Genomic DNA, 57,671 nt, shown 5'->3' with positions numbered 1-57,671 from the left:
GCATCGTCTCTTTGCCGACGCTGATGTACCGCTGCCGGTTGCCCTTGCCCGTGACCAGCAGCCGGCTACGGGTCATGTCGACGTCGTCGACCGTGAGATCGGCGATCTCGGACAGGCGGCCGCCGGAGTCGGCGAACACGCGGATGATCGCCTCGTCTCGGCGAGATCGGAAGTCCTTCCCACGGCACGCCGCGACCAGCGCTCGCAGCTCGTCCAGGTCCAGGAGCGGCGCGACCGTCTCGCCGACGGCGGGGCGCTCCATCCGCTCCATCGGCGAGGACTCGATCTCATCTTCATCGATCAACCAGGAGAAGAACTGCTGGAGGGAACGGAACGTCTGATTGATCGTCGATTTGGAGCGCCCGTTCGGGCAGCGCGCTGTCCGCTCGCTCCCGAACGCGATCAGGAACCGCTCGACGTGGGCGCGGGTGATGTCGGGGGGCTCGGCAGGTCGGTAGAGCGGCACGGCGTCCTCGCCGGCGTCGGCGGCCGCGCGGCGGGCGGCGCGCCGCTCGGTGCCGGTGCGCGGAGTGGTCCAGCCCGCCGGCGGCTCCGGCAGTCCGGCCAGCCAGTTGACCAGCGCGACGCCCGCTTTGCGGTAGGCGGTCCGAGTCTCGTGGGACCGGCCGGCGGTGGCCAGGCTCTGGTCCCAGGCGTCCAACAGGAGCGGCCAGACGGGGTCTACCCCCTCGATGATCGTTACCACGAGGATGAAAATTACCATCTCGCTGACCGCTGAGCTTGACGGATCCCGCTGGTATTACTACGGTCCAGCCCTGGTCAGCCCAGCTATGGTGCGCCCGGCAGGGATCGAACCTGCGACCTGGTGCTTAGAAGGCACTCGCTCTATCCGCTGAGCTACGGGCGCGCACCACCATTGTGCTGTCTCCTGTCGCGATCACGTAGCGCGGTTACTGGTGATAGCGGAACGAGACTCAATGGGTACTTTGCGTATTTGGTCCGATGCTCTTTCGGTGGTCAAAGCTCTCACCTTGCCACGGCGAGGGTGGATCGCGCATCCGTGCGGCTTCGCACCTGTGGATGGATGCGGTTTGTCCACAGGTGGCGGACCGCGGATKCCAAGCCGGCCGCGGAGCTGGAGAGTGTGAGGCGGGACGTAAGGGGCCAATCCGGTCACAACCACCGTCCGCCGTACGGAACCAGGCCGGCTACCCCATGATCCGGGAGGAACCATGATTGAGGCATCGGTCACGCTGCTCGGCAATCTCGTCGACGACCCCGAACTGCGCTGCACGCAGAACGGGAACTTCGTCTGCTCCCTCCGCCTGGCCAGCACGGCGCGCCGGTTCGACCGCACGCAGAACCGCTGGGTGGACGGCGCCAGCGTCTTCATCACCGTCACCTGCTGGCGGCACATGGCAGAGAACGTCAGCGCGTCGTTGCGCAAGGGGGACAGGACGCTCGTGGTCGGGCGGCTACGGCAGAGGTCCTTCGAGACGCATGAGGGAAACCGTCGGGTCGTCTATGAGGTGGACGCCGACGCCGTCGCGGTTGACCTGGCTCGGCAGACCGCGGAGGTCCGGCGGGTGGTCCGCGCGAGCGGGGAGAACGGAAGCGGCCAGGCTGCGGAAGGAGCAGCGCCAGCGAGGGAGTCCGCTGGCACGCGTGACGGAGCGGGTGGGCCCGCTGGCGAGGGTAGAGCCCACCTCGATACCGGCACGGAGTACCGTGACGCGAATCGCACGGACGGGGCTGCGGAGGAGTCGTTCGGCGAGTCGTTGCCCGGTGTAACTATGTCGGCGGCAGAGTTCGCCGACATGTCACCTTCAGTAACGGCTCTCGATCCGGCCGCAGCGTAATGCGGGTGATACGACGGATCCGAATTGTCCGTTGGGGCGCCTCTCTGCTCGCGCGGACGCGGACCCGTACCCGGTCGGTGCGGAAGCTGTCGGTAGCGTCAGTCCGTGACCAGTACGCGGGGGGCCGAGACGCCGATGCCGATCCGAGCACCACAGGGGCAGACGGATCTGTCCCGGACGGACGGCAACGTGCCGGGTACRCAACCCACGGGCCCGTCTACAGACCAGCACTCGAAGCTCTCCGACCGGCATCTGCCCGACCACGGGTCAGACGGTCGGGCGGATCACGGGCCGAGGTGGCGGACTCCGCTCGCGGCTGCGCGATCGCGGTTGGTCGCGGTATCCAGACCTGGCTGGACGGTGGCGATAGCGGCCCTGCTCAGCGCCGCCGCCGCGGTGCTGATCAATCAGCGCCTCTTTCCCTACCAGTCGATCAACAACGACGAGGCGCTCTACTGGCTACAGGCCCAGACGTTGGCGGGAGGCGACCTGTTCCCGCCAGCGCCACCGTCGGCCGACTCCTACGCGCCGTGGCTGGCGGTAGTTACCGACGGCCACTATGTGTTGAAGTACACCCCTGTGGTCGCCGGATTGCTGGCTCTGAGCCTGGTGATCACGGGCGGGACAGCCCTGGCGCTCGCCCTCGTCGTGGCCGCCGCGGTCGGAATGACCTACCTTGTCGGGGTCGAACTGCTCGACGACCGGCGGCCCGCCGCCGTCGCAGCCTGGTTGCTGGCTCTGTCACCGTTGGTGATCCTTCAGAGCGCGATGCTGCTGCCGTACCTGCCGGTGCTCGTCCTGTCCGAATGCGTGGTGTTCGGACTGCTCCGTGGCCTGCGTACCCGTCGTCGGGTGCCGCTCGTCGGGGCCGGGCTGGCCCTGGGGCTTGCGGCAGCGGTACGCCCGTACGACGTCGTGCTGGTCCTCGGCCCGTTTGTGCTGTGGGCGGTGTGCCGGGGCGCGCGTGGACGGCGGTGGTGGATGCTGCGCTGGGTGGGCGCGGGGCTGGCCGCTCCGTTCGCGCTGCTGCTCAGCTACAACGCCGCGGCGACGGGCAACCCCTTCCAGCTTCCGTTCGCGTTGCTGGAGCCCGAGGACAAGCTGGGCTTCGGGGTCCGCCGACTGTTCCCCACCGACACCGCCCACCACTTCGGGCTGGTCGAAGGGCTCACCGCGATCGGTGATCATCTCTGGCTGCTCGGTGCCTGGGCATGCGGCGGGGTCGTCCTCGCGGTCCTGTCGGTCGCGACGGTCATCCGCCGGCGGATGACCGCTCCGGCGCTCACCGTCGGTGTCGGCGCCCTGCTCCTGATCATTGGGTATGTGGCGTTCTGGGGCGCCTGGAACGCAGCCGAACTGTGGGGCGGCACCCGTTACATCGGCCCCTTCTACCTCATGCCGGTGCTGGTCACGCTCGTCCTGTTCGGAGCCCGCGGGCTGGTGGACATGGCGTCGGCGTGGTCGCGTACCACCGGTCTCGTTGCCGTCGCGGGTCTTGCCCTCAGCGGGTTCATCCTGGTCGTCGCGTCGCAGGACAACATGGAGTTCACCCAGCGTGATCGCAATCTGTCGAATATGATCAATGCTCGGCCTGGTCCGACGTTGGTCATCGTTTCGGCCGACCCGGCGTTTCTCATGCACCCAACGTCGGTGGTGGCCAACTCGCCGACGCTGGATGACCGGGTGCTGTACGCGGTGTCACGGAAGCAGGCCGACTTCGACGTCGTCGCCGACCACCCGGACCGGTCGCCATACCTGCTCAGGCTGGCCATCGGTTACAACCGGACGCTGTCATCGCCGTCGGCGGCATGGCTGGAGCGTCTGCGGGTGGTCGACGGGGCGAACGTTGCTGTCGGCGTCAGCGCGGCGGTACCGGCCGGCACCCGAGCGGCCCGTATCGAGGTGACCGCGGATGGCAGGCGAAGCTCCTTCTCGATGAACCCGGACCGGCCACTGAGCAGCCGGCTCATCATCAGCCCCGGCGGGGTGGACACGACCGGCCTCGGGCCTCGTTCAAAAGTCAGCGATGTTCCGGCCACACGTGATGTTCCGGCCACGAAGGATGATCGTTCGGTGACGCTGAAAGTGTTCTACACCCCGGCGGGAGGCGGTCGTGAACGTCTCCTCGACCAGGTGGACCTGCCCGTCCGGGTCGATCCCAGACAGGGCACGGTCAGCGTCCTGGTGTCGGAGGGCCAGGTGGGCGCGGTGGGATCGGGAGCGACGCCGACGATCCGCSTCAGAGCGAGCTGACAGGCGAACCGAGGGCCACTGCGATGGGCCGGACAGCGACGGGTAGGTGAACAAGTGGCGAACGGACAGGGGTACAGCCCGAGCGGGCCGGGCCACGGCCGTCCCGCGGTATCCGTCCGAATTCACCCGGTCAGTGGGTCCGCCGGACCGACAGGCCCACCAGACCCATAAGGTTGACCGCATGGCGCAGTACGTCTTCCAGATGCGCAAAGTGCGCAAAGCCCACGGTGACAAAGTCGTTCTCGACGACGTCAGCCTGTCGTTCCTGCCCGGCGCGAAGATCGGCGTCGTCGGTCCGAACGGCGCGGGCAAGTCGTCGCTGCTCAAAATCATGGCTGGTCTTGACCAGCCGAGCAACGGGGACGCGACGCTGAGTCCCGGCTTCACCGTCGGCATGCTCGCGCAGGAACCGCCGCTGGACGAGACGAAGGACGTCCGCGGCAACGTCGAGGACGGCGTCCGGGAGATCCGCGCGGTCCTCGCCCGGTACGAGGAGATCAACGAGAAGATGGCCGCGCCGGACGCGGACTTCGACTCCCTCCTCGCCGAGCAGGCGGCCCTCATCGACAGGATCGAGGCGGCGAACGCCTGGGAGCTCGACAGCCAGCTCGACCAGGCGATGGACGCGTTGCGCCTGCCTCCCGGCGACGCCGACGTGACCAGACTCTCCGGCGGAGAACGGCGCCGGGTCGCGTTGTGCAAGCTCCTGCTCGAAGCCCCCGACCTGCTCCTGCTGGACGAGCCCACGAACCATCTGGACGCCGAGAGCGTCGCCTGGCTGGAGCAGCATCTGGCCCGCTACGCGGGAGCCGTACTCGCGGTCACCCACGACCGCTACTTCCTCGACAACGTCGCCGGCTGGATCCTCGAGCTCGACCGCGGTCATGCCTATCCGTACGAGGGAAACTACAGTACGTATCTGGAGACCAAGGCCGCTCGGCTCAAGGTCGAGGGTGGCAAGGACGCCAAGCGCAAGCGCGTCCTCGCCCAGGAGTTGGAGTGGGTGCGCTCGAACCCGAAAGCCCGCCAGGCCAAGAGCAAGGCGCGACTCTCCCGATACGAGGAGCTGGCGGCCGAGGCCGACAGGGCGCGTCCCCGTGACCTCGAGGAGATCCAGATCCCGCCCGGCCCGCGCCTGGGAAGCGTCGTGATCGAGGCGAAGAAGCTGCGCAAGGGCTTCGGCGACCGGCTCCTCATCGACGACCTGTCGTTCTCGTTGCCCCGCGGCGGCATCGTCGGCGTGATCGGCCCGAACGGCGTCGGCAAGACCACCCTGTTCACCTTGCTGACCGGCCAGGCAGCCCCCGACGCCGGTGAGCTCACCATCGGGGAGACCGTCAGGATCTCCTATGTGGACCAGGATCGTGCGGGCCTGGACCCGAAGAAGAACGTGTGGGAGGTCATCTCCGACGGGCTCGACCACATCGTCGTGGGCAAGGTCGAGCTGCCCAGCCGCGCCTACGTGTCGTCGTTCGGCTTCAAAGGGCCCGACCAGCAGAAACCCGTCGGTGTCCTCTCCGGCGGGGAGCGCAACCGGCTCAACCTCGCACTGACCCTCAAGAAGGGCGGCAACCTGCTGCTCCTCGACGAGCCGACCAACGACCTCGACGTCGAGACCCTGCGCTCCCTGGAGGACGCCCTCGGGGAGTTCCCCGGCAGCGCGGTGGTGATCTCGCACGACCGGTGGTTCCTCGACCGTGTCGCCACCCACATCCTCGCCTGGGAGGGCACGGACGCCGATCCGGCCCGCTGGTTCTGGTTCGAGGGGAACTTCGCGGACTACGAGGCGAACAAGGTCGACCGCCTGGGCGCCGAAGCGGCCCGTCCCCACCGGGTCACCTACCGCAAACTCACCCGGGACTAGCTCCCGGGGCCGCCACCGCGCGGCTGTCGGGACGAGAGCAAAAGAATTCTCCTCCAGCGGCGCCGGCCGGGTGGTGCGCGAATTCCGTCCGCAACCACCCGCACAGGCCATGATCTGCACGAGTTTGTTGCTGTGTACGCTTTTCGGACGTTTCTGCGTACGCAGTGACAAAATCGTGCGGAATCGTGCGGATCTTCTTCGTGGTGAGTGCCCGTCGGCCAGTGCCCAGCGACGCATGGGCGGCGTCCATTACGGCTCGTTACCTAACGTACTTAAGGTGGGTACGAGCGTGCTCGCCGGGGTTACGCCGGGCGGTTGATCAGGGAGTTGGCGGCCATCGTCAGGTAGTCCCAGAGGGGCTGGAAGTGCTCCGGGGGCAGGTTCAGCTCGTCGACAGCAGCCCGCATCCGGACCAGCCAGGCGTCCCGCTGGGAGGGGCCGATCGCGAACGGCGCGTGCCGCAGTCGCAGCCGGGGATGCCCGCGCTGCTCGCTGTAGGTCGACGGCCCGCCCCAGTACTGGACGAGGAACATCCGCAGCCGCTCCTGCGCGCCGGAGAGGTCCCCCTCCGGGTAGAGCGGGCGCAGCAACGGGTCTTCGGCAACCCCTGCATAGAAGTGGGCTACCAGCCGGCGGAAGGTCTCCTCGCCTCCTACCGCGTCGTAGAAGGTGTCTGTTGGACGGGCCGCGGACGGTTGCTGGGTCACAGCGACCATTGTGCTGGACGGATCGTGGGCAGCGAGCCCGATGCGGTCAACGGCATCCCCGATGCGGCCAACGGCATCTTTTCAGATCATCGGTTGCTGCCCRCCGCATCAGCGGGGGTGCGGCGCGAGCCAGACCGTCGTGTCCGGGGGGAGCGTGAGGGTGGTTCCGTCGTAGCCGACCGGGCTGCTGGCCAGGACGAGACGTCCGGGTATGACCAGGTCGACCTCTGTGTCGGCGGTGGACATGACGCAGGTCAGGCCGGTCACGCTGGAGGTGCCCGGCAGGGTGTCGGCCGGGCGGCGCGTGTGGGACGTCTCCGACGATGCGCCGGTCGCGCCGGATGGTGCGTCGGATGCCCCGGACAGCGCACCAGAAGCGCCCGGCGGTGCGTCGGAGGCGCCTGGCGGTGCGTCGGAGGCGCTCGGCGGCGCCGGGCGGTCGAAGGCCAGGACCGTGGGCGGGGTGTCGTCGCGCCAGCGCAGCCGGCCGGCACCGAGCATGGGCAGCGCCCGTCGTAACGCCAGCGCCCCACGTGCCAGGACCAGTGTCGACAGCGGATCAGGCGCCTGCGCGGCAACGGTCAGTTCGGCCCAGCCGTCGGGCTGGGGGAGCCATGGCGGCACGCCGTCCGCGCTGAACCCGTACGGCGTCCGCTGCCCCGACCAGGGCAGGGGGACCCGGCAGCCGTCCCGGCCGGGACGGCTGTGCCCGGAGCGCTCCCAGACGGGGTCCTGCCGGTATGCCGGTGGCACGTCCACCTCGGGCAGGCCCAGTTCGTCGCCCTGGTAGAGGAAGACCGGGCCGGGCAGCGCGAGCAGGGTCAGCAGCGCGGCGCGGGCCCGGCGCAGGCCGGTCTCGCCGCTGCCGTAACGGCTCGCCGGCCGGGTGACGTCATGGTTGGCCAGCACCCAGGTGGTGGGTGCGCCCACCTCGGCGGTGGCGGCCAGGTCCGCGGCGATCGCCGTCCGCCAGACCGGCGCCGACCAGGAGGCGGTCAGCAGCGAGAAGGCGAATGTCAGGTGCAGTTCGTCGGGGCGCACGTAGCGGGCCAGCCGCCGGGGGTCGGCCACCCAGGTCTCGCCGACGAGCATCCTGGCCCGCCCGTCGCGGCGGCGGTAGTCCTCGACGATCGCGCGCCAGCGCTGGTAGATCTCGTGCACGCCTTCCTGGTCCCAGTGGTGGGGCTCGGCCCGCTCGCGGAAGAAGGGGATGCCGTCGGGCGGGGGCGGCGGGTTGTCCGGCAGCAGGTCGTTCTTGATCAGGCCGTGGGTGACGTCGATGCGGAAGCCGTCGACGCCGCGGTCGAGCCAGAACCGGACGGTGGCGTCGTGGTCGTCGCGGACGCGGGGGTGCCGCCAGTTCCAGTCGGGCTGTTCCGGCGCGAACAGGTGCAGGTACCACTGGCCGTCGGCGACCCTGGTCCAGGCTGGCCCGCCGAAGACCGACACCCAGTTGTTGGGCGGCTCGTCGCCGTCCGCGCCGCGTCCGTCACGGAAGATGTACAGGTCCCGTTCTGGTGCGCCGGCGCCGGCAGCCAGCGCGGCGCGGAAGGCCGGGTGGGCGTTGCTGGAGTGGTTCGGGACGAGGTCGACGAGCACCTTCAGCCCGTGCCGGTGCGCTTCGGTGAGCAGCGCGTCGAAGGCGGCCAGGTCGCCGAAGAGCGGGTCGACGGCACGGTGGTCGGCGACGTCATAGCCGTGGTCGGCCATGGGGGAACGGTAGAACGGAGTGATCCAGATCCCGTCCACGCCGAGGTCACGCAGGTAGGGCAGGCGGGTGGTGATGCCGGCGAGGTCACCGACCCCGTCGGAGCCGGAGTCGGTGAAGCTGCGGATGTAGACCTCGTACAGCACTGCGTCGAGCCACCAGTCAGCCATGGCCTCATCCAATCCCGGGGGATTTGTCGTTGTCCGGCGTCTCTCGATGAACGTCGTCGAACGTCGTCGGATCCTTCCGGCGATCGTGAGGATGGCTTTCGGACGCGGAATATCGAATGATCGAACCGCCTTCGGCCGGCTGCTGAGGAGGCTGTCGCCAGGCACGGTATCCGATAACCGAACTAGACTTCGCCAGGTGGAGGAGGTGACGGCACGTTATCAACTGACTTCAAAAGGTGTGCGCAGTCCGTTCGTGCTTGTCCGGCAGGCTGTGTATGAGCGAACCGGACGCCTCGGCTGCGCTCTGAGCGGCCGTACGTTCAGCGGCAGATTCGGCGGCGGCGGCGGTGGCGATGCCGGCGCTGCCAGCGACGTCGGTGGGAACAGCGGGGCCGGCCGCGCTCCGGCCGCCCGCGGCGCGGCCGGAGCCGGCAGCACGGTGGGCGGCCCCGTCCGTCCGGACGAGGTCCAGCCGGACGCCGGCCGGGCGACCGCTGGCCGGACGGGGGCAGCGCGTACCGGGACGGCGGCGGGCCGGCTCGGAGCCGTCCTGGCCGAGATCGGCCGGGGGACCTGGTCACTGGGCCAGATGCCGCTGCGCCAGATCCTGGGCCGTCCCCGTGAGCGGGTCCCCGACCGGCTTGAGCTGGAGCATCTGGGTTATCTGTCCGACGCCGGGCTGGTGCTGTCGAGATCCCTCGACCCACAGCGGATCATCGATATGATCGCGGCGCTGGCGGTACCACGGCTCGGTGACGGCGTTATCGTCTTCCTCCGGGACGGCGAGAAGGCACGCCTCGGCACGATCGTGCACCGCGACAGCCGGGCCGCCGGGTTCCTGCGCGACTTCCTCCCCTCCCGGCTGCCGACGCTGGACAGCGAGGACGGGCCCGGCCTCGTCCTGCGGACGGGCCAGACCTGGTACATGCCGTATCTGACCGACGAGTTGCTGGCGCGGATGTCCCCGACGGGGATGACGGACATCCCCTTCCCCGACTTCCTGAAGGGGCCGACCATCACCGTCCCGATGCCGGGGCAGGGCCGGGTGCTCGGCGCTGTCACCCTGCTGCGCCTCTCGGAGACGTACACCCCCGTCGACATCAGCCTTGCCGAGCATCTGGCCCGGCGGGGGGCGGCCGCGCTCGACAACGCGCAGCTCTACAGCGTCGAACAGGAGTCCGCGCTCACCCTGCAACGCTCGCTCCTGCCGGAGAACCCACCTGCGCTGCAGGGGGTGGAGATCGCGATGGAATACCGCCCCGGAACGGCCGGGACGGAGGCCGGCGGCGACCTGTACGACGTGATCGCGCTGCCCGGCGGCCGGGTCGGGATCGCGATCGGGGACGTGATGGGGCGCGGCCTGCACGCCGCCGCGGTGATGGGGCAGCTGCGGGCGGCGTTGCGGGCGTACGCGCTGGAGGACTGGCCGCCGGCCGAACTGCTCACCCGGCTCGACCGGGTGGTGGACTCGCTGCCCGGGCTGCACCTGACGACCTGCATGTACATCGTCTACGACCCGGCGGCCCGGCGGGCCACCGTGTCCAACGCCGGGCATCTGCCACCGCTGCTGGTCATGCCCGACGAGGAGCCGGACTACCTGGTCCTCGACCCGGGCCTGCCGCTCGGCGTCGGCGGTGTCGGGGTGTTCTCGGAGACGTCGCTGGAGCTTCCGCCCGGTTCCGGCATCGTGCTGTACACCGACGGGCTCGTCGAGTCGCGCAGGCGTCCGCTCGAGGACGGCATGGACCGGCTGCGCCGCGGGCTGGCCAAGGCGATGGAGAACGCGACGGAGGGCACGGGAGAGGGCACGGCGGATGGCGCGGGGGAGGGCGCGGGGGAGGGTATGGCGGCGGTGGACGCCGGGGTGCCCGCCGCGGGGGCTTCTTCGTCCGGTTCCGCGCGGGCGCTGCTGCACCGGTGCCTGGCCGCCGCCGGGGTGGCCGTGCAGACCGACGACGACACGGCACTGCTGGTGATGACCACCTATCCGTCCCGGCCGGCGCTGGTGGACGTGGCGCTGCCGGCCGAGCCCGAGTCGGCCGTCCGGGCCCGTTCGGTGGTCGGGCGGATCCTCACCGGGCGGCGTCTCGCCGCTGTCGCGGACGACGCCCTGCTGCTCGTCAGCGAGGTGGTGACGAACGCGGTGCTGCACGCCCGCAGCGATCTGGTGTTACGCGTCCACCAGGAGGGGGACCGGTTACGGGTCAGCGTCGATGATCGGGAAGGTACCCGGATGCCCAGACGGGCCTCGGGCGATGACGGGGAGTCGGGCTGGGGCCTGAAGATCGTCGATATGCTCGCGCGCGGGTGGGGTGTGGAAACCACTGGCGACGGCAAACGGGTGTGGTTCGATCTGGCGATCCCGGCGAGCGGCGACACCAACGGGACACCGTCACCCTGACGGGACGCTGCCACCCCGACGGACGCTGCCATCTCGCCAGGACGCCGTTACCCCGGCGAGGCCGGCCCGTCCGCCCGAGGTCAGGCGGACGCGGCCTCGTCRCCGTCGGAGCTGAGATAGCGCGACCAGCGCGGATCCATCCGACGGCTGCCCAGAATGCGCCAAGCGGCTCCGCTCGGCGCTCGAGGCGCCGTGCGAAGCCGCCAACCGAGATCGGCAACTGCCCGGTCGGCTTTCAGATGATTGCAGCGGCCGCAGGCCGCCACCACGTTCTCCCATACATGCGCGCCCCCGCGGGAGCGGGGGATGACGTGATCCAGCGATGTCGCCGGCGCACCACAGTAGACGCAACGGTGATGGTCCCGGGCCAGCACCCCTTTGCGGGTGAGGGGGACCTGCGAGCGGTAAGGTACACGGACGAACCGGGCCAGTCGCACAACGACAGGCACCTCGACCGTATACGTGGCCGAATGGAGAACTTTGTCCCCGGGCTCGACCATGACTGCTTTCTCGGTGAGCACGAGCACCAGCGCACGCCTCTGTGAGACCACGCATAACGGTTCATACGTGGCATTGAGAACCAGCGCCTCTGTCACGCGCCGACCTCCTCGCCCTACCGGATGGCGGCCGTCACGAGCTAGCCACCGGTGACACTGAGACAGTCAACCGCCTTCGGGCCCCGAACGCGAGTGGGTTCGCGATTGTCGTCGGGTAATCATTGACACACCGCGCAACTCGGCTCGTGTTTCACACGCTCAGTGTGACAGATCGTCGTCGGCGCGTCATAGCCGGGGGCCAGCCCCCTCGTCCGGGGGCTGGCGTCCACAGGTAAGACTGGACGCGGCCGGATCCCCGGGGGACGTCCATCGGAACATTCGCCAACCGATCACGTGTGAGGAGCTGACTGGAGGCCGTGGCCAACTCCCCGTTCCTGCTTGCCCAGTCGTTCGGGTCGTTACTGCCCTCAGCGGCCGAGGCGTCGAGCGCGGCGCCATCGCCCGCCGCGTCCGTGAGCGCGCCCGTACCGACCCCGACCGACATCCCGCTGGCGCCCAGCCTGGACCAGCTCAAGGACGCGCTGCAGAACGCCTGCGGAGATCAGCCCGGGGTGCTGTGCCGGACGGTCTACGACATCACCCACAGTCAGTACCTTGCCGGTGGTGCCAACGTCTTCGTCGGCACCCCGCTGAAGATCGTGCTGATCCTGGTGGCGGCCTTCCTCATCCGGTCGCTGCTGCACCGGTTCATCGTCCGGACGACCCGCCGGGCCTCCAGCGGGAACTCGGGAGGGTTGCTGCGTTCCGGGCGCACGATGCTGCTGGGCGCCTTCGGCGATCCCGCCGTGCTGCTGGAACGGCGCCGGCAGCGCGCCGAGACGGTCGGGTCGCTGCTGCGCAGCGTCACGTCCATCATCGTCTTCGGGATCGCCTTCGTGACGATCCTCGGCGAGCTGGACATCAACCTCGCGCCGATCGTGGCCAGCGCCGGGATCGTCGGTGTCGCGGTCGGCTTCGGCGCGCAGAACCTCGTCCGGGACTTCCTGGCCGGCATGTTCATGCTGCTGGAGGACCAGTACGGGGTGGGCGACGTGATCGACGTGGGGCCGGTCAGCGGGAACGTCGAGGCGGTCAGCCTGCGCGTCACCCGCCTGCGCGACGTCGAGGGCACCGTCTGGTACGTGCGCAACGGCGAGATCGCCCGGGTGGGGAACAAGGGCCAGCAGTGGGCACGGACAGTGCTCGACGTACCGCTCGACTACGACACCGACGTGGCCACGGCCAAGCGGATCCTCAAACGGACGGCGGACAAGCTCTGGACGGATCCGCGGTTCGCCGCCGCCATCCTCGAAGAACCCGAGGTGTGGGGGATGGAGACGATGACCGCGGACGGCTACACACTGCGCGTCATCGTCAAGACCCAGCCGCTGAAGCAGTGGGACATCGCCCGCGCCCTGCGGGAGCGCTTCCGTGCGGCGCTGGACGCCGAGGGCATCGAACTCGGCAGCGTCCAGCGCAGCGAGGTCGTCATGATCGACGATGATGAGGAGAAGAGGCCGGGCGCCGACGAGGAGGAGGACGGCGGCGCCGACCCGCGGGCGGCGGCCAACGTGACCGACAGCGGGCCCATCGCGGAGCTGCCCCGGCCCGCGCGCTCACCGGTCGGCCGGTCGTCCGGTCCGGCGTCCGGCTCCAGCTGAACCCGCCCGCGCGGCGCTCCACGGCCGTGCCGGCTCCACCATCGGGGCCGGCGCTGCCGGGGGAGCACGGCCGTGGAGCGTGATCGGTGGGAGCACGACCGGCGGGAGCGCGGCCGGTACACGGCTGGTAGCTGAACCGCTGATAAGGATCACGGTAGGCGAAGCTGAGAGTTGCTCGCACCGGCTTCCGCCACGGTGTGGGCCGGGCAGACTGTGAGATGTGCGTGTACTGGTGGTCGACGACGAGCCGGCGGTCCGGGAGTCCCTCGAACGGTCGCTGAGGTTCGAAGGTTACGAGGTCAGCTCCGCCCAGGACGGCGCCGAGGCGCTGGACGCCGTCACCCGCGACCGGCCGGACATCGTCGTGCTCGACGTGATGATGCCGCGGGTGGACGGCCTGGAGGCCTGCCGGCGGCTGCGGGCCCGCGGTGACGACCTACCCGTCCTCATGCTTACCGCCCGTGACGGGCTTGCCGACCGGGTGAGCGGTCTGGACGTCGGGGCCGACGACTACCTGGTCAAGCCGTTCGCGTTGGAGGAGCTGTTCGCCCGGCTGCGTGCCCTCACCCGCCGGGCGTCGCTGTCGGCCCGGGCGGCCAGCGCCGCCGCGGTGGCCGCCGGCGGGTCCGCGGACTCCGCCGGCCCCGGCCCGGGGCGGCCGCAGGTGCTGACGTTCTCCGACGTCCGGCTCGACCCGGGCAGCCGGCAGGTTACCCGTGGTGACCGTGAGCTGACCCTCACCAAGACCGAGTTCGACCTGCTCGAGCTCTTCCTGGCCCACCAGCGCCAGGTGCTGTCACGTTCGACGATCATGGAGAGGGTGTGGGGCTACGACTTCGGTCCGTCCTCGAACTCCCTTGAGGTGTTCGTCAGCTATCTGCGTCGCAAGCTGGAGGCCGGCGGCGAGCCCAGGCTGCTGCACACGGTCCGTGGGGTCGGCTATGTCCTGCGGGAGACGGCATGACCGGCAGCGCGCCGCGGACGGTACGGCGTGACGGGCGGTACGGCGTGACGGATGGTGCGATGCGAGGACGGTATGGGCGGGTATGGCCGCCGGTGACACGGCAGGCCCGGGTGTGACGGACGGCGGGAGGAAGCGTTGGACAGGCACGGACGACGTCCCGGCCGCCGTGGCCGGGCCGGCTCCCGGCCCGTCACGTCCCGGCCCGCCGCATCCTGGCCGGTCGCGCCCCGCTCGGTCGCGCCCCGCTCGGTCGCGCCCCGCTCGGTCGCTCCCCGCTCGGTCGCGCCCCGCTCGGTCACGTCTCGCCCGGTCACGCTCTGGCCTGTTGTGAAGGCGCCGGCATGACGGCGCGGTCAGGATGAGTGCCTGGCCCGGCCCGGACACCACCGGGTGGCAGCAGGGGGCGCCGGTGGAGACGGCCGGAATCGGAAGTCCCGGACGTGCCGCCGAGGACAGGACATCCTGGCGGCGGCGTTTCGCACACAGCCATCTGTCGCTGCGCAACCGGATGGTGGTGCTGATCGGCGTCGCGGTGGCCGCCGTCGTGGCCGTGGTCGCGGGCGTGGCGCTCGCCTCGACCGGGATCGTGCTCAACAACTCCATCGACGACCAGCTGACCGAGCAGGCCCAGGCGGTGGCCCGGACGGTCATGCCGAGCATGCCACCGGGCGTTCGAGGCCCGCGATGGCTGACCGGATCCAACTTCGGCCTGCCGGCCCAGATCATCCTCGAGGACGGCAGCACGGCCACCTGGGCGGGGCAGTCGGTGACGCTGCCGGTGAACGACACCGACCTCGCCGTGGCCGAAGGGGTCACGGACAAACAGTTGCGTACCGTCACCGTGGATGGTGCGCGTTACCGGGTGGCGACCGTTCCCCTGCTGTTCGTCCCCGGCCGCACCCCGGGCGCGATCCAGCTGGCCCGACCCATGGCCGACGTCGACAGGACGCTGCGCACCCTCGGGCTGATCCTGCTGGGGGTGGGCGTGGCCGGCGTGGCCGGGGCGGTGCTGCTGGGCAGGCTGATCGCGCGGGCGTCCCTCAAACCGGTGAACGCAGCCGCGGCCGCCGCCGAGGAAGTAGCCCGCACCCAGGACCTGTCCGCGCTGATACCTGTCACTGGCAGTGATGAGATTGCCCGGCTGGCCAGCAGCCTCAACAGCATGCTGCGGGCCCTGGAGGCCTCCCGGGCCCGCCAGCGCGAGCTCGTCGACGACGCCAGCCACGAGCTGCGCACCCCGCTGACCAGCCTGCGCACCAACATCGAACTGCTGTTGCGGGCGGAGGCCAACCCACAGCGCGCGCTGCCCGCGAACGACCGGGACGCGCTGCTGCGCGACGTCGACGCCCAGATCCGGGAGCTCAGCGGGCTGGTCAGCGAGCTGGTCGAGCTGGCCCGCGACGAAGCTCCCCCCGAGGACGTGGAGCGCACCGATCTGACCGAGATCGTCCATGCCGCGGCGGAGCGGGTGCGCCGGCGGGCCAAGGCGAAGAACGTCCAGATCGTGGTGACCGCGGTCTCGTCCCCTGTCGACGGGCGGCCGCACATGCTGGAACGGGCGGTGACGAACCTGCTCGACAACGCGGTGAAGTTCTCCCCTCCGCAGGGCGAGGTGCTGGTGGCTGTCGGGAACGGCGAGGTCGTCGTCACCGATCAGGGTCCGGGCATCGCGCCGGAGGACCGCCTGCGGGTCTTCGACCGGTTCTACCGCGCCGCGTCCGCGCGCGGGCTGCCCGGCTCCGGGCTGGGTCTGGCCATCGTCGCCGATGCCGCGGCCATGCACGGCGGAAGCGTGCGGGCCGAGGAGGCTCCACGCGGAGGCGCGCGCATGCGGCTGTCACTGCCGGTTCCCGGGGACGTGTTGTGGTCGGCACCGTTCGAGGTGGGCAGTGACGGTGGCCTTCCCGGCGGTTGGGACGAGGTCAGCTCGGCGGGGCCGGCCGGGTTCGCCCGGGCGTCCGACCACGGGCCCCGGCGGGCGAGAGGATTCGGCCGTGGCCTCTGACGACAGCGACAGCAGCACCGACAGCAGCACTGACAGTAGCGGCGGCTCAGATACCGGCACCGGCCCCGATGCCGGTATCGGGAACGGCACCGACAGGGGGACCGGCGCAGGAAGCGGCAGCGGCCCGGGCACCGGCACCGGCACCGCTGCCGGCAGCGGTGCTGACAGCGGCCCCGATGGCCAGGCTGCGGGGAATGGCCGCGCCGCCCGGGCAGGCGGCATCGACCCTCCGCTGGCGGAGCTGGCGGACGTGTACGGCGTCGCCACCCGTTACGTCGACGCCGACGACCGGGAGGTCACCGTCGACCCGCAGGTCGTGCGGGCGGTGCTCGGCCTGCTCGACGTCGACACGGCGGACCCGGCCGCGGCTCTTGCCACGGCTCGTGACGCGCCGTGGCGGCGTCCGCTGCCCGCCTGTGTGATCGTCCGGCGGTCCGCGCCCACACCGGTGATCGCCCGAGTGCCCGCCGGCACGGTCCCCGTCGCCGAGCTGGAGCTCGAGGACGGTGGGCGCCGCGACCTCACCGGATGGGGTGCGACCGTCGGGCGACGGCGGGTCGACGGCCGGGAGCTCCTCGGCGTCCCGTTGGCCCTGCCCGCGGGCCTGCCACTGGGCGATCATGTGCTGCGACTGCAAGCCGGTGCCGTCACGGCCACGGCACAGCTAGTCGTCGTGCCGGACGCGGTGCCCGGCCCGGCCGGGGCCGTTCCCGGCCGCGCCTGGGGATGGATGATCCAGCTGTACGCGCTGCGGTCGACCGGCTCGTGGGGGATGGGCGACTACGCCGACCTCGCCGACCTCGCGGCCTGGTCCGGCGGCGAGGAGGGCGGGCGCGCCGACGTGCTGCTGGTCAACCCGCTGCACGCGGCCGCCCCGACGTTTCCCGTCGAACCGTCCCCGTACTTTCCGGCGAGCCGACGCTTCGCCTCCCCGCTGTACCTGCGTCCGCAGGACCTGCCCGAATACGCCCGGGCGGACGCCGCCACCCGGACCCGGGTCGACCAGCTTGCCGCCACCGCCCGCGCCGCGGCCGCCGCCGACCCACCGCCGGCGGACGAGCCGCGGGACGGCGAGCCCGCGGATACCGGGCTGGTGGCCGCCGAACCCGCGGACAGCAGGCCGGAACATGGTGGGCTGGCGGGGGACGACCCGGGGGAGGCCGGGCCGGCCGCGGGCCGCGCCGGGCTGCTGGACCGGGACGCGGTATGGCGGGCCAAGCTCGCCGCCCTGGAGCTGCTGTTCAGTGCCTCCGGGCCCGGCGAGGTCGCTGGATCCGGCGAGGTCTCCGGGCCCGGCGAGGCGGACGGACCGGAGACGGGGCACGACGGCCTCACCGACTTCGCGACCTGGTGCGCTCTTGCCGAACGGCACGGCCCGGACTGGCGGCGCTGGCCGGCGCACCTGCGCGACCCGCACAGCCCCGCCGTCGCCGCCGCCCGCGTCGAGCTGCGGGAACGGGTCGCCTTCCACCGCTGGCTGCAGCATGCCTGCGACGCCGCGCTCGCGGCCGCGCAGGCAGCCGCCCGCGACGCCGGGATGACCGTCGGTATCGTGCACGACCTCGCGGTCGGCGTGGATCCGGGTGGCGCGGACGCCTGGGCGCTGCGGGACGTCTTCGCCGCCGGCGCGACCGTGGGCGCGCCCCCGGACGGGTTCAACCAGCAGGGCCAGGACTGGGCGCTGCCGCCGTGGCGGCCCGACCGGCTGGCGGAGACCGGCTACGCGCCGTTCCGGCAGATGGTCGCCGCCGTGCTCCGCCGGGGTGGCGGCATCCGGGTCGACCACATCCTCGGCCTGTTCCGGCTGTGGTGGATCCCGGCCGGGAACTCCGCGGCCCGCGGTACCTACGTCCGCTATGACGCCGACGCCATGCTCGGACTGCTCGCACTCGAGGCGGCCCGGGCCGGGGCGCTCGTCGTCGGTGAGGATCTCGGCACGGTCGAGTCCTCGGTCGCGGCGCGGCTGGCCCGCGCCGGGGTGCTCGGCTCGACCGTCGCCTGGTTCGAACGCGACGCTGACGGTGAGCCGCTGCCGCCGCGCCGCTGGCGGGAACCGGCGATGGCGAGCATCACCACCCACGACCTGCCCACCGTCGCCGGCTACCTCACCGGCGCGCACGTGCGGGTCCGGGCCCGCCGTGGCCTGCTGCGACACTCACCAGATGCCGAGCTGCGGGCATGGCGGCGGGAACGGGACGCGCTGATCGCGCTGCTACGGGCCGAGGGCCTGCTGACCGTGGCTCCCACCGCCGTGGACGATCTCGACCGGTCGGTGCTGCGCGAGGTCGCTTTCGCCCTGCACGGCCTGCTTGTCCGCTCGCCGGCACGGATCGTGCTCGCGGCGCCGGGCGACGCCCTGGGTGACCTGCGTCAACCGAACCTGCCCGGCACCGTGGACGCGTACCCGAACTGGCGGCTGCCGGTGACCGACGCCGACGGCCGGCCCGTCACCGTGGAGCGGCTGCGGGCCGACCCGCGGGTACACCGCCTGGCCGGGCTGCTCGCCCAGGTGCGCGAACAGGCCCGGCGGGCGTGACGGTGACCGACGGCGACAGCAGACGATGGATTTTGCTACGTAAAGTAATATCAGGCCGTGGTCGGGCTGGGCTGCCGTGGCGGGGCGTACCGCCTGGGCTCGGTTTCAGGCGACCATGGGCCAATCACCCGGTAACCTTCGCAACGTGACTCGTCGACGTCCTCGGCTGACCACCACCCGCCGCGTACTCACCGTCGTGACGCTGGCTGTTCTCGCTCTTCCCGCGATGTGCGGCGCCGCCCTGGCGCAGGACATCGGGGATCGGTACAGTCCCGATCCGCTCACGCCGCTGGAGGCCTGGGCCGTCTACGGCGGGACGATCATCGGCGGGTTCCTGGTCGCGATCGGGCTCACGCTGCTGTCGAGCCGGGGCAGCGGCCCGTYCCGCTACCGGCCGGGGCGGTCCTGGGAGCATGACGAGGTCTGGGTCGGGGATCCGCCCGCGGCCGCCGCCGAAGGTGAGCACCCGCACGTGGCCTCACCCGGCGCGGGCGGTGCCAGTGGCAGCTGGTGAGCCCTTCACCTGGGAGCAGCGCGACCGGCTCGAACGGGCGCGGGCGGCGGCGCAGGCCCGCACCGGCATCCGGTTCGCCGTCCGGGTGGGCGCCGTCGACGACGACCCGGCGCTGTTCGCCGAACGGCTGCTGGCCAACCTGGTGGCACGCCCGAGCGATCCGGCTGTCGCCATCCTGGTCTCTCCCGGCCAGCGGTTCGTCCACATCGGGACGACGCGGGGGGCCAGATGGCGCGTCACCGACCAGGCCGCCGGGCTTGCTGTCCTGACGATGACCTCCAGTTTCGCCCTCGGCGACATCGTCAACGGGATCGTCAACGGCCTGCGCCAGTTGGCCGACGCCGCCGGCCCCGACCCGTCCGCCTCCCACAGCGGGCCGAGCAGGGTGTTGGCCTCGCTCTGAGGCGGCTTGCTGCCGGGCAGCGGCTTCTGGGGCAGCGGCTGTTGGACAACAGCTTGTCGGACACAGCTTGTCGGATGTCGTGCACCGTCGCGAATCGCGATCGTGTCGTGGTAGGCACGATCGCGATGTTGTATGCCAGGCCCGCTCCGGGGTCGTAGGCCGGCGCCATGCCCGGTCGGGCCGCGGCCAACATGTCCCGGTTGACGTCACCAGCTTTCCCGCGGACAGAACAGGCGTCGTTGTTCAGCGGCCTCCCGAACAGCCGAAGAACACGCGATCTTTTTCCGCGCGCGGTGGACGGCCGTGTTTGTCCGGGTCCCGCGGATTTCGCGATCCCCGTTCGTTCTTCCTGATCCCGCGTCAGTCGGTGCCTGCTCTGGCCGTCGTGTCCAGGTGCTCCCGGCAAGGAGTCGGGAACCGTCGTGTAGCAGCGCTACCCAAGGATTCTGGCAACGCTRCCAGGGGCCCCGCCCGGGCGTGGCGGACAGGGCGAACATTGGCTGACAGCAAACTAGTACGGGCCCGCCGGCGGCCGGCGCCTTCCTTTCCATTTCTTTTCCATGTTGTTTTCGGACGGTTTCCTGATGTTCATCGCCATGTTCCTCCTACGTCCGCCGGTTTCGTCCTAGTGTTACCGACGGCCCGGACAATCCCGTCCGGCGGGGTCCCTGACGGTGCTGAACAGTGCTGAAAGGCCGGTAAATCCACCGTATTCGGCCCRGTGCCGTCGCAGCATTTTGGAGGTCAGCAATGGAACGGCGAACGTTCTTGCGTTCCGCTATCGCCGGAGCGGGTGCCCTTGCCTTCTCTGGAGCGATGTGGGACACGGCTCTGGCCGCTCCCGCCCAGAACGGGGCCAGCCCCTACGGGTCGCTGCTGTCCGCCGACGCCAACGGTGTCATGCTGCCCTCCGGTTTCACCAGCCGTATCGTCGCCCGTTCCAGCCAGGTGGTCTCCGGAACCGGTTACACCTGGCACAATGCCCCGGACGGCGGTGCTGTCTTCCCGGACGGTACGGGCTGGATATACGCGTCGAACTCCGAGGTCGGCAGCAGCGGCGGTGGCGTCTCGGTGCTGCGGTTCAATTCCAGCGGCACCATCACCTCCGCCCAGCAGATTCTTTCCAACACCAGCTCCAACTGCGCGGGCGGGGCGACCCCCTGGGGCACCTGGCTGTCCTGCGAGGAAACCTCCTCGGGACGGGTGTGGGAGACCTATCCGAGCACCGGCGCGTCCGCGGTGAGCCGCCCGGCAATGGGCCGTTTCAAGCACGAGGCGGCCGCGGCCGACCCCGTTCGCCAGGCCATCTATCTGACCGAGGACGAGACCAACGGCTGTTTCTACCGATTCCGCCCGACCACCTGGGGAAATCTCTCCGCGGGCACCCTTGAGGTGCTGGTCGCCGGCAGCGGCACGTCCGGGACGTTCAGCTGGCAGACCGTTCCGGACGTGGACGGCTCACCGACCGCCACCCGCAACCAGGTCGCCGGCGCGAAGCACTTCAACGGCGGTGAGGGCGTCCACTACGCGAACAACACCGTCTGGTTCACCACCAAGGGCGACAACCGGGTGTGGGAGCTGCACGTCGACACCAACACCTTCGAACTCGCCTATGACGACTCGCTGGTGTCTCCCGGCCCCGCCCCGCTGACCGGCGTCGACAACATCACCGGGTCGACATACGGCGACCTGTACGTCGCCGAGGACGGCGGCAACCTGGAGATCTGCATCATCACCCCGGACGACATCGTGGCCCCGTTCCTGCGCCTGGTGGGCCACAACTCGTCCGAAATCACCGGCCCCGCCTTCACCCCGAACGGCCAGCGGCTGTACTTCTCCTCCCAGCGAGGCACCACCGGCTCCGCCTCCGGCGGCATCACCTTCGAGATCACTGGCCCCTTCCGCACCTGACTCGACCGCATCGACCGGTGAATCCCGGCGTCCCGTTCGGCTGGGCGGAGGATCCTCAGCCGAACGGGACACCACCGGCTCGTCCATCCGGCGGCTCAACCGCCCAGCGGCTCCACCGGATTCCCGTAGCAGTCGACCGTCCTCGGCTGGATGCCGACAATCGCGAACTTGCACGGCTCACTGTCGTTTTCCTCCGCGTCGATCCGAGATTCTCCCGGTGGCCCAGGTCTGGGTATATCATGATCTTGACGATTGACGCGGATGATGGTGAGCTGCCTGTCCGTGGATGTTTGTGAGACCCGGAAGTCCCGGGTTCCGGTGGCGCCTTCCCGCGGTTCCTGGCTCACTGCCCTTACTATCTTATCGATGTCAATCTCGCCGTGGGTCGTATGGACCGCGTCAACGAAGACCTTGACGGCATCGTAGGAGAGGCCGATGTTCTCATCCGGCCAGAGCGTCCCAGGGCGCTCGACCCCTGTTTTCTCGTACATGTCGTTCAAGCGTGTGCAGAACTCTCGGAGTGCATTGCTACTCGCCAGCGGCGCTTTTCCCTGCTGATAGTAACTGTCCAGTGTGCCGAAKGAGCAACTTTCCCGGGCGAGCGCTACCGGGGCGCCCATCGACACATATCGGAAGGTGACGTTGCCGTCGTCTTTTCCGGCGTTACCGGTGACGTAGTACGAGACCGAGTCGTCGCCAAGGACGAACAGGCCTTCCTTTTCCTTGTCGAGGCAGTTTTCCATGCCATCGAGAAAATCACCGAAGTCGTCTCCCCAGCCGGCATAGAAGATCAGATCGTCCGTGTTCTGCTTCGCGCATTCACTTCTGAGCCATGCCTGCAGCTCCCGGTCGGTGAGCTCGCTGTTCCAGCCGCGCAGGTCGAGTGTGAGCGATCTGTTGTCCACCGATCGGGCCGAGGTCTTCCCGATTTCGTTTCTGAGATCCCGGACAAGGGTGTACAGGTACCGGTTGTCGATATCCGGCATCGCGTCCGCGGTGTTATCGCCGCTCTTCCTCGGATAGTAGACACTCACCCTGTTTTTCTTGTTCTTGATCGCATACATGGCTACCAGAAGAGCCTGGCGTTCGTTTTCTGGGGCCATTTGAAAATACAGCGGCGAGAATTCCTTCATGCCGTCCCCGGTAAGGGACGTGGCTATGACGGGGATTTTTTTCCGACCCAGCTCCCTGATGGCCTGCTCGGTAGCGGCGGTGCTGCGATCCATGCCGATGACGCCAAGGACGCCATTCTCACGGCGGGTGGCGAACGGAATGATCTGTCTTTTCACAACCTCGGAGGCGTACTTCATTTCGGAGCCGCCGTTGGCAACGACGACGCGCAGTATGGGGAGGTCATCGCTCCGTTCCCGGCGGTCGTTGGGCTCGCACGCTCCTTTATCCTCGCGTATGACGTTGAGGTGTCGCTGCCAGGTCAGCATCCCGGTGAGCTCGGCGACACTTCCCTTGGCCCAGTCCCGGCCCGCTTCCCGGGGCCTGGTCAGTGCCGAAAAATAAATCAGCGTGACGAACGGGCGTCGCTGGTTAGAAATATCTCGCAGCTTCTCGGCGCAGCTGTTCTGGGCGAAGATTTTTTCCTGTACCTCGGACAGGCTGGGAGGGTCCGTATCCCTATCTCCGCCCTCTCCGAACTTAAAATCTCTGGCACTGTATCCGACGCACTCGCCGTCGATCCAGGAGAGCGAGACCTCTGTCCCTTGCGACCTGCAAGCAGGGTCACCGGTCGGGCGGAGGATCAGCCAGACGACCGCGCCTGCCAAGAGCGCGAGTACCAGGACGAACGCAACCTGTACCCGTCGTCGGCGTATCCACCGCCCAGGGCTCCCCGAAATCGAGTTAGGCGGTTCAGGAGGGTCAGCGGGCCCGGGGGCGGGGGATTCCAGCTTGTCTCGTGTCTGGGGCGGGAGTGTGATCGGGCCGCTAGGAAAGGGCGGTTCGGTGACGGGCTTCTCCCGTTTGTTGTTGCCGGGGAATGGGGGTTCGGTGACGGGCTTCTCCCGCTTGTCGTGGGCGACGGGGAGCAGCAGTTTGCGGGCGGTATGCTGGTCGACATCGAACAGATCGACGGAGACCAGTTGGTGGAGCAGTTCGGGAGGCTCGCAGCCCTCGATTCGGAGCGGCACCAGTTTGCGCTTCTCCCCGGACGGATCAGCCGCCCATACGACTCGCCACTCCGTCTGGTTGTAGATCGAATTCAGATAGGCGTGGGACAGCAGGACGATGACGCGATCGCTTTTGCTGACTCCTTGCCGCATCAGATCTATCCAGTTCGCCCCAGGGACGAAGTACCACGCCCGGAGCATCACACGTAGCCCGGTGGCCTCCAGCTGCCAGGCCACCCACTCCGCCCAGGGCTCGTCGGCGCTGGCGTAGGAGATGAAGAAATCCCATCGCGGTGCCGGTTCCTGGTCCAGGTGTTCCGCCGTCGGGCCACTGCCAAGGTGCTTCTCGGCCGAGGCGTGCAGGTTCGGCCTGATCTGCTGTTCTGTCATCGGACCGCCGTCGCTCAAGTCCCCCATTGCGGCGGAAAATATCACCCACGGCACCCATGGGGTGCGCGAGGGGTCGCCGCGCTCCGACGGATCGGCTTCAGCCTGATGGCCAGGGCCGGATACTGCTGGTACGGGAACTGTTCCCGATACGTTCGGGAGGACCGGCGCTGTGGGCTTGGGCTCCGCGATGTCGGCGACGCGAAAGCTGTACCCGGGACGCGGGGAGGGCTGCTCCACCGGGTGGCGTCCGCGGGTGTGGCACCACCCGGTGGGGTATCGCCATCGCTGTCGGCGTCAGCGGYGTCTGGTCTTGGGTGTTGCGGCGGGCCCGCTGGTCACGTGCCCGCCAGGTGCTCCGCCGGAGCGGTTGCGGTTCCCGTCGTCGGCTGGTTCAGGAGCCGGCGGTGGCTTCGGCGTCCTTGATGCGGGTGCGCAGGGCGCGGAAGTCTGTAGTGTGCCGCCCCGCAATGGGACTCCCGATGGGGGACTCCCGATGGGACTCCGCAGCCTGCCACCGGCTGGCCACAGCTTGTTCCACGGCCGTATGGCTATTCCACCAGCCGTACGGCGCAGAAGGGCATCGCGGCGCGGGCCAGCCGGCTGTCGGAAGTCAGCAGCGCGAGATCGCGCGCTTCGGCGAGCGCTACATACGCCGCGTCGTAGCCGCTGATCCCGGATCGAAGCTGCCACATGCGAGGCAGCAGCGCATCGATACGGACATGGTCCACCCCGAGATGAGGAAGCCGGGCGATGGCGCTACGCGCCCGCTCTTCACTGATTTTCTTACCGAGCGTGAGGCCACGCATCACAGAGAAGACCTCGACCATCCAGTGTTCGGGTGCCGCCCACTCGGTGTCGTGTCCCAGCGCCACCCGTGCCCGCTGGCCGCGCTCGTCGGCGTAGACCAGCGCGTTCGCCAGGACGGACGCGTCAATGACGATCAACCGGCGCTGTCGCTGTCGGGCCGGCCGCCGTCACGCTGGGCGCGGGCGGCCGCGAGGACCTGCGCGGCGTCAGGTGCATCTGGGCCGGCTCCGTCGCCACCCGCGAGCTCACGTTCGACCGCCGCGAGTATCCGCTGGTTCTGCGCGAACCGCGCCTGACGGGTGAGCATGCCCAGCAGGAATGCCTGCAGGGACTGCCCCTGCCGACGGGCGTCTTCACCCAGCGCGTCTCGCACGTCCTCTGGAACGTCACGTATCGTGATTGCAATCGTCACGCCTGCATGATGCCTACATTTTGCAGGCATGGTCAAGTGGAAACGGGGCCGCCCCGGACCTGGTGGAGGCTCTTGGCCTTGGAGGGGTGGAGTCGTGCCCACCCCTCCAAGCACCCCGCCAAGCCGCGGAGCGTGCGGTCCGGATGGTCTTCGTTATCGGTGTTCGCGGCGTCTGGTTGTGGATGTTTCAGTGGGATCAGTGGGATCGGTGGGATCAGGAACTGGCGGCGGCCTCGGCGTCCTTGGCGCGGGCGCGCAGGGCGCGGAGCAGGCCGTCGCGGCCCTCGACCAGGGCCCGGCGCAGGGCGGGGCCGGGGTCGGCCTCGGCCAGGTAGGCGTCCACCGCGTCCACCGTCGCCGGTTCGACGATCGCGGACGGGAAGAGCATCTGCGTGATCGTCTGAGCGGTGTCGAAGGTCCTCGTCCGCCAGATCTCGCCGATCTCGGCGAAGAACCGGCTCACGTACGGCCGGGTCAGCTCCTCCTGGCCGGGGATCCAGAAACCGCCCAGGGTCGCCACGAGCAGGTGGTTCGACAGCGTGTCGGAGTCGATCGCCGCTGACCAGGCGGCGGCCTTCGCCTGAGCGGTCGGACGGGCCGAGCGGGCGGTGGCGGCCCGCTTCTCGCCGGTCGCCGTCCGGTCGCGGGCGAGTTCGGCCTCGATCTCCTCGAGGCCGTAGACGCCGCGCGCCACCAGCTGGATCAGCAGCGTCCAGCGCAGTTCAGTGTCCAGCACGAGGCCGTCGACGACGTCGGCGCCCTCGAAGATCGCGCGAATCCGTGCGACCTGGTCGGGCTCTTCGGCGTGGGCGAACGTGGTCGCGTGCACCAGTTGCAGGTCGCTGCCGGGCGCGGCGGCGCGCAGCAGCTCCTCGACGCGGGCGGACAGCTCGCGCAGGGCCCGCGTCCGGTTCGCCGGATCCCCGTAGGTGTTGATGGTGAGCTGGGCCTTTGCCAGCAGCGACTGGACGACGCCGATGTCGTCCTCGGCGGCCACCCCGGACAGCACGAGCTTGACGTAGTCGCGCGCGGCCAGCTCCGCGTCCCGGGTCATGTCCCAGGCGGCGGCCCAGCACAGGGTGCGTGGCAGTGACTCGCGGATCGTCCCGATCGAGTCGATCAGGGTGGCCAGCGAACGGTCGTCCAGGCGGACCTTGGCGTAGGTGAGGTCGTCGTCGTTGAGCAGCACCAGGTCGGGCCGCCGGGCCCCGACGAGCTTCGGCACCTCGGTCAGCGCGCCGACCACGTCGAGCTCGACGCGCTCGCGGCGTTGCAGCGACCCGTCGGAGGCGCGGTCGTACAGGCCGATCGCCAGCCGGTGCGGCCGCAGGGTCGCGCTCGCCGTCGCCGGCGAGGACGCCGGCTCCTGCACCACGTCGAAGGTGGTGAACAGCCCCGAGGAGTCGGTCTCGAACCGGGGCCGCAGGGTGTTGGCGCCGGTGGTCTCCAGCCAGTCCGCCGACCACACCGTCAGGTCACGGCCGCTGGCGTTCTCCAGCTCGTCGAGCAGGTCGCGCAGGGAGGTGTTGCCGTACTCGTAGCGGCGGAAGTACGAGCGCAGGCCGGTGAGGAACTCCTCCTGCCCCACCCAGGCCACCAGCTGCTTGAGGACGGAGGCGCCCTTGGCGTAGGTGATGCCGTCGAAGTTGGTGCGCACGGCCTCCATGTCGGGGGCGTCGGCGACGATCGGGTGGGTGGAGGAGAGCTGGTCCTGCCGGTAGGCCCAGCCCTTCTCGGCGTTCGCGAACGTCGTCCAGCCGTTGGTGAACCGGGTCGAGCGCACCTGGGCGAGCACCGACATGAACGTGGCGAACGACTCGTTCAGCCACAGGTCGTCCCACCAGCGCATCGTCACCAGGTCGCCGAACCACATGTGCGCCATCTCGTGCAGGATCGTCTCGGCCCGGCGCTCCCGGCGGGCCTCGGTGACCTTCGCGCGGAAGACGTAGTCCTCCAGGAAGGTCACGCAGCCGGCGTTCTCCATCGCCCCGGCGTTGAACTCCGGGACGAAGAGCTGGTCGTACTTGCCGAACGGGTACCGGTAGTCGAACACCCGGTGGTAGAAGTCGAACCCGGCCCTGGTGATGGTGAAGATCTCCTCGGGGTCGAGGAACTCGGCGAGCGACCGCCGGCAGTACAGGCCGAGGTCGATCCCGTCGTGATGGTCGCGCACCTCGTGGTAGGGGCCGGCGACCAGCGCGGTGATGTAGGTCGAGACGACCGGTGTCGGCTCGAACAGCCAGAAGGTCCGGCCCTCGCCGGCGTCGGTGGTCTCCAGATACCGGCCGTTGGAGATGCAGCGCCACTCCGACGGCGCCACCACCGACAGCTTGAAGACCGCCTTGAGGTCCGGCTGGTCGAAGCAGGCGTACATGCGGTGYGCGTCGTAGGTCTCGAACTGCGTGTACAGGTAGACGGCGGAGTCGACCGGGTCGACGAACCGGTGCAGCCCCTCACCCGTCTTCGAGTACGCGCAGTCGGCCACCACCTCCAGCTCGTTGGCCTCCCGCAGGTCCGTCAGGGCGATCCGGTTGCCGTCGTGCGCCTCGGCCGGGTCCAGCGCGCGGCCGTTGAGGGTCACCGCGCGCACGGTCGGGGCGGTCAGTTCGATGAAGGTGGAGGCGCCCGGCTCAGTGCTGGTGAAATGCACCACAGTCCGTGACGCGAACGTTGTGTCACCGCTGGTCAGGTCGAGGTTCACTTCATAGGAGGACACATTGAGCAGCCGGGCGCGCTCACGCGCCTCGTCGCGGGTGAGGTTGTTGGCTGACACACAGGTCCTTTCGATCCAGCGGCGGTGGACGGACGATGTCCGGTTGCTCCGTGGGCTCTGTTGGCTCCAGCCCGCCGGCCCGAGTCTGTTCGGTCCGGGACGAGGCGTCGAACGTCCCGGCCTGGTGGGCCGGTCGGCGCGACGGAGAGAGCCCGACGGCTTTCCAGTCTCCCATGCCTTCCGCACTGGTCGTACCGGCTCCACCCGGACCTGCCCGATGACGGCGCACGACTGTCCAGCTCGTCCGCTGTCGGGTTTGATACGGGGGATTCGARCAGTGTTTGCGGAGCCGACGCCCGGCTTGTCGGGCAGGGTGGCACGGGAACGAAGGTGGCACCGCGGGGGCTGACGCCGGGGAAGGGGCACAGCGGGTGACGGGTTTGATCAGTGAGGCCACCGTGGCGGCGGACCGGGAGCTCCCGTGAAGTGGAGGATCGGTCGCGGACGCCGGGCCCGTCCGGATGACCCCGCGCCGGACACGCGGGTACCGGCCACTGAACCCCCGCCCTCGGAAAACCCGCCCTCGGACGTTTCAGCTCCGGACGCTTCGGCTCCGCAGACGGACCCTCCGCAGGCTCCGCCCCCGGAGGTGCCTGCTGCGCAGGCAGCAGCGCCCCCGGAGACGGAGTCCGTGAACAGTCCGAGTCCGGACGCGGTGCCGTCGGACGCCGCCGCCCAGTCCAGCACTGTCCCCGCCGGCGCGGCGGCGGACGTCGCGGCGCCGGGCCCGGTCGTCCCGCCAAGCGGTCCTCCCGCCCCGGCCGCGGGACCCGGCACCCCGCCACGAACGGACGCCCCGGCGGCGGGAACCGCCGCCTCGGCCGGAACGGGTGATCCGCACGTGCCGGTATCCCTGCGGGTGGCCGCCGGATGGTCGTGGCGCCTGCTCGTCATCGGCGTGGCGATCTACATACTCATGATCGTCATCGGGCGCGTCCGCGTCGTGGTGATCCCGGTGATCGCCGGTCTGCTCGTCAGCGCCCTGATCTACCCGACGGCGATGCGGCTGCGCCGGCACGGGGTGCCCAAGTTGGTGTCGTCCTTCGTGACCGTCTTCGGCTTCCTGATTCTGGTGGCGGGCGCCGGAGTGGGCGTCGGCTTCAACGCGGCCAACGAGTTCCCGAGCCTTTCCGACCAGGTCAGCCAGGGTGTGGAGCAGGTCCGCGACTATCTGCGGGACGGCCCGCTGCACCTGTCACAGAGCCAGTTGGACGATCTCACCAACGACATCACCAGGACGTTGGCGAACAACCGGGGACGGCTGGTCTCCGGTGTGCTCTCCGGCGCCACGGTCGCCGCGGAGGTGCTCACCGGCATCCTGCTCACCCTGTTCGCGACCTTCTTCTTCGTCCACGACGGTGACCGGATCTGGGACTGGATCGTGACCCGTTTCCCCCCTGGCACCGAGGAACGGGTCCGGGGCGCGGGGAAGGAGGCGTGGGCGACCGTCACCGGATACATCCGCGGGACGATGTTCGTCGCGCTGGTGGACGCGATCGGCATCACCATCGGCCTGCTGGTCGTCGGGGTTCCCCTGGTCGCGCCGCTGGCACTGCTGACCTTTCTCGGGGGGTTCATCCCGATCGTCGGCGCGACGGTGGCGGGCGTGGCGGCCATCCTGGTCACGCTCGTCTCCAACGGCCTGGTACCCGCGCTGGTCATCCTCGGCGTGGTGCTCGCCGTGCAGCAGATCGAAGGCCATCTGCTCCAGCCGCTGGTCATGCGGCGGGCGGTGCGGCTGCATCCGCTGGCGATCGTCGTCTCACTGTCCGCGGGCGGGGTGCTTGCCGGCATCCCCGGAGCGGTCGCCGCCGTGCCGTTCGTGGCGGTGGTCAACAGGGTCGCGAGCTATCTCGCCCGATCCGGGAAGTAGCCACCCGCCCCTGATGGTTGGGCCTGAGTGACCGATGAACCCGGGCCTTCCGGCGGCGCGGCACCCATGATCGTCCTGCCGGCGTGCCCGTTTCTGGTGATCAGGAGTGACTTGTGACCACACAGCCCGGGATCGAGACCGTGTCCACACGCCCGTCACCTGCCTCCGGAGCGCAACCGGGACCTGCCGGCTCTCCCGACCCGTCCGCTCCCGCGCAGGCCGGTTTCTGGTTCGACCCGAGCTGCCCGTGGGCGTGGCTGACGTCGCGCTGGGCGCTGAACGTCGAACAGGTACGGCCGGTGCGGTTCAGCTGGCACGTGATGAGCCTCGCCGTTCTCAACGAGGGCCGGGAGGACCTCCCGCAGCGGTACCGGGAGGGGATGAAGCGCGCGTGGGGGCCGGTGCGGATCAGTGTCGCCGCCGCGGCACGCCACGGTGACGAGGTGCTGCTCCCGCTCTACACGGCGCTGGGCCGGCGCCGTCACCTGGAGAAGGCGGAGTGGGACGCCGACACCTTCGCCGCCGCGCTGACCGAGGCCGGGCTGCCCACGGACCTCGTGGACGCGGCCACCTCGGACGAGTTCGACGAGGCGGTGCGGGCCAGCCACCACGACGGCATGGACCGGGTGGGCATGGACGTCGGAACCCCGGTGATCGCGGTGGGGGACACGGCCTTCTTCGGCCCGGTCGTCACCCCGTCGCCGAAGGGCGAGGCCGCCGGGCGGCTCTGGGACGGGGTGCTGCTCGTCGCCGGCACGCCCGGCTTCTACGAGCTCAAGCGCACCCGGGACCTCCCTCCCATCTTCGACTGAGTCCCCGCTCGGCTGAGCGGTACCCGACCGTTCGGCCGGGCGGTACCCGTGTTCGACCGGGCGGTGCCGGCGGTCCGGCCGGACCGCGCCGTGCGCGGCCCGATCCGGATGGGAGCCCGGCCCGGTGGGTGCGTTGTCCTCCTTTTCGACGGGGGCCGGCATGGGCAGCGCAGGGGGCGGGCATCATTTCCACCCATGCGCGTTCATCTTGGTTCCGACCACGCGGGCTTCCACCTGAAGGCCTCGTTGATCACGTGGCTGACCGAGCAGGGGCACACCCCGGTCGACCACGGGCCTGCCACCTACGACCCGGACGACGACTACCCGCCGTACGTGCTTGCCGCCGCCGTGGCGGCCGCGGGCGAGCCGGACGCCTTCGGCATCGTTCTCGGCGGTTCCGGCAACGGCGAGGTCATCTGCGCGAACAAGGTCTCCGGGGTGCGCGCGGCGCTGGTCTGGAGCACCGAGACCGCCCGGCTCGCCCGGCTGCACAACGACGCCAACGTGATCAGTCTCGGTGCCCGGCTGCACACCGTCCCCGAGGCCGTGGACTTCGTCGAGACGTTCCTGCGGACGTCGTTCAGCGCCGAACAGCGTCATGTCCGGCGGATCGGGATGATCTCTTCCTACGAGCGGACCGGTGAGGTTCCGGTGCCGTCGGCGCCGCTGGCTCCCTGACGCCGACGTTCTAACGCCGACGCTGCCCCCGGGGGGTGGCGGCCGTCGGATCCGTCCACGGGCGCCGGCGGATGACAACGCTGCGCTCGGCCTCGGCCAGGTCGTCGGGGTCGGGGCGGGCGATGTCGCGGGCTCGCATCGCCGTCCCCGGAGGCAGCCGTGACCGGCCGGCGCCGATCAGCGCGCGCAGGCCGGGATCGCCGGTGTTGCGGCGGCGGCCGGTCCTGTCCTGCTGGCCCTGCTGACCGCTGCCGGGGTGGTCCGGGGCGGTCGGCCGCGGGCCCGGCCCGTCCGCGGCCGTGCCGCTGTCGGACCTGCCGCTGTCGGGCGTGCTGTCGCCGGACGAGACGCTGCCAGGGTCGCCCCCGGGGCCGGGCCTGTCGAACTGACGGCGTTGCGTCATCACCTGTCCCTCCCGCGGTGCCCATGTGGGCGCCCACCGGATCCAGGGTGCCCCGGCCCGGGCGGCCTGGCCAGGGGGACCGTTGTGTACCGTCCGCGCCGGGTGCCCCGGTCGGGCCCGCGGAAACTGGCGGATCTCACCTCCACGATACTTTCAGCGCAGATGCGTCGACGTTTGTCGGGGGAACTGGACGAATTCCTGGCGGCGGGGGTTCCCTGTTTTTGTCCGGGGTATATGTCGGGGCGCGACGGTGGGCGGGGAGGTGGCGCGCCGGGTGCGCGGAGAAACGTGATCGGGTATCGCCTCCGGCTCCCGTGACGTACCGGGAGAATCCCGTCGGCGGCCGTGCCCGCCGGAGCTGGGAAAGGCCGGGGACGGACCCGCTCGGATCGCCATTCGGCTGATCCGGTGCCGGAGGTGTCCGTGAGCAGTATCGGGAGCGGCCCGACGCCGTCGGACGGGTGCTCGCATGGGCGGAGCACCCGCTTTGTCGTATCCGCTGAAGCGCGCGGTGCGGTGCCCGCCCGGTTGCCGGTCGTCACCACCCGGCCGGGGGCGTGCCGGCGGGGAGCGGGTATCGTCTGGTTGTCGCCTGATATTGGCGGGATGTCATGGATCAGTCGAAGGATGAATGATTATGGCTTTTTCGCGTATTCGGAGGTGACGGCGGGTCCGGCTCATGCGTACCGGATGGCCGGACGTGGCCCGGGATGTCGGTCACATAGTGCGGGCCCGCGCCGAAACCGATCGGAGCTTCATGATCGCATAATGCCGAATGTGAAAGCGGGAGAACGGACGATCGTCACGGCGGAAGTCAGCGGAAGTCGGCCGCCGGCCCGGCCGGCGTTGGGGGCGCAACCCCGCGGGTCGCGGCTTTCCAGGCGGTACCGTGCCCTCCCCGCCCGGGGGAGGAGCGGTCGTGGTGTGACGAACCGTGGACTGTCGGATGTGCGTCGGGGCGATGTCAGGGTGGCGGGCGAAGGAGGGGATCGTGCCTGCGGGAGGATGCCATGGGCGTACGCGTGGGGCGCTGCCACCGCGTGGGCGGACAGTCGTGCTCACGGGATGGTGTCCTGACAGCGAAGCCGATGGTGATGCTACCGATTGTGAGGTTGTAGTGACGGTATTCGGATCCGGTGTCGCGGCGAATTCTCGGAGGTGTCCCAGTGAGCGCTCACACTCCGAGTGGACGCGGACCGTGACGCCGACCGCCGGAGCGGGCCGGGCACGGGTCCGGCCCCCGGCCCCCGTCATGCGCCGTCCAGAGGTTTTGGCATGCTGTCGGCCGCCGGTCGGTGCGTCGTTAGCCGCCGGACACGCATCCGGTACGGCGTCTCAAATCCTGACGGCTTGGCGATGTCGCATCGACGACACTTCGGCCGGGCATCGGGCGGCCCGAAGTACCTCGAGATCGGCAGGCGATCACAATTGCCTCTGTCGCTGCCGACCCAGCTTGGGAGTGACTCTTGGACCACGTTCCCGTCAGTATCGTCATCCCCGCCTTCAACGAGGCGCACCGGCTCCCGGAGTCGCTGCCTCGTCTCACCTCCGTGCTGGGCAGGCTCGCCGGCGCGGAAGTGATCATTGTCGATGACGGCAGTACGGACCGCACCGCCGAGGTCGCCCAGCAGCTGTTGAGCGGGTTCCCGCGATCGCATGTCGTGAAGCTCCCCTGGAACTCCGGCAAGGGCGCGGCCGTGCGGACCGGGGTCGCGATGGCCCGGGGCGCGTCGATCGTGTTCATGGACGCCGACATGGCCTCGGACGTGAACGATCTCCCGTTGCTGCTCGCCGCCCTGCAGGACGCCGAGGTGGCGCTGGGATCACGCCGCATCGGCGGCAGCACGGTCCGCTCGAACGGCCGGCGGATGGGCAGCTGGGCGTTCAACCAGATCACCCGCACGTTCACGGCGCTGGACGTCGCCGACACCCAGTGCGGCTTCAAGGCGTTCCGCCACGCCGAGGCGAAACTGTTGTTCAGCCTGTCCAGGTCGACCGGCTTCGGGTTCGACGTCGAGGTCCTCTCACTGGCGCGGTCGATGGGCTACCGGATCACGGAGGTGCCCGTCCGCTGGTCGGAGATGGCCGGTGGGACGTTCCGGGTGAGCCGACACACCCCGGCGATGCTGGTCGACGTGCTGCGGGCCAGGCGCTACCACCGACGGCGGGCCGCGGTCACGTCCGCGCCGCTGGGCCTGCGCCCCGTCGAGGCACAGCCGTCGGTCGTTCTCCAGCCGGTGCCCACGCCGCTGGCGGTCGTCCGGCGCCCCAGCGTGAGCACGGCCCCGGCGGCCACGGACGACACGCAGCCGTCACAGGCCCCGGTCGCCCGGGTGATCAGTATGGGTACCGGCGCCCTGGTGGCCGGCGGCGCTCCGGCGGAGATGCCCACCTCACCGGCCATTCTCCCGGCTGGCCGGGACGCCAGCCGGCTCCCCGCGAACCGGGAGGGCCGCCAGCCGGCTCCCCGCGAGGTCGTCTGAAGGCAGCTGGAGGCAGCTGAAGGCATCTTGGAGGCACTGTCGCGGGCGGCCGCCACCTGGGCCCCGGGCCGAAGCGGTACGGACCGCTCACGTCGGCCCGTCCTGGTGGACGACGCGAGCGGCGCCGTGGAGCGCTCGGCCTCGGCACCGGATGACGAGCGTCGGCAGCGCTGGCGCTGCCGACGGGCTCGGCCAGCACGGCGGGCTGCTTTCGGCCTCGGTGTCGGATGACCGGACAAGGCCGGATGGGGGCGACCTCGTGGCGCGTGGCGGCGAAGCGCGCGGACCGGTGTCGGCGCCGCAGCGGGCGGAGCGGTGTTTCTGGGCCGGCCGGCGCTCCGTCCTGACCCGACCTGCTCTGGTCCGGCACTCCTGGTCCGGCCATCGCGTCCGGCGCCTCATCCGGCCGTTTCGTTGTTTTTTCGTTGTTTTTGCTGTCGATCCGGGTGCCGTCGATGGGCGGCAGGGCGCCTCGTGCTGAATCTTCGTGCTGAATCCGCGACGTCCATGGGGTAAAAAATCGTTCAAATACTATTCTACAGACGATTGTTCTCGCGGCTTCTCGTCTCGACATCTCGGCGTTTCGGGTCGATACCCATTCGGCTTCCGCCGGTGATGTCCGCGGTCGTCTCGGTGCTGCGGTCACCGATGGGTATTCACCGGTAATCACCGGTAACCGGAACGAATCCGGCGGCAGAAGAGGTCTTCGCCACTATTTCCGACTGGATCACATCAATGGTCCCGGTGAGTCGGAAACTGGGCTGCGTGGGGATCTGTCGTGGGGACATTCGCCGCTGCACCGTTCTCCTGACCGGGATGGACGGGCAGGAAGAAGGAGGATGTGAACATCGACCCCCACGAAATGTGGCGATCAGCGTTGCTCCCGGGACCGTCCGCGCCCGTGGTCCCCGCCCCGCGAACCGGATCGTCCGTAGCGCCGGTGTCGACCGGCCTGGTCCGAGCTGGCTCCCGCCGGAGCGGCTCCGTCCAGAACCGTTCCGGGACGACCGCTCCCGGCCGCACCGGAACTGGTCCGGACGAAACCGGTCGGCCTGTTCTCGAGCGTGCCCGGCCGGTCYGGGAACGCCGCTTTTCGGTGCTGGAAGATCTGATCGTCGCCTCTGACCGCAGGGCCGCGCCGATCTCGGTCGGGATGATCGCTCGTACCCGCGAGATCATCGATTCGTTCGTCCTGCGGGACGCGGTGATCGATGTCCTGCTGCGTCACCCGATGGCCCGGGCACGCATGCGCACGGGATTGTCCGGCCGGCGGTGGTGGTTTCCGCACAGCCCGGACGACGTGCTGACAGTGGCAAAAGGTGATGGTGACGATGACGTGTGGGAGAAGTTCGCGGAGATCTGCTCGCACCCGTTCGACCTGACCGCCTCCTGCCCGCTGCGGGTCCTGCACGTGCGGCTGCCCGCCGGCGACGCGGTCGCCGTTGCCGCGCATCATGCCGCCCTGGACGGGATGAGCGTGGCGATACTGCTGCGCGCGATCCTTCAGCGCTGCCCCAGCACCGCTTTCCGGGCGCTGGCCAGCGCGCCCACCGAGCCGGCGTGGCTGGCTGAGGCCACCGGCGCGCGTGCGTCCGAGCCGTCCGGCCAGGCGGTGTCGGGCCTGCTCGCGGTGCCTGTCCGGCCGGCACGGGTCCGCGCGGTGCGCCGGCTCGTCCTCGGGCTGCCGGTGCCGCGGCTGCCCAGCCGGGTCGCCCCGTCACCGGAGAGCCGGCCGGGCAGCCGTGCGCGTTCCGCGCGGGCGCATCTCGGCCGGGCGACGGATGATCGTCACAGTTCCGCCTACGGGGTGTACTGCGAGACCGTTCCGGTCCCGAGATCCGCCCGGACGCTGGTGGCGGACACCCCGGCCACGGTGAACGATCTCCTGCTGGCCGCCGCGAAGGTGGCCGTCCAGCGGTGGAACACCGCGGCCGGGCAGCCCACCATGACGGTGCGGGTACGCATGCCGATCAGCCAGCGCGCCCCGGGTGGTACGGACGCCATCGGGAACCACACCGGCGAGGTTCTGATCGTGACGACACCACGGGACCGCCAGGATCCCGCCACCGCGCTCGCCGCGGTACGCCGGCAGACCGCAGCGGGCAAGGCGGTGGGCAAGGCGGTGGGCAAGGCAGCGGGCAGGACGGCCGGGGCGACGGCCGGGGCACGGCCGGTCACCGGCGGCAGGATCGGCGGTGTCGCCTGGCTGCCCGGCCCGGCCCGTCACGCGCTGCTACGGCTGGCTGTGAGCACGGCGCGACCGTTGCTGATGCCGACGATCACCGTGACCAACCTGGGCCGGCTCGCCGACCCGCCGGCGTCGGGCACGTCCGGGCCGGACGTCGCCTCGCTGCACTTCGCGGCGTTCGCCGGGCTGCCACAGGGACTGGTGATAGCCGCCGCCGGCTACCGTAGCGATCTCGGCCTGACCTTCTGCTACCACCGTGACCTGTTCGACCGAGCCGCCGTACGTCGCTTCGCGCGGGTGTACCGGACAGCCCTGGACGAACTGACCGGCATCCCACCCTCAGAGACAGCCGCCCAGTCTGCCGCGGCCGGGTGACACGGACACCGTCCGCAGTGCTACCCGGCAGCGGGCGCCACTGGCCGGAAGAGGAGACAGTAGGTGGTTTCGGTCGTTGCCGCAGCGGTTTCTACCTACGGGTTCCGCGTCCGTAGGTGGGAATCGTTGCTAGCACGACGGTTTTCACCTATAGCTCGGGGGAGCGTCTGGCAGAGAGGCGTCAGCCTACTTTGGTGATCATTGGCGTAGTGGTGGTTCCGCTGGTGGGCGGCGGGTCGGACAGGGCACAGCGGGTGGCTGCGATCAGCAGATCCTCGCCGGTGGCGGCCCGCACCTCGATCTGACCGGTCACACCGGCTCGGGTGAGCGCGGCGCGGGCGTCGGCGGGGGAGGCCCCGTAGAGGACCGCGACCGCCCGGCCGGCAGCGGCCTGCCCGCCCAGCCGGTCGGGTACGGCGTCGTCCCCGGTCAGGCGGTACACCAGGTCGGTGCGGCGCAGGGTCGGCAGCGGCCGAGTGGGCGCCAGCGGGAACTCCGCGCGGGTCACGACGTCGTCCGCGCGGCGTGACCCGCGTCGGCGCCCGGCCGAGGCAGGCCCGCCCAGGGACGCAGGTCCGTCCAGCGGGCTTCCGCCCCGCGGCCGCCGGCCCGGCAGCCGCCGCCAGCCTGGCAGCGGCCCGCCCGGTGCGCTTCCAGCCAGTGCGCTTCCAGCCGGTGCGCTCCCACCCGGTGGCTGTCCGCCGAGCGGGCCACGGCCCGAGCGCCTCCCGCGGCCCCGGGCCGCCGCCAGCCGGTCCATCTCGGCGGTCACCACCCGGGCGAGCAGTTCGGCGGTGGCGTCCCAGGTAAAGCCTGCGGCCCACGCCCGCGCCCGGGAACGCCAGCGCGCCGCCGCGGCCGGGTCCGCCAGCGTGGACAGGGCCGCGTCGATCGTCGCCGTGAGCGGGCCGGGCTCGTCCACCAGCCAGCCGGTGTGCCCGTCGCGGACGGCGTCACGCAGCCCGGGGACGCGGAAGGCGACCGCCGGCACGCCGTGGGCGTTGGCCTCCAGCACCGACAGGCCCCAGCCCTCCCCGTGGGAGGGGTTGACCGTCAGCCAGGCCGTCGACAGCAGCCGGTCCCGCTCGGCCGCGTCGACATACCCATGCCAGCGCAGGATCTCCTCRCCGACGCTCCGCTCGTGGGCGTGCCGCAGCAGCCGGTCGCGGTCGGGTCCGTCCCCGACCATCTCCACCACCAGGCCGGGATGGGACGCGCGCAGCGCGGGCAGCGCGTCGATGAGCAGGTGCAGTCGCTTGTGCGGGACCAGCCGCCCGACACAGACGATGGTCGGCCGGTCGGCCGGGCCGGGCGGGGCGGGGCGGGGCGACGCGGGCCGGGCCGGGCCGGGCAGCGGGCTGTCGGCGCCGCCGGGCACGATGAAGCGTGGCCCGGCCAGCTTCAGCACATCCCGGGCCTCGTCCCGGGTGGACGGTGACACCACCGCCACCGGGCGCCGCCCGTACACCCAGCGGCTTCCCGGCGTCTCCAGCAGCTGTCCGATCCGGGCCACCGGCTCCGGGAAGTAGAGCGGGAACTGCCGCTGGTGGACGTGGTGGAGGACCTGGATCACCGCGGTGCTGGCGGGCAGCACCAGGGGGCTGAAGAACGGGATGCCGTTCTGGCAGTCCACCACCGCGTCGACGCCGCGGCGGTCACGCAGCAGCTGGGCGAGGACGGCTGGATACACTCCGAACGTGCCGCCGCGGCGGTGGATCTCGACGCCGCGGACGGTGGCCGACCGGGTCTGGCCGGCCGGGCGGGCGGTGAGCAGGCTCACTCGGGCGCCGGCCGCGGCGAAGCGCTCGGCCACCGACTGGCAGTAGAGTTCAGCACCACCGGCCTGCGGGTGGTCAAGATCACGCCAGTTGAGGAACACCACACGACGGCCGGCGAGCGCGTCGATCCGCCTGCTCAGACTGCCTGCGGGCGCTGCGGTCACGGGCACTGGCGCACTCCTTTCAGCGGACGGCTGTCGTCAACCTTCTGACGCCGGTGGCGCGGTCCTCGCCCCAGCCCGCGACGATGGTGTCAGATCGCGGGGACCGGACGTCAATGGGGCGCGAGCGGTGGCTTACCGTGGATCAGCGATGCCCGGCAAAGGGCGGCAAAATGGACCCGCTACCGCAAGCGGGGCCGGGCGGGAGGAGATGGGTGACGAACGTCGGACGCGCGGCGCTCGCGCGAGCTCTCCAGGGGCCCGGGGCGCTCGCGGTCGCCGGGGTCGCCATCAACGGCGGCAACCTGCTGGCCAACCTGGTGTTCGCGCGGGCGCTCGACGCCGTCAACTACGGCGCGCTGGTCGTCCAGACCGGAATCTTCCTGATCCTGTCGATGGGCGGTTCCGCTCTGCAGATCGCCGTGGTGCAGCGGGACACCTCCGCACCCGGCCACACCCGGCATCAGCGGGGGTTCTGGATCCGCCGGCTGCGCGGTGTCTGCGCGGTCGGAGTGGCCGTCACCTGCGTCCTCGGCCTGCTGGCCGCCAAGCCCACGGCGGCGGTGCTGTCCTACCCGCATCCGCTGGCGATCGCGGAGGCGGTCGCGGCCGCGGGGGTGTGGGTGTCGCTGTCGGTCGAGCGTGGCCTGTTGCAGGCCCGCCGCGCCTATCAGGACCTGGCCCGCAACTTCKTCCTGGAGGGCGTGGCCCGGATCACCGTCACGATCGGTCTGGTGTTCGCCGGGCTGGGCGTCAACGGCGCGGGCCTCGGCCTGATCGTCGGTGTTGCGCTCGCGACCGAGCACGCTCGTCGACGCACCGCACGAACATCACGTAAAGTAACAGATTTTCGACGTTCGATCACATACGGTGGCGATGGGTCGGAACGGATCGGCTCCACCGGGCCGATCATCCTGCCGCCCGTCCCGACGGTGCGGACCAGGCACGCCCTGCGGCGTGACACGACAACCGCGCTCGCCGCGCTCGTGCCGCTGGCCATGCTGCAGAACATGGACGTGGTCATCGTCGGCTGGCTCAACCCCGACTCGGTCGGGGCGTACGCCGCCATCGCCACGGCCTGCAAGGTACCGGTGTTCATCGGGCTGGCCGTGGCGGGCTTCCTGCTGCCGGAAGCGGCCCGCCGCCGGCAGCAGGGCCGTCCCGCTACGGCGGCGCTGCTGGTGGCGGTCGGCTGGGTGGTCGCCCCCGGGCTGCTGCTGGTGGCGGTCGGCGCGGTGGCCGCCCGGTTCCTGCTGTCGGAGGTCTTCGGCCCGAAGCTGACCGCGGGCGCGCCCGCGCTGTGGGTGCTGGCGCTTGCCATGACCTGCCTGGCCGTGACGCTGCTGTTCACCAACTACCTGCTGGGCGCGGGCCGCCGCGGCGTGGTGGGTGTGCTCGCGGCCGGAACCATGCTCACGGGCGGTGGTCTGATCATGGCCGGCGGGGATCTGGTCGCCACCGCGGCGATGGCGCTCGTCTGCCAGGCCGTGACCGCCTTGCTGGCCGGCCTCATGGTGGTGCGGGCGCACTCGCCCGCCGTGCTGGCGACGGCCGCGGGCACACCGCCGGGGCAGGCGGCCGAGTCGTGGGCGCGGGCACGGCCGGGCAGGCGACCCGGCGGGTGGGAGCAGGCTGTCGGCCGGCGGTCGGGCAGATGGCCCCGCCGTGGCCCCGCCGATCTGGTGGGAGGGCGTGACCGGGGGCCCGTCCGCGAGCAGGAGGCCCTCATCCTCAGCCGCGTTGAGTAGCTGCCAGTGATTGTTCAATGACTGATATGTGATCGCTGGACGCGCCGCCGGACGGGGAGCCGGTGCCGTCAGACCTGCCGAAATGGTTCCAGACCGCACTGAACCGGCCCCAAACCGAAAGGTAGGTCACCCGACCGGTTTTCCGATCCTGACGAACCGGGGCCATGTGGTCATCGGACACTGGGAGACATGGGTCGGGATTCCACAGCGGGGGGGCACACGCCGACACCCGGTGACGTATCCCCCCGCGTCGGCGACCGGCCTGACCAGCCGGCGAGCCGGGACGAACCGGCGGTCTCGCCCCGGGAGTGGATCCCGCTCCGCTCCCGGCGTCGTCCGGTCAGCCCGGCCAATCCAGCTAATCCGGTCAGCCCGGCCAATCCAGTCAATCCGGTCGGCTCAGCCGAGCCTGCCAATCCGGTCGRCTCGGCCGATCCGGTGGAGTACGGACCGTCCGTCCCGGTGGCCGTTCCCCCCGCTGCTTCCGCGCCGGCGTCCGCGACCCCCGCGCCCACCGCCCCCCTTGTCCTCGCGGCATCCCACGGCGTCCACGCGACCCGACAGGAGCAGCAGGAGCAGCAGGAATGCGGGGAGTGCCAGGAACGCGYGGATACGTGCGCATGCCCGGAACAGTCGCGGGCGTGGCGGCGGGGCGTGACCCGTCGCTGGATGGTGGCCGGCGCGACCACGGCTGGGCTGGGCGCGCTCGCCGGCACGGCCAGGCTGCTGTTCGGCACGGAGCGTATTTACGATCATGGCGATACCGCCGACATGGGCGCGCTCGCGCTGTTCGGCGCGCCCGGCAGCTTCGGTGACCTCGACAGCTTCCACGACGACGCCGAGGGCGCCCGGATCGTCACGGTGGACGTGCCCGGCTGGGGTTTCGGCCCTGGCCAGGCCGCCTACATGTCGACCGTCACCTCCGACGGAACCGTTTTCACCGCGACCACGCCGTTCTCGGACAACCAGGCCCAGCCCACCGGGACGGGGATGGAGATCGCGGTGTTCGAGCCCGGCCCGATGCGTTTCACCCGGCTGGTCGTGCCGTCGACCACCGGGCGGACACATCTGCCCCGGGCCGACGCGGGGTTCCGCGGCGTCGGCGGCGCCGATGTCGCCGACGTGATCGTGACCGGTTCGGGCCCGGACGAGCGGGTGATGTTCGTCTCGGCCGTGTCGTACTTCGGCTGGGACACGGCGGTGTACGGGGAACTGCCGGCGCTCGGGCAGATCCGTCGTCCCGCTCCCGGCCAGCCCTGGAGCTACGATCCGACGCGGTCGTGGACGACCGACCAGCTCGCGGCGACCGCGCTGCCGGGGGTGGCCGCGAGTGCCTTTCCGCACGAAGGCCGCGGGGAGCCGCGGTGGTCGCGCGGCCCGGCCGCGATCGCCCGGTTGCCGGCCAGCGGCCACCTGGTGATCGCGCAGTACTTCGGGTCCTCGACCCTGGGCACCGACCAGGGTGCACTGCTGGTCGTGGACACCGCGGGCCGGGTACGCGCGTCCTGGCAGTACCCGGAGGTCCAGGCCTTCGGCGTACCGGTGGTGGTCAACCCCCGGGAGGTCGTCACCGACCCCACGTCCACGGCCGGCGACGAGCGTTTCGTGCTGATCAGTGACTGCCGGACCGCCGACCACCAGGTGGTCTCCTTCCCGATCCAGGAGTTCTCCTACTCGGCGGGCGGCGCGGGACAGGGGAGCGGGACGATCACTCCCTGTAGCACCGCGGTACGGGCCGCTGTGGACGGCTCCCGCATGGAGACCGCGTGCTTCGACGACAACGGCACCCTGTACGTCGCCCGCACCCGCCCGGACGGGCTGCGTGCGGCGACGCTCGCGGTCTATCCGAAGATCGACGGTGACCGTGGCCTGGTCACCCGCGCCCCGGCGACCGACGGCTGGCCGTGGCGCGGCTGGGGGGTGGCGAACCCACCGGAGTATTTCGTGGCGGGCACCGATTCGGGCGGTCTGGTCCGCAGCATCGTGTTCGACCCGGCCAGCGGGGCGGTCGTGCTGGCCGGCCTCGACGGCACGTTGCGGGCCGTCCGCCCGTCCGGGCGGGGCAGGCGGATGACGTTCACAGTCGGTCAGCCGATCGACATCGGGCTGGGCCGTCTGCGCGGGCCGTCCAACCGCTATGTCGGCCTGCGGCGCGGTGCCGTCGACGCGCGACGCCGGGTGATGTGGCTGCCGGTCAACCAGTTGGTCCTGGACGCCATCGCGTGGCCGTACCCGCCGTTCAAACTCGACCAGTGGCTGATGCGGGTCGACCTGCGGGCCGTGCTCGCCTGACCCGCGCGCCCGGCCTGGCGCCGCCCGCGCGGGTGGCGGACGTCAGCCGCTGGTCAGGACGTCACGTCGCGGCGCGCGAACAGCACCAGGGCGGCCGCGACCGCGGCGGCGCAGAAGACCAGGATGCGCAGGCCGGCTGCTTCGTAGGCGATCCGGTATCCCCGTGCGCCCGAGGCCAGGGCGTCCATGAGCCGGGCGGGCAGCCAGCTCTCGGCCGGGCTGAAGATTCGTGACACCAGCATCTCCAGCGGCAGCGCGTAGGCGACCGCGACCGACACCGCGGCGGCGGGGGAGCGGAAGACGACCCCTGCGAGCAGCCCCAGGGTCGCGTATCCCAGGGACGAGGCCAGCACGTTCAGGTAGCCCTTACCGATCTCCGTCAGGCCGGCGAGGCTGTGCCAGGCAGCGGTGTCCACCCCCCGGATCGGAGCTATGGCGAACGACGCGGCCGCGGCCACAACGGTGGCCGCGGCGATCATCGTCATCATAAACGTCACCAGGGCCAGGCATTTGCCCGCCAGCAGGCGGAGTCGATGCGGCTGGGCCATGAGCTGGTTACGCAGGGTTCCCTGGGTGTAGTCGGCGCCGATGACAGCGGCGGTGACGGCGAGCCCGACCACGCCGAGCAGGATGCTGACGGCTTCCAGCCCCTGCATGACCCCGTCCGGACGGGACATGGCGGGCGCGGTGACGGGCACCCCGTCGTAGTCGCGACGTCCGACCGAGAGCATGGTCAGTACCGCGCCGAGCGTGGCCACCGAGACGACGGCCGCCAACGTGCCGAAGAAGAAACGCGAGCGGCCGAGCTTGATCCATTCGGCCCGCAGTGCCGCGGTCACGAGTTCCCTCCAGCGGAGGTCGATGCGGTGGCCCCGGCGGTGAGCAGGTCAGCCGGGTCATCCGGAGATTCCGTCGGGACGTCCGGAGAGCTGCGGCTGCGGGGGATCAGGTCCCCGTCGACTCCCCCCGTCGCGACCAGGAACGTCTCCTCCAACKTGGGCCGGCACGCGCGCAGCGCCCGCAGCGCGATACCGGCGCTCATGGCGATCCTGTTCAGGTTCGCCGCCGAGCCCTCCGGGGCGTGCACGCTGACCGAGCCGTCCGGCGAGCGCTCGGGCGGATCGACCCGTAGACCGTGGTCACCCAGCAGGGCGGCCAGCCGTGCCGCGTCACAGGAGTACTCGGGAGTCAGGACGAGCCGTGGGTCCTCGGCGGCGAGCAGTTCGGTCACATGGCCCTGGAACAGCAGCCGCCCGTCTCTGATCATCACCAGGTGGTCGCAGATCTGTTCGACCTCCGACAGCAGGTGGCTGGACACGAAGACTGTCATGCGTCCTCCGGCCAGGTCCTTGAGCAGGCAGCGGATCTCGCGGATGCCCGCCGGGTCGAGCCCGTTGGTCGGTTCGTCGAGCACCAGCAGATCGGGACGCGGCAACAGGGCCGCGGCGATCCCCAGCCGCTGTTTCATGCCGAGGGAGTAGGAGGCGAACCGGTCGTCGGCCCGGCTGGCGAGGCCGACCATGGACAGCGTCTCGGCAACGCGCTCCGGGCCCAGCCTGCGCAGCCGCGCCAGCATGCGCAGGTTGGCCCGCCCGGTCAGGCCAGGGTGGAAGGTCGGACCTTCGATCATGGCCCCGACCCTGGACAGATACTCGGCGGGCCGTTCGATCGGATGTCCGAGCACGAAACCGTGTCCCGCGCTGGGCTTGATCAGCCCGAGGAGCATCCGCAGGGTGGTTGTCTTGCCGGCACCGTTCGGCCCGACGAATCCGGACAGCGCTCCCATTGGGACGTGGATGTCGATCCTGTCCACCGAGTGCCGGGTGCCGTAGCACCGGGTGAGCCCTTGGCTCCAGATGGCGGCGTCAGCCGGGGGGCGGGGYAGATCGGTGCGGGCCTGGCGTCGTGATCCCCGTCGTGTCCGCGGCGGTCTCGCCGGAGTCTCCGCCGTCATTACGTGGTTGCCTCCTCAGGTCCTTGGCGTCCGGCCCGGGTGGGGGCGGCTGCCTGACTGGGCTGGCGTTGATGGAGATTGATGGAACAGAGCGTAACGGATGGAAACGAGTTGTGCTTAATGACGATCGCTCGTTTCTTACGGTAGCAAAAAATATGATCGATATCACTTATAGTAACTAGTGATAGGTATGGAAGGCCCCTGCCGTAGCGGTGCCGCTACGGTCCCGTGCTTCTGTGTTCCCGGGTTACCGGTCGGTCACGCCAGTCGGTGCGCCGGCGTCCCCGGCGGTCCGGCCACCGGTGTCCGGCCGGTTCGCCGAGAACCGGTCCGGCCGTGGAGATCCCGCGCGCATGGACCGCGAGCGGACCGCGAATGGGCCTGGGCAGGCCGGGAGTGAGCCACGAGTGGGCCTGGGCAGGCCGGGAGAGGGCCCGTGAGCGGGCATCCCGTGAGCAGGCATGACGACGCAGCCGCTTCAGGTGACGGCATGGAGTGACCGGGCGGCCGCGTGTCGCGGTATGGCTGGCGCCGCGATGTCGGCGCGACCGGTGTCGGCGCAGGCCGGTGTCGGCGCAGGCCGGCGCAGGCCTGCGCAGTCAGCTCGAGTCGTGGCCGAACAGGTGGGGGGAGAACCACTCGGTGATCAGCGTCAGGGGGTGGCCGGTCCGCATGTCGCGCATCCGGTAGGTCCGGGCCGGCACCCGGGACTGCGCGCTGAGAGCAGACCCGAGGTGGGTGGCGAAGTCGCCGGCCGGCAGCCGTCCCCATGACCGCAGCTCACGGACGACCGGCAGGGCGGCCCGCATCAGCAGCCTGCCGATGGGCTCCTCGGTGTCCAGCGCGCGCACGACGTCGGCCGGCAGCCTGTCGGTGATGGCGAGCAGGGACGCCGCCCCGTGGACGACACCGTTGTCGCTGGTGAGAAGCACCTCGCGGACCAGGAGCTCGTCTCCGGGGCTGCCGTCGAGATCGCGCAAACCGATGTCGGTGTAGGTGTCCCGATGGGTGCGGGTGGCGAGTTCGTGGAACCGGGGGCCGCTGTCCACTCCCCGGATGTCCGCCGCGTAGCCGCGCTGGCTCGGCGTCGTCAGCGGAAAGCGCTGCTGACGACGTATACGGACAGTGATGCGACGGCCGGTGAGAATTTCCAGTGACGTGGTGGTCAGCCCGTCACCGCGCAACACCAGCTGCTCAAGGGGGCTGGTCTCCAGAGCGCCCGCTGCGGTGGCGCTGGCGGTGGAGAACTCGGCGGTGGAGAACTCCGTGACCGGGGCCGGCGTTGATCCGACGCGCGCGGCCGGCCACTCGCCAACAATGATCTTATTGGCGGTGGCCTCGCTATATTTTGATATTCGACCTTCATAGGAAGAAAGCACATAAAAAACGGTATCATGTACCTATATCGCCAGTCGTGTCGATGCTGGTCGACATCGCTGGTGACGACCGGCCGTAGCAGATGGAAGCCGGTCGGACACCCGGCACTATCGGGCAACCGACGCCGTCGTCCCGGCCACCGGTGTCGGCCGGAGGACAACGGGTATCCCGGGTGGCCGCGCCTGGGGTTTCCTCAGGCAGGAGCCGGCCGGTGGTTATGGTCGGTATCCGGCAGTTCGCACGCGGTCCGGACGGAGACAGATGATCGAAGTTGATCGGCTGACCAAGCGCTACGGCTCGACCGTTGCGGTGGACGACCTTTCGTTTCAGGTTCTTCCCGGCCGGGTCACCGGATTCCTCGGACCGAACGGAGCGGGAAAGTCRACAACGATGCGCGCCGTCGTCGGCCTGGACCTGCCGACCATGGGCGAGGTCCGGGTCAACGGCAGGTCGTACGCGTCGATCCGGCGACCGTTGTGCGAGGTGGGAGCGCTGTTGGACGCGAGTGCCGTGCACGGTGGCCGCAGCGCGTCCAGCCACCTGCTGTGTATCGCGCGCAGCAACGGCATCGGCCCGTCCCGGGTCAACACCGTGCTGGAAATGGTGGGCCTCGCCACAGTCGCCCGCCGGCGGATCCGCACATTCTCGCTCGGGATGTTACAGCGCCTGGGTGTGGCGACCGCGTTGCTCGGCAATCCAGGTGTGCTTCTTTTCGACGAACCCGTGAACGGCCTGGATCCAGAAGGTATCTGGTGGATCCGCGCGTTGATGAAGCAGCTGGCCGCCGAAGGACGGACGGTGCTGGTCTCCAGTCATCTGATGAGCGAGATGRCTTTGACCGCCGACCATCTCGTCGTGATCGGACGGGGTCGGCTCGTCACGGACGCGAGCGTCACGGACCTGCTTTCCCGCAGTTCGCGCAACCGGGTCCGGGTGCGCTCGCCACAGGCCGGGCAGCTGTCGGCGCTGTTGACCCAGGACCGGGCGGACGTGCGTGTGCAGCCCGGGCCGGACAGTGCCCTGGAGGTGCTCGGGATGGACGCACCCGCGGTGGGTGAGCTGGCTGCCGCCCACGGTGTCGTCCTGCACGAACTGTCAACCCAGCAGGCTTCCCTGGAAGAGGCCTTCATGGATCTGACCCGGGACTCGGTCGACTACCGGACCGGGCTGGACCCGCTCCAGGCCACCTCTCCCAACGCATCCCCCGGCACACCCACAACCGTCGGATCGAGGCCCTGACAACCATGCCCCCGGACGCCACACCCCGCGACCTCGCCGGCCCGCCCACCGGCCTCGCCGACGGCACACCGCCGGGGCTGCCCGCCGACCAGCCCGGCCGCGCCGTCCCGCCCCGGCCGTCCGCGGCGACGGGCCGGCGTGACACGTTCGGGAACGCCCTGCGCTGCGAGTGGACGAAGCTGTGGACCGTCCGGTCGACGTACTGGACCCTGTTCGCTGCCTTCGTCATCACGGTTGGCCTGGCCGCGATCGCGTGCGGGGCAACCGCCAACCAGGGTGGGGACGTCGGCGGGGAGCCGGCCGCGCTCAGCCTCAGCGGGATCTTCATGGCCCAGATCGCGCTGGGCGTGCTCGGCGTTCTCGTGATCAGCTCGGAGTACGGCAGCGGAATGATCCGGACGACCTTCGCGGCCGTCCCCAACCGGCTGGTCGTGCTCGCGGCGAAGGCCGTGGTCTTCGCGGGCGTGGTGGTGGTCGGCGCGTTCGTCGCCTGCCTGGTCGCCTTCGTGCTCGGGCAACAGCTGCTGCGGTCGACCGGCCAACAGGCCTCCTTCGGCGATCCGGAAATCGTCCGGATCGTCCTCGGCGCCACGGCCTACCTCACGCTGATCGGGCTGATCGGGCTTGGGCTCGCGGCGGTCATCCGCCATACCGCGGGCGCGCTGGGCATCCTGTTCGGCGCCATGGTGGTGCTGCAGATCGCCGTCCAGTTCCTGCCGGGAGAGCTGCAGGAGGACGTCCTGCCCTACCTGCCGGCGACGATGGCGGTCTCGATCGTCACCGTGAACCCACCGGCCATGAGCCTGTCCGCCGAGGGAAGCATCGCGCTGCTCAGCGTCTACACGGCGCTCGTGCTGCTCGGTGGGGCGTGGTCGATGGTCGCGCGGGACGCCTGACCGGCTCGGATCGGCTCGTGACCGCGCCGCGGTCGCTGTCCTGGCACCTCCACGGCGCTGCCCTCGTGCCGCCTGCCGCCTGGCTGTCCCGCCTGCCGCTGTGCTGCTCCGCCCCGTTCGTCTGCCCGCTCACGGCCGCACGGCCTTTTGCGCCGCAGCCTTTTATTCTTTTTGTTCAACTTGCTCCACAGTTGCACTGTCCATATTGCATGCATTTTTTAACTTTTAATACCTTTGTTGCCCTACCGCGTCCAGTCGGACCTGTCCGGCCGGTGGGAGCGGAGCTGGGGCAGGTGGTCGCAACGATCGACGGTCGGGTGCCGGTCGGTCCGGGTGAGACGGCCTCGTGCGGGCCACGTCCGCTGTCGGTACCGGGTGGGCCGGTACCGGGTGGACCGACGTCAGGTGGACCGACGTCAGGTAGGCCGACGTGGTAAGGGCCGGGTGTCGACCGGCGGGCCGGATAGTCTGCCACGCCGTCGGGAACGGTACTGCTTCAATGCTCGTTCATAAGTATGAGTCTGCTAGACTCAACAACACTGAGATGATCCCGATCCGGTGATGTTAGCCTTCGGTTGGTAGTTGGCCGGTGCAGGGGTCGACGCTGGAAGGAAGGGAGTAGTCATGAGCACCTACCTGTGGGAGCCGTTCGCTGCCTTCGGTCGTCTGGACCGCGAGTTCCACGAGATCGTCCGGCGTAGCTGGGACGCCGCCCCCGAGCGGGCACGGATACCGCGCCTCGGCTTCGCTCCGTTGGCAGACGTGGTTACCGAGGGCAACRATGTTGTTGTCCACCTCGAGCTCCCCGGCGCCGACATCGAGAAGGACGTCACGGTCGAACTGGAGCGCGGCCGGCTGGTCATCCGCGGTGAGCGCGCCGACAACCGCGAGAGCGACAGCGGACGTGTCGTCGTGCGGGAACGCCGGTACGGCGCCTTCCACCGCGAGTTCAACCTGCCGGAAGGAGTAGGCGCCGACCAGATCTCCGCGACCTACGACAAGGGCGTGCTGTCGGTCCGGCTCGCGGGCGCGCTCGCGCCCGCCTACGGGACGCGCATCCCGGTCAACCCGGGCACATCCTCGGCGCTGCCGGGCGCCGGGTCGGCTGACAGTTCGGAGAGCCACTCGGACGAGCCTGGGCACACGCCGGCAGTCGAGTCCTGAGCGGATGCCGGGCCGCTGACCGCGGGTAGTCGACCGCGGCGGCGGCCTGCCGCCCGGTGGTGTCGGAACGCTCCGCGGCGCCGCCGGGCGGCCACCGCTGAACTGCCACCGCTGAACTGCCACCGGCCGCACCGCGAACTGACCGCCGTGCCCCGGCACGGCGGTCAGTTCGCTCGGGTATCCGTGCCGCCCGCCTCCAGGGTGCCCGTATCCGCGGCATCCGGGCTGGTGACGTCCGGCTTCGTGACACCTGGGCCAGCGGTGTCGGGGCCGGCGCGGTGGCGGCCTGGCGCGGTTCGTCCCGCCCCCGTCCGTCCCGGGCCTCCCGGTGCGCGGCGCCGGGTGCTGGCCGCCCGCGGTGGGGACGGGGGCGGGACCATCGGGCCGATGTCGCCGTCCGGTGCCTCGTCAAGGTCGACGATCACCGGCGCGTGGTCGGAGGTGCCCGTGCCCTTGCGGGCCTGCCGGTCGACCCACACCGCGCGTACCCGGTCGACCAGGTTGTCGCTGGTGAGGAGGAGATCGATGCGCATGCCCATGTTCTTCGGGAACATCAGCGCCCGGTAGTCCCAGTAGGTGAAGACCTGCTCGTCCGGCCAGCGTCTGCGCATGACGTCGACCAGGCCGAGGTCGGTCAGCTCACGCAGCGCCCGCCGCTCGGCGTCGGTGACGTGCGTGGCACCGGCGAAGGCGGCGGGATCCCAGAGGTCGGCATCGGTCGGAGCGATGTTGAAGTCGCCGCAGGCGATCACCGGAGCGGTCGTGAGGGCCTTCTCGACGGACGCGCGCAGCGCGGCGAGCCAGGTGAGCTTGTACGCGTAGTGCGGATCGTCGACCGCGCGCCCGTTCGGCACGTACAGCGACCAGATCCGGATGCCGCCGCAGGTCGCGGCGAGCGCCCGCGGTTCGGGCGCGGGGAAGCCCGGGCCGTCCGCGAGCCCGGCCTCGACGTCGTCGAGCCCGGCCCGTGAGAAGATCGCGACGCCGTTCCACCGTCCGTCACCGTGGTGGGCGACACGGTAACCGCGCCGGAAGAGATCCTCATCGAAGAGCTCGAGGAAGGCYGCGTCGGAGAGCTTGGTCTCCTGGAGGCACACGACGTCCGGCTGGACCCGGTCCAGCCATTCGATCAGACGGGCCTGCCGCGCCTTCGCCGAGTTGATGTTCCAGGTTGCCACCCRCACACCATCCGACGTTAGTCCGTCGACGCTGCCCCTGACGACAGTGGTACCCGCGAACCGATGGCCACGGGCCGGCGGCGCCCGGTGCCCACGGACCGGTGCGTGGGCTGTTGGCCGTGGGCTGGTGGCCGCTGCCGGCGGCCGGCCGCCAGGCGATCGCTACGATCGGCCGGGACATCGCCTGCGACAGCGCCAGGAGCTGGCGGCCTGCCGAACGCCAGGAGGAAGACCGGACCATGCCCACTACGGCTTCCGACCACGCCCAGCCTCCCGGCCAGGTTCAGGCGTCCGGTCGAGCCCCGGTGTTCGGCCGAACCCGGGTTCCCGGGCGTACCCGGCTGGTCGGCCGGCTGGCCGGCACGGCCGCCGTCGTGGCGATGACCGTCGGCCTGGCCGGCTGCGGCGCGGTGTCCGAGGAGACCAGACAGGCCGGCACCGACGCGCTCTGCTCGCAGATCGAGGCCCGGGCGGCGGACGTGCGCGCGAGCGTGGACGTGGCCCGGCTGGTCGCCCTGACGGTCCGCGATCTCGCGCCGGACGGGAACGTCCGGCAGCTCGCCGACCAGGTGTCACACAACCCCGGGGATCTCGAGCTTCGGGGGCAGCTAGCCGACTGGATCGACAACAAGTGCTCAGGGTGACCGGTGCTCACAGCAGCCGACACCTGAGGTGATCAGCAAGTACCTGCGGTAGTCACGGCACTTGTGGCGGCCGGCTGCTGGCCGGTTTTGYCGTCTTCGCGCCGGATGCCCACGGTCATTGATGCCCGCGGTGGTTCGGTTCGGGTTGGTTCGCGCTCGGACGAATGCTGTTGAAGCGCTGTTGAGGGCCGGGCTGCTCGTGCGACCATCAGGGCCGTGACCATACCGACCACGCCAACCACACCGGAGAGACCAACCACACCGCAGAACGCGTCCCAAGTCGAGGACCTGGTCCTGCTGGAGCAGGCCGGGCAGGAACTGGATCTTCTGTTCTTCTGGGGTCACCGGTCACCGCGCGGTGGTGGCCGCAGCGTCGGTACGGGATGCCTGAGCCAGTGGTGGCTGTCCGCATTCACCGTGAACGGGGTGCGTTACCCCACAGCCGAGCACTTCATGATGGAACGCAAGGCCCGGTTATTCGGCGACCTTGTTGCCGCGCGGGGGGTGCTCGCCACCTCCGACCCCGCCGCCGCGAAGAAGCACGGGCGGCAGGTCCGCGGTTTCGACGAGACGGTGTGGAACGAGCACTGCTTCGACATCRTGGTCCAGGGCAACGCGGCGAAGTTCTCCCAGCATCCGTCGCTGCGCAACTACCTGTTCGGCACGGGGGACCGGATCCTGGTCGAGGCGAGTCCGCTGGACCGGGTGTGGGGCATCGGCCTGGCCGCCGACGACAACCGCGCCCACCGGCCCTCGGCCTGGCCCGGACGCAACCTGCTCGGCTTCGCCCTCATGCGGGTGCGGGCCATGCTGCGTGACGCCGCGTCACATGACTCCACATGATCACATCTCCGGTCACGAGCACGCCCGAACAGCCGCACCCGACCCACTGGGCGCGTCCGCCCGTCCCCCGTTCCCCCTTGCCGGAGTGAGTACGTAAGTGGTTGCTGTGGCAGCCACTTGTTCCCTCACTATCGTGATCGTCTTTCTTGCGCGCTCCGGGAGCGTCAGGAGAGCGTCAGGGGATTCGGAGGGCCTCCCGGGCAGGGCGGCGGCGCGGCCGGGGCGTCAGAGCTGGTCGACGGCGGTGACGCGCAGGACGGCGGTGCCGGCGTCGTCGGAGGCGGCGAGGTCGACCTCGGCGCTGATGCCCCAGTCGTGGTCGCCGGCCGGGTCGGCGAATATCTGCCGCAGCGTCCAGCGGCCCGGTTCGGTGTTGATGATCAGAAGTCCGGGGCCGCGGGCGTCGGGGCCGGTGCCGATCTCGTCGTGGAGGTCGAAGTACGGCCGCAGCGCCCCCGCCCACCGGTCGGCGTCCCAGCCCGCGTCCGCGTCGAGCGCGCCGAGGTCTTCGTAGCGCCGCAGCGCGGCCAGCTCCACCCGGCGGAACAGCGCGTTGCGGACGAGCACCCGGAACGCGCGGGCGTTGGCGGTGACCGCCGGGGGCGGGGCGTCGACGCGCACGGGCGGCCCGTCCGGGGTGGGGCTGCGCAGCCGCTCCCACTCGTCCAGCAGGCTTGAGTCGATCTGGCGGACCAGTTCCCCCAGCCATTCGGTGAGGTCGGTCAGCTCCTCGGTCCGGGCCTCCTCGGGGACGGTCTGCCGCAGGGCCCTGTAGGCGTCGGACAGGTAGCGCAGGAGCAGCCCCTCGCAGCGGGCCAGGCCGTAGAACCCGATGTACTCGGCGAAGGTCATGGCCCGCTCGTACATGTCCCGCACCACCGACTTGGGCGCGAGCTCGTGGTCGGCGACCCACGGGTGGCCGCGCCGGTACGTCTCGAGCGCGGTGCCGAGCAGGTCCTCGAGCGGTTTGGGATAGGTGACGGCGTCCAGCAGCTCGAGGCGCTGCTCGTACTCGATGCCGTCCGCCTTCATCTGGGCGACGGCCTCGCCGCGCGCTCTGAACTGCTGGGCGGACAGGACCTGGCGGGGGTTGTCCAGGGTGGCTTCGACGACCGACACCACGTCCAGCGCGTAGTCGGGCGCGTCGCGGTCGAGCAGCTCCAGGGCGGCCAGAGCGAAGGGAGACAGCGGCTGGTTGAGGGCGAAGCCGAGCTGCAGGTCGACGGTGAGCCGGACGGTGCGTCCGGTCTCGTCCGGCACGGCGAGTCTCTCCACCACGCCGGCGGCGAGCAGCGCCCGGTAGATGGCGATGGCCCGGCGGATGTGCCGGCGCTGGGCGGGCGGGCTCTCGTGGTTGTCGGTGAGCAGCCGGCGCATGCTGGCGAAGGCGTCGCCCGGCCGATTGATCACGTTGAGGAGCATGGCGTGGCTGACAGCGAAGCTCGACGTCAGAGGCTCGGGCTCGGCGGCCACCAGCCGCTCGAAGGTTGCCGGGCCCCAGGAGACGAATCCCTCCGGGGGCTTCCTGCGGACGACCCGCCGTCGCTTGCGCGGGTCGTCCCCTGCCTTGGCCAGGGCGCGTTCGTTCTCCACGACGTGCTCGGGCGCCTGCACGACGACCGTGCCGACGGTGTCGTAGCCGGCGCGACCGGCCCGCCCGGCGATCTGGTGGAACTCCCGGGCGCTGAGGTGGCGGGTCCGCGTCCCGTCGTACTTGGACAGCGCGGTGAACACGACCGTGCGGATCGGCACGTTGATCCCCACGCCCAGGGTGTCGGTGCCGCAGATGATCTTCAGGAGTCCTTCCTGGGCGAGCTGCTCCACCAGCCGGCGGTACTTCGGCAGCATGCCGGCATGGTGGACGCCGATGCCGTGGCGGACCAGGCGGGACAGCGTCCGGCCGAACCCGGCGGCGAACCGGAACCCGCCGATCGTCCTGGCGATGGCGTCCTTCTCCGTCCGGCTGCACACGTTGATGCTCATCAGCGACTGGGCGCGTTCCAGCGCCGACGCCTGGGTGAAGTGGACGACGTAGACCGGCGCCTGGTGGGTGCTCAGCAGCTCCTCGAGCGTCTCGTGCAGCGCGGTGGTCACGTAGTGGTGGAACAGTGGCACCGGACGCTGGGCGGAGCGGACGACGGCGGTGGGCCGGCCGGTCCGGCGGGTCAGGTCCTCCTCGAACCGGCGGACGTCCCCGAGGGTCGCCGACATGAGGACGAACTGCGTGTCCGCGAGCTCGAGCAGCGGCACCTGCCACGCCCAGCCGCGGTCCGGGTCGGCGTAGAAGTGGAACTCGTCCATCACGACCTGCCCCACGCCGGCGGCGGCCGCGTCCCGCAGGGCGATGTTGGCCAGGATCTCGGCGGTGCAGCAGATGACGGGGGCGGTCTCGTTGACGCCGGCGTCCCCGGTCATCATCCCCACGTTGCCCGGGCCGAACGTGGCGCACAGGGCGAAGAACTTCTCCGACACCAGCGCCTTGATGGGCGCGGTGTAGAAGCTGCGCCGGCCGTGGGCCATCGCGGCGAAGTGCGCGCCGATGGCCACCAGGCTCTTGCCGGACCCGGTCGGGGTGGCCACGATGACGTTGGATCCGGTCACCACCTCGATGAGGGCCTCGGCCTGGGCGGGGTACAGGGTGAGCCCCTGCTTCTGCGTCCACTCCGTGAACGCGTCGAAGATGCTGTCGGGGTCGGGATGCGGGGGCAGGTGGTCGGCGAGCGTCATGGTGCATCCGATCGTGCCCGATGAACCGGGCCGGACACCGCGCGGGCCGACGACACGACAAGGATCGCCGTACTACAAAGATCGCCGCCCTGGCCGGGGTGTGGCCCTGACCAGGGGCGGCGCGCACGAGCGGGTGACCGGGATCGAACCGGCATGGCCAGCTTGGAAGGCTGGGGCTCTGCCATTGAGCTACACCCGCGGGACGTTCCAGAGACTCTACCCCGTAGGATGGAGGAGCAACGCCACGGGGCGTAGCGTAGTGGCTAGCGCGCCTGCTTTGGGTGCAGGAGATCGGGAGTTCGAGTCTCCCCGCCCCGACCGGTAATCTCGGCGCGTCCATCCGATCCACCGCCGCATCAGGAGTTAGCCGCGCCGTGAAGGCCACCAAGGAAACCCTTAGTCCCACCCGGGTCAAGCTGACCGTCGAGGTGCCCTTCGACGAGCTCAAGCCCTCTGTCGACGCCGCCTACCGCAAACTCGCGCGGGACGTCCGGGTTTCCGGCTTCCGGCCGGGCAAGGTGCCGCCGCGCATCCTCGACCAGCGCCTCGGCCGGGGGACGATCCTGGAGGAGGCCATCCACAGCGCACTGCCCCGGTTCTACACCGACGCGGTGCGCCAGGAGGAGGTCGACGTCCTCTCGCAGCCCGAGGTCGACATCAGCTCGTTCGCCGACGGCGCCCCGCTGGTGTTCACCGCCGAGGTGGACGTCCGCCCGGAGATCGCCCTGCCGGAGTACGGCACCGTTGAGATCACCGTCGACGCTGCCGAGGTCACCGAGGAGCAGGTCCAGGCCCATCTGACGACGCTGCGGGAGCGGTTCGCCGTCCTCGGGCCGGTGGAGCGGCCGGTCCAGGCCGGTGACTTCATCTCGCTCGACCTGACCGCGACCGTCGACGGGGAGACCGTCGAGGGCGCCGACGCCGCTGGCCTGTCGTACGAGGTCGGCAGCGGCGATCTCGTCGAGGGCCTCGACGAGGCGATCACCGGTGCCTCCGAGGGCGAGAGCCGGACGTTCCAGACCGAGCTGTTGGCCGGGGAGCACGCCGGGAAGTCGGCCGAGGTCACGGCGACCGTCCGCGGCGTCAAGGAGCGTGAGCTGCCCGAGCTCGACGACGACTTCGCGACCACCGCCAGCGAGTTCGACTCGCTGGCGGAGCTGCTCGAGGACGTCCGGGCGAGCCTCGGCCAGGGAGCCCGGCTCAACCAGCTCAACCAGGCCCGGGAGCGCATCCTTGACGATCTGATCGAGCGGCTCGACGTGCCGGTGCCGGAGGCGGTCCTCGACAGCGAGGTCGAGGCCCGCGAGCACCGCCTCTCCCACGAGCTTGAGCGCCTCGGCCTCGAGCGGGCCGCCTACCTGGAGTCGCTCGGCCAGAGCGAGCAGGAGTACCTCGACGAGCTGCGGCGGCTGGCCGCGCGAGCGTTGCGCTCCCAGTTCATCCTGGACGCGGTGATCAATATCGAACAGATCGGCGTCGAGCAGGGCGAGCTGATGGAGCAGATCATCGGCCGGGCGCAACGCGCGGGCCTGAGCCCGGAGGTCTTCGCCCAGCAGATCTCCCAGGGCGAGGGGCTTGCCTCGATCATGGCGGACACCCTGCGCGGCAAGGCTCTCACCTTCCTGCTGGAGCAGGTGAAGGTCGTTGACGCCGAGGGCAACGCGGTGGAGCTGGACCTGCCCCGCCGRCCGGAGCCGGCGGTCGATGCCGCCGACGCCGACGCCGATGCCGCCGACGCCGATGCCGGCAGCGCCTACGACGCCGATGTCGACGATGCCGACGGCGATGCCCGCGATGACGATGACGACGACGAGGTGGCCGGTGGCACCCAGGTCGGCCCCACACCCGGCGTCTGAGCGTCCCGGCACCACCTGACTGGCCGTCGCCGGGTGGACGAGGACCGTCCGGGGGTTGACCCGGTGCCTCGTCCGCCCGACCGGTACCTGGCCCCGCCCGGCTGGTAGCGCCCGACTGGTAGCCGGCCCCCGGGGCCTTGGCCGGCCGTCCGTCCGGCGTCTGTATGATACCTCGATGTCCGAATTGATCAGATTTCGGACTGGCCGGCCCTCACGCCCAGCGCGAACATCGAGCGTGAACTCCCGGAACCGACGCGAGTCACAGATAGTGTCGAGCCGGTCAGATCAACCGCCGCCAGCGCGAGGAAGCCGAGGAGCTAACCGTGAGTGATATCGCAGCCCCGAGCCTGGCAGTCCCGCAGCTTCGCTCGCCGGGGTCGAACGGGGCCGGTTTCGAGGAGCAGGTCTTCAACCGCCTGCTGCGCGAACGGATCATTTTCCTGGGCTCGGTGGTCGAGGACCAGATCGCCAACACGATCATCGGCCAGCTCCTGCTGCTCAGCGCCGAGGATCCGAATCGGGACATCTCCCTGTACATCAATTCCCCCGGCGGCTCGGTCAGCGCGGGCATGGCGATCTACGACGTCATGCAGTATGTCGAGAACGACATCGTGACGGTGGCTCTTGGCCTTGCCGCGTCGATGGGCCAGTTCCTCCTGTGCGCGGGCACGGCGGGCAAGCGCTACTCGCTGCCGCACACAAGGATCATGATGCACCAGCCCTCCGGTGGTATCGGAGGCACCGCGTCCGACATCGCGATCCAGGCCGAGCAGATGCTCTACACCAAGCGGATGATGCAGGAGCGGATCGCGTTCCACACCGGCCAGCCCGTCGAGCAGATCGAGCGGGACTCCGACCGCGACCGTTGGTTCACGGCCGCGGAGGCCAAGGACTACGGATTCGTCGACCATGTGGTATCGCAGGCCCGCCAGGTGCCCAGCGAGAGCGCGGTCAGCTAGCCCCGGTCGAGCTGGGCCGTCCTGGTGGACGTCGACCGCGCGGATCGATCGACATCCACCAGGCCACCACCCACCGGACCGGCTCGAA

Annotated in this window: 40 protein-coding genes and 3 tRNA genes (1 of these 43 only partly in view); 26 read left to right on the top strand and 17 right to left on the bottom strand. The window is 70.3% G+C overall.

Annotated elements, in window-relative coordinates; genetic code table 11:
• Together BL254_RS10530 and BL254_RS10525 are read right to left on the bottom strand one after the other, a co-directional pair.
• Nucleotides 1-724, bottom strand: partial view of a tyrosine-type recombinase/integrase gene (locus BL254_RS10530; RefSeq protein ID WP_076843204.1) — the 5' portion only. 398 nt of this gene lie to the left of the window's left edge; the window shows 724 of its 1,122 coding nt (coding positions 1-724); it begins with the start codon at nucleotides 722-724; its stop codon lies off the left edge, out of view.
• A 68-nt stretch (nucleotides 725-792) separates the two neighbouring features.
• Nucleotides 793-868 (bottom strand) — tRNA-Arg (locus BL254_RS10525).
• A 325-nt stretch (nucleotides 869-1,193) separates the two neighbouring features.
• Between BL254_RS10525 and ssb the strand changes: the two genes are divergently transcribed.
• The 3 genes from ssb to ettA all read left to right on the top strand — a co-directional run bounded on the left by ssb (nucleotide 1,194) and on the right by ettA (nucleotide 5,937).
• On the top strand, nucleotides 1,194-1,820 hold the full coding sequence (ssb, locus tag BL254_RS10520; protein WP_052914558.1) for a single-stranded DNA-binding protein: 627 nt from the start codon (nucleotides 1,194-1,196) through the stop codon (nucleotides 1,818-1,820).
• A gap of 360 nt (nucleotides 1,821-2,180) precedes the next feature.
• Entirely contained in the window at nucleotides 2,181-4,073 is a 1,893-nt protein-coding gene (locus BL254_RS10515) for a glycosyltransferase family 39 protein (protein WP_076843203.1), read from the top strand.
• A gap of 181 nt (nucleotides 4,074-4,254) precedes the next feature.
• A complete protein-coding gene (ettA, locus tag BL254_RS10510; protein ID WP_047222904.1) occupies nucleotides 4,255-5,937 on the top strand; it encodes an energy-dependent translational throttle protein EttA in 1,683 nt (560 codons plus the stop codon).
• 302 nt (nucleotides 5,938-6,239) lie between these two features.
• Here ettA and BL254_RS10505 read toward each other — a convergent pair whose 3' ends face one another.
• Complete coding sequence (locus BL254_RS10505) at nucleotides 6,240-6,653, bottom strand: globin (protein ID WP_047222903.1); 414 nt, start codon at nucleotides 6,651-6,653, stop codon at nucleotides 6,240-6,242.
• A 99-nt stretch (nucleotides 6,654-6,752) separates the two neighbouring features.
• On the bottom strand, nucleotides 6,753-8,522 hold the full coding sequence (locus tag BL254_RS10500; RefSeq protein WP_076843202.1) for a glycoside hydrolase family 13 protein: 1,770 nt from the start codon (nucleotides 8,520-8,522) through the stop codon (nucleotides 6,753-6,755).
• Nucleotides 8,523-8,727: 205 nt separating this feature from the next.
• On the opposite strand from BL254_RS10500, the gene BL254_RS10495 reads away from it, so the two are divergent.
• Nucleotides 8,728-10,923, top strand: coding sequence for a SpoIIE family protein phosphatase (locus BL254_RS10495; RefSeq protein ID WP_254858000.1), 2,196 nt, complete (start codon nucleotides 8,728-8,730; stop codon nucleotides 10,921-10,923).
• An 80-nt stretch (nucleotides 10,924-11,003) separates the two neighbouring features.
• On the opposite strand, the gene BL254_RS10490 is transcribed toward BL254_RS10495, so the two are convergent.
• Nucleotides 11,004-11,519, bottom strand: a complete 516-nt coding sequence (locus BL254_RS10490; protein WP_013872912.1) for an HNH endonuclease — start codon at nucleotides 11,517-11,519, stop codon at nucleotides 11,004-11,006.
• A gap of 317 nt (nucleotides 11,520-11,836) precedes the next feature.
• Between BL254_RS10490 and BL254_RS10485 the strand changes: the two genes are divergently transcribed.
• From BL254_RS10485 to BL254_RS10455, 7 genes are all read left to right on the top strand, one after another.
• Entirely contained in the window at nucleotides 11,837-13,120 is a 1,284-nt protein-coding gene (locus BL254_RS10485; RefSeq protein ID WP_052914554.1) for a mechanosensitive ion channel family protein, read from the top strand.
• 220 nt (nucleotides 13,121-13,340) lie between these two features.
• Nucleotides 13,341-14,084: a response regulator transcription factor gene (locus BL254_RS10480; protein ID WP_043603195.1), complete on the top strand. Its 744-nt coding sequence runs from the start codon at nucleotides 13,341-13,343 to the stop codon at nucleotides 14,082-14,084.
• A gap of 358 nt (nucleotides 14,085-14,442) precedes the next feature.
• On the top strand, nucleotides 14,443-16,089 hold the full coding sequence (locus BL254_RS10475; RefSeq protein WP_235433481.1) for a HAMP domain-containing sensor histidine kinase: 1,647 nt from the start codon (nucleotides 14,443-14,445) through the stop codon (nucleotides 16,087-16,089).
• The gene (malQ, locus tag BL254_RS10470; RefSeq protein WP_076843201.1) at nucleotides 16,079-18,625 is read left to right on the top strand and encodes a 4-alpha-glucanotransferase; all 2,547 of its coding nucleotides are present in this window, start codon (nucleotides 16,079-16,081) and stop codon (nucleotides 18,623-18,625) included. Before BL254_RS10475 ends, malQ begins: the two co-directional genes overlap by 11 nt.
• Before the next feature lie 145 nt (nucleotides 18,626-18,770).
• Nucleotides 18,771-19,139: a hypothetical protein gene (locus BL254_RS10465; protein ID WP_254857997.1), complete on the top strand. Its 369-nt coding sequence runs from the start codon at nucleotides 18,771-18,773 to the stop codon at nucleotides 19,137-19,139.
• Entirely contained in the window at nucleotides 19,126-19,542 is a 417-nt protein-coding gene (locus BL254_RS10460; RefSeq protein WP_047222900.1) for a DUF5130 family protein, read from the top strand. The genes BL254_RS10465 and BL254_RS10460 overlap by 14 nt, the downstream gene beginning before the upstream one ends.
• Nucleotides 19,543-20,292: 750 nt before the next feature.
• Complete coding sequence (locus tag BL254_RS10455; RefSeq protein ID WP_047222899.1) at nucleotides 20,293-21,453, top strand: alkaline phosphatase PhoX; 1,161 nt, start codon at nucleotides 20,293-20,295, stop codon at nucleotides 21,451-21,453.
• A gap of 95 nt (nucleotides 21,454-21,548) precedes the next feature.
• On the opposite strand, the gene BL254_RS10450 is transcribed toward BL254_RS10455, so the two are convergent.
• From BL254_RS10450 to pepN, 4 genes are all read right to left on the bottom strand, one after another.
• Entirely contained in the window at nucleotides 21,549-23,963 is a 2,415-nt protein-coding gene (locus BL254_RS10450) for a TIR domain-containing protein (protein ID WP_175648342.1), read from the bottom strand.
• Nucleotides 23,964-24,511: 548 nt separating this feature from the next.
• Complete coding sequence (locus BL254_RS10445) at nucleotides 24,512-24,907, bottom strand: type II toxin-antitoxin system VapC family toxin (protein ID WP_047222898.1); 396 nt, start codon at nucleotides 24,905-24,907, stop codon at nucleotides 24,512-24,514.
• A complete protein-coding gene (locus BL254_RS10440; protein ID WP_083730966.1) occupies nucleotides 24,904-25,182 on the bottom strand; it encodes a FitA-like ribbon-helix-helix domain-containing protein in 279 nt (92 codons plus the stop codon). The genes BL254_RS10445 and BL254_RS10440 overlap by 4 nt, the downstream gene beginning before the upstream one ends.
• Nucleotides 25,183-25,396: 214 nt before the next feature.
• Entirely contained in the window at nucleotides 25,397-27,955 is a 2,559-nt protein-coding gene (gene pepN / locus BL254_RS10435; RefSeq protein WP_047222897.1) for an aminopeptidase N, read from the bottom strand.
• Between the two features lie 631 nt (nucleotides 27,956-28,586).
• Between pepN and BL254_RS10430 the strand changes: the two genes are divergently transcribed.
• The 3 genes from BL254_RS10430 to BL254_RS10420 all read left to right on the top strand — a co-directional run bounded on the left by BL254_RS10430 (nucleotide 28,587) and on the right by BL254_RS10420 (nucleotide 31,318).
• Nucleotides 28,587-29,828 carry an AI-2E family transporter gene (locus tag BL254_RS10430; protein ID WP_047222896.1) on the top strand — a complete coding sequence of 414 codons (1,242 nt, stop codon included), beginning with the start codon at nucleotides 28,587-28,589 and terminating at the stop codon, nucleotides 29,826-29,828.
• 113 nt (nucleotides 29,829-29,941) lie between these two features.
• A complete protein-coding gene (locus BL254_RS10425) occupies nucleotides 29,942-30,640 on the top strand; it encodes a DSBA oxidoreductase (RefSeq protein WP_047222895.1) in 699 nt (232 codons plus the stop codon).
• A gap of 195 nt (nucleotides 30,641-30,835) precedes the next feature.
• Nucleotides 30,836-31,318: a ribose-5-phosphate isomerase gene (locus tag BL254_RS10420; RefSeq protein ID WP_013872925.1), complete on the top strand. Its 483-nt coding sequence runs from the start codon at nucleotides 30,836-30,838 to the stop codon at nucleotides 31,316-31,318.
• A gap of 10 nt (nucleotides 31,319-31,328) precedes the next feature.
• On the opposite strand, the gene BL254_RS10415 is transcribed toward BL254_RS10420, so the two are convergent.
• Complete coding sequence (locus BL254_RS10415; RefSeq protein ID WP_052914551.1) at nucleotides 31,329-31,721, bottom strand: hypothetical protein; 393 nt, start codon at nucleotides 31,719-31,721, stop codon at nucleotides 31,329-31,331.
• A gap of 1,466 nt (nucleotides 31,722-33,187) precedes the next feature.
• Between BL254_RS10415 and BL254_RS10410 the strand changes: the two genes are divergently transcribed.
• Both BL254_RS10410 and BL254_RS10405 read left to right on the top strand, forming a co-directional pair.
• Nucleotides 33,188-34,204, top strand: a complete 1,017-nt coding sequence (locus BL254_RS10410) for a dolichyl-phosphate beta-glucosyltransferase (RefSeq protein WP_047222894.1) — start codon at nucleotides 33,188-33,190, stop codon at nucleotides 34,202-34,204.
• 1,096 nt (nucleotides 34,205-35,300) lie between these two features.
• Nucleotides 35,301-36,767, top strand: a complete 1,467-nt coding sequence (locus tag BL254_RS10405) for a hypothetical protein (RefSeq protein ID WP_175648341.1) — start codon at nucleotides 35,301-35,303, stop codon at nucleotides 36,765-36,767.
• 181 nt (nucleotides 36,768-36,948) lie between these two features.
• Here BL254_RS10405 and BL254_RS10400 read toward each other — a convergent pair whose 3' ends face one another.
• The gene (locus BL254_RS10400) at nucleotides 36,949-38,715 is read right to left on the bottom strand and encodes a glycosyltransferase family 4 protein (protein WP_047222892.1); all 1,767 of its coding nucleotides are present in this window, start codon (nucleotides 38,713-38,715) and stop codon (nucleotides 36,949-36,951) included.
• A 206-nt stretch (nucleotides 38,716-38,921) separates the two neighbouring features.
• On the opposite strand from BL254_RS10400, the gene BL254_RS10395 reads away from it, so the two are divergent.
• Complete coding sequence (locus tag BL254_RS10395; protein ID WP_076843197.1) at nucleotides 38,922-40,454, top strand: lipopolysaccharide biosynthesis protein; 1,533 nt, start codon at nucleotides 38,922-38,924, stop codon at nucleotides 40,452-40,454.
• A gap of 462 nt (nucleotides 40,455-40,916) precedes the next feature.
• Complete coding sequence (locus BL254_RS10390) at nucleotides 40,917-42,746, top strand: hypothetical protein (protein ID WP_371390399.1); 1,830 nt, start codon at nucleotides 40,917-40,919, stop codon at nucleotides 42,744-42,746.
• A gap of 53 nt (nucleotides 42,747-42,799) precedes the next feature.
• Here BL254_RS10390 and BL254_RS10385 read toward each other — a convergent pair whose 3' ends face one another.
• The 3 genes from BL254_RS10385 to BL254_RS10375 all read right to left on the bottom strand — a co-directional run bounded on the left by BL254_RS10385 (nucleotide 42,800) and on the right by BL254_RS10375 (nucleotide 46,079).
• Nucleotides 42,800-43,585, bottom strand: coding sequence for an ABC transporter permease subunit (locus tag BL254_RS10385; protein ID WP_047222891.1), 786 nt, complete (start codon nucleotides 43,583-43,585; stop codon nucleotides 42,800-42,802).
• Nucleotides 43,582-44,700, bottom strand: coding sequence for an ATP-binding cassette domain-containing protein (locus tag BL254_RS10380; protein WP_076843196.1), 1,119 nt, complete (start codon nucleotides 44,698-44,700; stop codon nucleotides 43,582-43,584). The genes BL254_RS10385 and BL254_RS10380 overlap by 4 nt, the downstream gene beginning before the upstream one ends.
• A gap of 599 nt (nucleotides 44,701-45,299) precedes the next feature.
• The gene (locus tag BL254_RS10375) at nucleotides 45,300-46,079 is read right to left on the bottom strand and encodes a chorismate pyruvate-lyase family protein (protein ID WP_047222890.1); all 780 of its coding nucleotides are present in this window, start codon (nucleotides 46,077-46,079) and stop codon (nucleotides 45,300-45,302) included.
• Between the two features lie 259 nt (nucleotides 46,080-46,338).
• Between BL254_RS10375 and BL254_RS10370 the strand changes: the two genes are divergently transcribed.
• The 3 genes from BL254_RS10370 (at nucleotide 46,339) to BL254_RS10360 (ending at nucleotide 49,376) form a co-directional block, all read left to right on the top strand.
• Nucleotides 46,339-47,316, top strand: a complete 978-nt coding sequence (locus BL254_RS10370; protein WP_076843195.1) for an ABC transporter ATP-binding protein — start codon at nucleotides 46,339-46,341, stop codon at nucleotides 47,314-47,316.
• A gap of 5 nt (nucleotides 47,317-47,321) precedes the next feature.
• Nucleotides 47,322-48,212, top strand: coding sequence for an ABC transporter permease (locus tag BL254_RS10365; RefSeq protein WP_052914549.1), 891 nt, complete (start codon nucleotides 47,322-47,324; stop codon nucleotides 48,210-48,212).
• A 624-nt stretch (nucleotides 48,213-48,836) separates the two neighbouring features.
• On the top strand, nucleotides 48,837-49,376 hold the full coding sequence (locus tag BL254_RS10360; RefSeq protein WP_076843194.1) for an Hsp20/alpha crystallin family protein: 540 nt from the start codon (nucleotides 48,837-48,839) through the stop codon (nucleotides 49,374-49,376).
• A 164-nt stretch (nucleotides 49,377-49,540) separates the two neighbouring features.
• Here BL254_RS10360 and BL254_RS10355 read toward each other — a convergent pair whose 3' ends face one another.
• Nucleotides 49,541-50,560 carry an exodeoxyribonuclease III gene (locus tag BL254_RS10355; RefSeq protein ID WP_083730965.1) on the bottom strand — a complete coding sequence of 340 codons (1,020 nt, stop codon included), beginning with the start codon at nucleotides 50,558-50,560 and terminating at the stop codon, nucleotides 49,541-49,543.
• Between the two features lie 95 nt (nucleotides 50,561-50,655).
• Here BL254_RS10355 and BL254_RS10350 point away from each other — a divergent pair, with 95 nt between their 5' ends.
• Nucleotides 50,656-51,198, top strand: a complete 543-nt coding sequence (locus tag BL254_RS10350) for a hypothetical protein (RefSeq protein WP_076843193.1) — start codon at nucleotides 50,656-50,658, stop codon at nucleotides 51,196-51,198.
• Nucleotides 51,199-51,414: 216 nt separating this feature from the next.
• Nucleotides 51,415-52,041 carry an NADAR family protein gene (locus BL254_RS10345; protein ID WP_139342259.1) on the top strand — a complete coding sequence of 209 codons (627 nt, stop codon included), beginning with the start codon at nucleotides 51,415-51,417 and terminating at the stop codon, nucleotides 52,039-52,041.
• 225 nt (nucleotides 52,042-52,266) lie between these two features.
• Here the strand turns inward: BL254_RS10345 and BL254_RS10340 are convergent, their stop codons facing one another.
• Both BL254_RS10340 and BL254_RS10335 read right to left on the bottom strand, forming a co-directional pair.
• Nucleotides 52,267-54,768, bottom strand: a complete 2,502-nt coding sequence (locus tag BL254_RS10340; protein WP_076843192.1) for an RNA helicase — start codon at nucleotides 54,766-54,768, stop codon at nucleotides 52,267-52,269.
• 128 nt (nucleotides 54,769-54,896) lie between these two features.
• A tRNA-Gly gene (locus BL254_RS10335) sits at nucleotides 54,897-54,967 on the bottom strand.
• Between the two features lie 46 nt (nucleotides 54,968-55,013).
• On the opposite strand from BL254_RS10335, the gene BL254_RS10330 reads away from it, so the two are divergent.
• From BL254_RS10330 to BL254_RS10320, 3 genes are all read left to right on the top strand, one after another.
• Nucleotides 55,014-55,086, top strand: a tRNA-Pro gene (locus tag BL254_RS10330).
• 56 nt (nucleotides 55,087-55,142) lie between these two features.
• Nucleotides 55,143-56,624, top strand: coding sequence for a trigger factor (gene tig, locus BL254_RS10325; protein ID WP_047222888.1), 1,482 nt, complete (start codon nucleotides 55,143-55,145; stop codon nucleotides 56,622-56,624).
• 323 nt (nucleotides 56,625-56,947) lie between these two features.
• Complete coding sequence (locus BL254_RS10320) at nucleotides 56,948-57,583, top strand: ATP-dependent Clp protease proteolytic subunit (protein WP_047222887.1); 636 nt, start codon at nucleotides 56,948-56,950, stop codon at nucleotides 57,581-57,583.
• The last annotated feature ends 88 nt before the right edge of the window (nucleotides 57,584-57,671 follow it).

Source organism: Protofrankia sp. BMG5.30 (genome assembly GCF_001983005.1).
Lineage (GTDB): Bacteria > Actinomycetota > Actinomycetes > Frankiales > Frankiaceae > Protofrankia > Protofrankia coriariae.
This window is presented reverse-complemented; position numbering and strand designations above follow the sequence as displayed.

Bases quoted from the DNA above. Each gene is read 5' to 3' on its own strand.
- ssb (WP_052914558.1), top strand. From the start codon at position 1,194: ATGATTGAGGCATCGGTCACGCTGCTCGGCAATCTCGTCGACGACCCC.
- ettA (WP_047222904.1), top strand. From the start codon at position 4,255: ATGGCGCAGTACGTCTTCCAGATGCGCAAAGTGCGCAAAGCCCACGGT.
- BL254_RS10505 (WP_047222903.1), bottom strand. From the start codon at position 6,653: ATGGTCGCTGTGACCCAGCAACCGTCCGCGGCCCGTCCAACAGACACC.
- BL254_RS10500 (WP_076843202.1), bottom strand. From the start codon at position 8,522: ATGGCTGACTGGTGGCTCGACGCAGTGCTGTACGAGGTCTACATCCGC.
- BL254_RS10475 (WP_235433481.1), top strand. From the start codon at position 14,443: ATGAGTGCCTGGCCCGGCCCGGACACCACCGGGTGGCAGCAGGGGGCG.
- BL254_RS10455 (WP_047222899.1), top strand. From the start codon at position 20,293: ATGGAACGGCGAACGTTCTTGCGTTCCGCTATCGCCGGAGCGGGTGCC.
- BL254_RS10420 (WP_013872925.1), top strand. From the start codon at position 30,836: ATGCGCGTTCATCTTGGTTCCGACCACGCGGGCTTCCACCTGAAGGCC.
- BL254_RS10415 (WP_052914551.1), bottom strand. From the start codon at position 31,721: ATGACGCAACGCCGTCAGTTCGACAGGCCCGGCCCCGGGGGCGACCCT.
- BL254_RS10365 (WP_052914549.1), top strand. From the start codon at position 47,322: ATGCCCCCGGACGCCACACCCCGCGACCTCGCCGGCCCGCCCACCGGC.
- BL254_RS10340 (WP_076843192.1), bottom strand. From the start codon at position 54,768: ATGACGCTCGCCGACCACCTGCCCCCGCATCCCGACCCCGACAGCATC.